Origin of the sequence: Paenibacillus sp. FSL R7-0652 (genome assembly GCF_038595045.1) — a bacterium.
GTDB lineage: Bacteria > Bacillota > Bacilli > Paenibacillales > Paenibacillaceae > Paenibacillus.
Genome location: NZ_CP152001.1, coordinates 2,316,445 through 2,374,115, shown reverse-complemented (window position 1 = coordinate 2,374,115; position 57,671 = coordinate 2,316,445). Strand labels below are relative to the sequence as shown.

The 57,671-nt window shown below is 48.0% G+C and carries 49 protein-coding genes (2 of these 49 only partly in view); 6 read left to right on the top strand and 43 right to left on the bottom strand.

Features of this window, described 5'->3' with window-relative positions:
• From rpsP to MKY97_RS10765, 16 genes are all read right to left on the bottom strand, one after another.
• Positions 1-152, bottom strand: partial view of a 30S ribosomal protein S16 gene (gene rpsP / locus MKY97_RS10840; protein WP_056700527.1) — the 5' portion only. Its footprint begins 121 nt before the window's first position; only the first 152 of its 273 coding nucleotides appear in the window; its start codon is at positions 150-152; the stop codon falls past the left edge of the window.
• 54 nt (positions 153-206) lie between these two features.
• Positions 207-1,583, bottom strand: coding sequence for a signal recognition particle protein (gene ffh / locus MKY97_RS10835; protein WP_342555438.1), 1,377 nt, complete (start codon positions 1,581-1,583; stop codon positions 207-209).
• Between the two features lie 67 nt (positions 1,584-1,650).
• Positions 1,651-2,001, bottom strand: coding sequence for a putative DNA-binding protein (locus MKY97_RS10830; RefSeq protein ID WP_342555437.1), 351 nt, complete (start codon positions 1,999-2,001; stop codon positions 1,651-1,653).
• A 291-nt stretch (positions 2,002-2,292) separates the two neighbouring features.
• Positions 2,293-2,940: a hemolysin III family protein gene (locus tag MKY97_RS10825; RefSeq protein ID WP_342555436.1), complete on the bottom strand. Its 648-nt coding sequence runs from the start codon at positions 2,938-2,940 to the stop codon at positions 2,293-2,295.
• A gap of 148 nt (positions 2,941-3,088) precedes the next feature.
• Positions 3,089-4,096 carry a signal recognition particle-docking protein FtsY gene (gene ftsY, locus MKY97_RS10820; RefSeq protein WP_342555435.1) on the bottom strand — a complete coding sequence of 336 codons (1,008 nt, stop codon included), beginning with the start codon at positions 4,094-4,096 and terminating at the stop codon, positions 3,089-3,091.
• Positions 4,097-4,185: 89 nt separating this feature from the next.
• Positions 4,186-7,755 (bottom strand): chromosome segregation protein SMC, encoded by a 3,570-nt coding sequence (smc, locus tag MKY97_RS10815; RefSeq protein WP_342555434.1) that lies wholly within the window; start codon positions 7,753-7,755, stop codon positions 4,186-4,188.
• 189 nt (positions 7,756-7,944) lie between these two features.
• The gene (gene rnc / locus MKY97_RS10810; protein WP_342555433.1) at positions 7,945-8,643 is read right to left on the bottom strand and encodes a ribonuclease III; all 699 of its coding nucleotides are present in this window, start codon (positions 8,641-8,643) and stop codon (positions 7,945-7,947) included.
• Between the two features lie 13 nt (positions 8,644-8,656).
• Positions 8,657-9,895 (bottom strand): beta-ketoacyl-ACP synthase II, encoded by a 1,239-nt coding sequence (fabF, locus tag MKY97_RS10805; RefSeq protein WP_342555432.1) that lies wholly within the window; start codon positions 9,893-9,895, stop codon positions 8,657-8,659.
• A gap of 176 nt (positions 9,896-10,071) precedes the next feature.
• The gene (gene acpP / locus MKY97_RS10800) at positions 10,072-10,305 is read right to left on the bottom strand and encodes an acyl carrier protein (RefSeq protein WP_024630176.1); all 234 of its coding nucleotides are present in this window, start codon (positions 10,303-10,305) and stop codon (positions 10,072-10,074) included.
• Between the two features lie 150 nt (positions 10,306-10,455).
• Entirely contained in the window at positions 10,456-11,205 is a 750-nt protein-coding gene (gene fabG / locus MKY97_RS10795; RefSeq protein WP_342555431.1) for a 3-oxoacyl-[acyl-carrier-protein] reductase, read from the bottom strand.
• A 256-nt stretch (positions 11,206-11,461) separates the two neighbouring features.
• The gene (gene fabD / locus MKY97_RS10790) at positions 11,462-12,400 is read right to left on the bottom strand and encodes an ACP S-malonyltransferase (RefSeq protein WP_342555430.1); all 939 of its coding nucleotides are present in this window, start codon (positions 12,398-12,400) and stop codon (positions 11,462-11,464) included.
• 25 nt (positions 12,401-12,425) lie between these two features.
• Positions 12,426-13,415 (bottom strand): beta-ketoacyl-ACP synthase III, encoded by a 990-nt coding sequence (locus MKY97_RS10785; RefSeq protein ID WP_342555429.1) that lies wholly within the window; start codon positions 13,413-13,415, stop codon positions 12,426-12,428.
• 8 nt (positions 13,416-13,423) lie between these two features.
• Positions 13,424-14,419, bottom strand: a complete 996-nt coding sequence (gene plsX, locus MKY97_RS10780; RefSeq protein ID WP_342555428.1) for a phosphate acyltransferase PlsX — start codon at positions 14,417-14,419, stop codon at positions 13,424-13,426.
• The gene (fapR, locus tag MKY97_RS10775) at positions 14,416-14,964 is read right to left on the bottom strand and encodes a transcription factor FapR (RefSeq protein WP_240036837.1); all 549 of its coding nucleotides are present in this window, start codon (positions 14,962-14,964) and stop codon (positions 14,416-14,418) included. The genes plsX and fapR overlap by 4 nt, the downstream gene beginning before the upstream one ends.
• A 393-nt stretch (positions 14,965-15,357) precedes the next feature.
• Complete coding sequence (gene rpmF, locus MKY97_RS10770; RefSeq protein ID WP_090923906.1) at positions 15,358-15,531, bottom strand: 50S ribosomal protein L32; 174 nt, start codon at positions 15,529-15,531, stop codon at positions 15,358-15,360.
• Positions 15,532-15,596: 65 nt separating this feature from the next.
• Positions 15,597-16,103, bottom strand: a complete 507-nt coding sequence (locus MKY97_RS10765; protein WP_342555427.1) for a DUF177 domain-containing protein — start codon at positions 16,101-16,103, stop codon at positions 15,597-15,599.
• 497 nt (positions 16,104-16,600) lie between these two features.
• Between MKY97_RS10765 and hmpA the strand changes: the two genes are divergently transcribed.
• Positions 16,601-17,836, top strand: coding sequence for an NO-inducible flavohemoprotein (gene hmpA / locus MKY97_RS10760; RefSeq protein ID WP_342555426.1), 1,236 nt, complete (start codon positions 16,601-16,603; stop codon positions 17,834-17,836).
• A gap of 477 nt (positions 17,837-18,313) precedes the next feature.
• The gene (locus tag MKY97_RS10755) at positions 18,314-19,558 is read left to right on the top strand and encodes a nucleotidyltransferase (protein ID WP_342555425.1); all 1,245 of its coding nucleotides are present in this window, start codon (positions 18,314-18,316) and stop codon (positions 19,556-19,558) included.
• A gap of 189 nt (positions 19,559-19,747) precedes the next feature.
• Here the strand turns inward: MKY97_RS10755 and MKY97_RS10750 are convergent, their stop codons facing one another.
• Entirely contained in the window at positions 19,748-20,788 is a 1,041-nt protein-coding gene (locus tag MKY97_RS10750) for a SepM family pheromone-processing serine protease (protein ID WP_342555424.1), read from the bottom strand.
• A gap of 327 nt (positions 20,789-21,115) precedes the next feature.
• On the opposite strand from MKY97_RS10750, the gene MKY97_RS10745 reads away from it, so the two are divergent.
• Positions 21,116-22,447, top strand: a complete 1,332-nt coding sequence (locus MKY97_RS10745; RefSeq protein ID WP_342555423.1) for a nucleoside recognition domain-containing protein — start codon at positions 21,116-21,118, stop codon at positions 22,445-22,447.
• On the opposite strand, the gene coaD is transcribed toward MKY97_RS10745, so the two are convergent.
• The 17 genes from coaD to MKY97_RS10660 form a co-directional block, all read right to left on the bottom strand.
• Positions 22,413-22,931 (bottom strand): pantetheine-phosphate adenylyltransferase, encoded by a 519-nt coding sequence (coaD, locus tag MKY97_RS10740; RefSeq protein ID WP_342556298.1) that lies wholly within the window; start codon positions 22,929-22,931, stop codon positions 22,413-22,415. The genes MKY97_RS10745 and coaD overlap by 35 nt on opposite strands.
• A 1-nt stretch (position 22,932) precedes the next feature.
• On the bottom strand, positions 22,933-23,541 hold the full coding sequence (rsmD, locus tag MKY97_RS10735) for a 16S rRNA (guanine(966)-N(2))-methyltransferase RsmD (protein WP_342555422.1): 609 nt from the start codon (positions 23,539-23,541) through the stop codon (positions 22,933-22,935).
• A gap of 379 nt (positions 23,542-23,920) precedes the next feature.
• Complete coding sequence (locus MKY97_RS10730; RefSeq protein WP_342555421.1) at positions 23,921-24,271, bottom strand: hypothetical protein; 351 nt, start codon at positions 24,269-24,271, stop codon at positions 23,921-23,923.
• A 247-nt stretch (positions 24,272-24,518) separates the two neighbouring features.
• Positions 24,519-24,962 (bottom strand): hypothetical protein, encoded by a 444-nt coding sequence (locus MKY97_RS10725; RefSeq protein WP_342555420.1) that lies wholly within the window; start codon positions 24,960-24,962, stop codon positions 24,519-24,521.
• A gap of 25 nt (positions 24,963-24,987) precedes the next feature.
• Positions 24,988-25,272 (bottom strand): hypothetical protein, encoded by a 285-nt coding sequence (locus MKY97_RS10720; RefSeq protein WP_342555419.1) that lies wholly within the window; start codon positions 25,270-25,272, stop codon positions 24,988-24,990.
• Between the two features lie 97 nt (positions 25,273-25,369).
• Positions 25,370-25,675: a hypothetical protein gene (locus tag MKY97_RS10715; protein WP_342555418.1), complete on the bottom strand. Its 306-nt coding sequence runs from the start codon at positions 25,673-25,675 to the stop codon at positions 25,370-25,372.
• 234 nt (positions 25,676-25,909) lie between these two features.
• Positions 25,910-28,960 (bottom strand): glycoside hydrolase family 2 TIM barrel-domain containing protein, encoded by a 3,051-nt coding sequence (locus MKY97_RS10710; RefSeq protein WP_342555417.1) that lies wholly within the window; start codon positions 28,958-28,960, stop codon positions 25,910-25,912.
• A gap of 173 nt (positions 28,961-29,133) precedes the next feature.
• Positions 29,134-29,964 (bottom strand): carbohydrate ABC transporter permease, encoded by an 831-nt coding sequence (locus tag MKY97_RS10705; protein WP_342555416.1) that lies wholly within the window; start codon positions 29,962-29,964, stop codon positions 29,134-29,136.
• Positions 29,957-30,856, bottom strand: coding sequence for a sugar ABC transporter permease (locus MKY97_RS10700; RefSeq protein ID WP_123064406.1), 900 nt, complete (start codon positions 30,854-30,856; stop codon positions 29,957-29,959). The genes MKY97_RS10705 and MKY97_RS10700 overlap by 8 nt, the downstream gene beginning before the upstream one ends.
• Before the next feature lie 128 nt (positions 30,857-30,984).
• Positions 30,985-32,280, bottom strand: coding sequence for an extracellular solute-binding protein (locus tag MKY97_RS10695; protein ID WP_342555415.1), 1,296 nt, complete (start codon positions 32,278-32,280; stop codon positions 30,985-30,987).
• A 330-nt stretch (positions 32,281-32,610) separates the two neighbouring features.
• Complete coding sequence (locus MKY97_RS10690) at positions 32,611-34,383, bottom strand: sensor histidine kinase (protein ID WP_342555414.1); 1,773 nt, start codon at positions 34,381-34,383, stop codon at positions 32,611-32,613.
• Positions 34,384-34,449: 66 nt separating this feature from the next.
• Complete coding sequence (locus MKY97_RS10685) at positions 34,450-35,991, bottom strand: response regulator transcription factor (protein ID WP_342555413.1); 1,542 nt, start codon at positions 35,989-35,991, stop codon at positions 34,450-34,452.
• 283 nt (positions 35,992-36,274) lie between these two features.
• A complete protein-coding gene (locus MKY97_RS10680; protein WP_342555412.1) occupies positions 36,275-39,349 on the bottom strand; it encodes a X2-like carbohydrate binding domain-containing protein in 3,075 nt (1,024 codons plus the stop codon).
• Between the two features lie 385 nt (positions 39,350-39,734).
• Complete coding sequence (locus MKY97_RS10675) at positions 39,735-40,616, bottom strand: SMP-30/gluconolactonase/LRE family protein (RefSeq protein ID WP_342555411.1); 882 nt, start codon at positions 40,614-40,616, stop codon at positions 39,735-39,737.
• 14 nt (positions 40,617-40,630) lie between these two features.
• Positions 40,631-41,290 (bottom strand): SGNH/GDSL hydrolase family protein, encoded by a 660-nt coding sequence (locus MKY97_RS10670; protein ID WP_342555410.1) that lies wholly within the window; start codon positions 41,288-41,290, stop codon positions 40,631-40,633.
• Between the two features lie 67 nt (positions 41,291-41,357).
• The gene (locus MKY97_RS10665; protein WP_342555409.1) at positions 41,358-42,149 is read right to left on the bottom strand and encodes an alpha/beta hydrolase; all 792 of its coding nucleotides are present in this window, start codon (positions 42,147-42,149) and stop codon (positions 41,358-41,360) included.
• A 136-nt stretch (positions 42,150-42,285) separates the two neighbouring features.
• Positions 42,286-43,119 carry a helix-turn-helix transcriptional regulator gene (locus MKY97_RS10660; protein WP_342555408.1) on the bottom strand — a complete coding sequence of 278 codons (834 nt, stop codon included), beginning with the start codon at positions 43,117-43,119 and terminating at the stop codon, positions 42,286-42,288.
• A 125-nt stretch (positions 43,120-43,244) separates the two neighbouring features.
• On the opposite strand from MKY97_RS10660, the gene MKY97_RS10655 reads away from it, so the two are divergent.
• On the top strand, positions 43,245-45,275 hold the full coding sequence (locus MKY97_RS10655) for a beta-galactosidase (RefSeq protein ID WP_342555407.1): 2,031 nt from the start codon (positions 43,245-43,247) through the stop codon (positions 45,273-45,275).
• A 138-nt stretch (positions 45,276-45,413) separates the two neighbouring features.
• Here the strand turns inward: MKY97_RS10655 and MKY97_RS10650 are convergent, their stop codons facing one another.
• Both MKY97_RS10650 and MKY97_RS10645 read right to left on the bottom strand, forming a co-directional pair.
• Positions 45,414-46,928: an altronate dehydratase family protein gene (locus tag MKY97_RS10650; RefSeq protein ID WP_342555406.1), complete on the bottom strand. Its 1,515-nt coding sequence runs from the start codon at positions 46,926-46,928 to the stop codon at positions 45,414-45,416.
• Positions 46,925-48,442 carry a tagaturonate reductase gene (locus tag MKY97_RS10645; RefSeq protein WP_342555405.1) on the bottom strand — a complete coding sequence of 506 codons (1,518 nt, stop codon included), beginning with the start codon at positions 48,440-48,442 and terminating at the stop codon, positions 46,925-46,927. Before MKY97_RS10645 ends, MKY97_RS10650 begins: the two co-directional genes overlap by 4 nt.
• Positions 48,443-48,627: 185 nt before the next feature.
• Between MKY97_RS10645 and MKY97_RS10640 the strand changes: the two genes are divergently transcribed.
• Both MKY97_RS10640 and MKY97_RS10635 read left to right on the top strand, forming a co-directional pair.
• Complete coding sequence (locus MKY97_RS10640; protein ID WP_342555404.1) at positions 48,628-49,506, top strand: AraC family transcriptional regulator; 879 nt, start codon at positions 48,628-48,630, stop codon at positions 49,504-49,506.
• Between the two features lie 101 nt (positions 49,507-49,607).
• Positions 49,608-50,285, top strand: coding sequence for a tetratricopeptide repeat protein (locus tag MKY97_RS10635; protein WP_342555403.1), 678 nt, complete (start codon positions 49,608-49,610; stop codon positions 50,283-50,285).
• A gap of 96 nt (positions 50,286-50,381) precedes the next feature.
• On the opposite strand, the gene MKY97_RS10630 is transcribed toward MKY97_RS10635, so the two are convergent.
• The 7 genes from MKY97_RS10630 to MKY97_RS10600 all read right to left on the bottom strand — a co-directional run.
• The gene (locus MKY97_RS10630; protein WP_342555402.1) at positions 50,382-51,494 is read right to left on the bottom strand and encodes a phosphotransferase; all 1,113 of its coding nucleotides are present in this window, start codon (positions 51,492-51,494) and stop codon (positions 50,382-50,384) included.
• Between the two features lie 87 nt (positions 51,495-51,581).
• Entirely contained in the window at positions 51,582-52,208 is a 627-nt protein-coding gene (locus MKY97_RS10625; protein WP_342555401.1) for a GDSL-type esterase/lipase family protein, read from the bottom strand.
• Between the two features lie 194 nt (positions 52,209-52,402).
• The gene (locus tag MKY97_RS10620; protein WP_342555400.1) at positions 52,403-55,570 is read right to left on the bottom strand and encodes an MMPL family transporter; all 3,168 of its coding nucleotides are present in this window, start codon (positions 55,568-55,570) and stop codon (positions 52,403-52,405) included.
• Positions 55,570-56,025 (bottom strand): MarR family transcriptional regulator, encoded by a 456-nt coding sequence (locus MKY97_RS10615; RefSeq protein ID WP_342555399.1) that lies wholly within the window; start codon positions 56,023-56,025, stop codon positions 55,570-55,572. The genes MKY97_RS10620 and MKY97_RS10615 overlap by 1 nt, the downstream gene beginning before the upstream one ends.
• A 208-nt stretch (positions 56,026-56,233) precedes the next feature.
• Positions 56,234-56,671 carry a GNAT family N-acetyltransferase gene (locus MKY97_RS10610; RefSeq protein ID WP_342555398.1) on the bottom strand — a complete coding sequence of 146 codons (438 nt, stop codon included), beginning with the start codon at positions 56,669-56,671 and terminating at the stop codon, positions 56,234-56,236.
• 127 nt (positions 56,672-56,798) lie between these two features.
• On the bottom strand, positions 56,799-57,518 hold the full coding sequence (locus MKY97_RS10605) for a class I SAM-dependent methyltransferase (protein WP_342555397.1): 720 nt from the start codon (positions 57,516-57,518) through the stop codon (positions 56,799-56,801).
• 44 nt (positions 57,519-57,562) lie between these two features.
• Positions 57,563-57,671, bottom strand: the 3' end of a protein-coding gene (locus MKY97_RS10600; RefSeq protein WP_342555396.1) for a hypothetical protein. 221 nt of this gene lie beyond the right edge of the window; the window shows 109 of its 330 coding nt (coding positions 222-330); its start codon lies beyond the right edge, outside the window; it ends in the stop codon at positions 57,563-57,565.

Below are 57,671 nucleotides of genomic sequence, written 5' to 3'. Positions count from 1 at the left end.
ATCTTAACAACAGCCGGTTGTTCAACCGGGTTGTAGTAACCGATCTCCTCGATAAAACGACCGTCACGTGGGGAACGGGAATCCGATACCACTACGCGGTAGAAAGGAGCTTTGTGAGCACCCATACGTTTCAGACGAATACGAACTGCCATTTGAAAATTCACCTCCTTCAATGAAATCTGATTCTGATACAGCTTCATATCCAATCAACGGAAAGGAAACTTCATTCCTTTGCCGAGACCTTTCAGCTGCTTCATCGCTTTGTTCTTGCCGCCTTTAGGACCCATCATATCCGAGAACTGCTTCATCATACGGCGCATTTCGTCAAACTGCTTGATCAGACGATTCACCTCTGCGAGAGACGTTCCGCTTCCGGTCGCAATACGTTTCCGGCGGCTGTGATTAATCATATCCGGGTTACGTTTCTCTTCCGTTGTCATTGAATAGACAATCGCTTCGATCCGGCCCATCTGTTTGTCATCTACTTTCAGGTCTTTCGCTTGTTTCATCTTGCCCATACCCGGAATCATATCCATGATCTGGTCAATTGGTCCAAGCTTCTTCACCTGATCCATCTGCTCCAAGAAATCTTCAAACGTGAATTCTGCATTGCGCATCTTCCGTTCCATTTCCTTCGCCTTCTCGGTATCGATATTCGACTGTGCCTTCTCAATCAAAGACAGCATATCACCCATGCCGAGAATCCGTGAAGCCATACGTTCCGGATGGAACGGTTCAAGAGCATCCAGCTTCTCTCCAAGAGAAGCAAACTTGATCGGACAGCCTGTGACTGCTTTAACAGACAGTGCCGCACCGCCACGTGTATCGCCGTCGAGTTTGGTCAATACAACCCCTGTAAGATCAAGCTGCTGATTAAAGTGTTCCGCCACGTTAACCGCATCTTGTCCTGTCATACTGTCGACAACGAGCAGTACTTCATCCGGATTCACTGCGCTGTGTATCTGGCGAAGCTCTTCCATCAGTTCTTCGTCGACATGCAGACGTCCAGCAGTATCAACGATCACATAATCATTTCCGTTGTCTTTCGCATGCTGCAGACCTTGGCGAGCAATCTCCACCGGGCTTGTCTGATCACCAAGTGTAAATACAGGCGCTTTAATCTGCTCACCCAGTACCTGCAGCTGCTTGATCGCAGCTGGACGATAAATGTCACCGGCAATCAGCAAAGGTCTGCTGTTTTGCTTTTGCAGCATTTTCGCCAGTTTACCGGAAGTCGTCGTTTTACCTGCGCCCTGCAGACCAACCATCATAATCACCGTAGGTGGTTTGTTAGCCTTGGCCAGTTTGGCCTGACTTCCGCCCATCAGATCCGTTAACTCTTTGTTAACAATGTCGATGATGACCATTCCGGGTGTAAAGCTGTCCATTACTTCTTTGCCGACTGCCTTCTCTTTCACTTTGGCGATGAATTCCTTGACCACTTTGAAGTTTACATCCGCTTCAAGCAATGCCAGACGTACTTCGCGCATCGCTTCGGCTACGTCTTCATCAGACACCTTGCCTTTGCCGCGCAGCTTGCTGAACACATTCTGCAATCGGGTCGTTAATCCTTCAAATGCCATGATCCCACCTCCTTTTAAACTTGATTACGCCTTTCAGACCGATTCGTCCCACTTCACTGAACAATAATTATTCAGCGAGCTGTGCAACGAGATCGTGTATTGGTTTGTTGTTATCCACAGTAACGCCAGCGCGTTCCAGTGCTTGTTGTAGATGTTCAAGACAGCGGCTGCGTCTCTCATACTTCTCCAGCAAGCCGAGCTTGCTTTCGTAGTTTTCAAGCACTTGCTCAGCACGCTTGATATGTTCGTATACCGCCTGGCGGCTGATCTCAAACTCGGCTGCAATTTCACCAAGTGAGAAATCATCATGAAAGTAATATTTCAGAAATGTCTGCTGTTTCTCTGTCAGCAGTGATTCATAAAAGGCAAACAGCAAGTTAATCCGGTTTGTCTTCTCAAGCCGGTTTTCTTGACTCATATCGGGGCACTCCCTTCGTCAAGGAAAAACACTTTACACTCTTGCAACGTTCCTAATAATACCTAAAACAAATCAGGTTGTCAAGCAAAAATACTTGTCACAATAAAAAGAGATGCACAGCCCGATCATTAGAGTTTGAAATCGCCATATTTAAGGCTGCGTGCGTCCTTACCTCCATGCTGTTCCCTGCGCTATTCTTCAAGTCTAACATCAACGTTTTGTGACCATAGTCCACTCAAAAACAAAAAAAAACGAAACGTCTCCGGTGAAGAGCCGCTTCGTTTAGCGCTTCTAACGAAGCGGAGTCAGATAAACTATGACGGCAAAGAAATGCAAAATGCTTCCTGCCAGTACGAACAGATGCCAAATCGCATGGTGAAAAGGAAAACCTCTCCATACATAGAACAATGTACCCAGCGTATACATCAGGCCTCCCGCAACCAGCAGTACAATTCCACCTGTCGGAATAGCCACCACAAGAGGCTGCCAGGCCGTAACGATCAGCCAGCCCATCGCAATGTAGAAGATCGTAGACATAAACAGAAACTTTTTCGTGAAAAAGGCTTTGAAGATCACTCCGGCCAGGGCAATGCCCCAGATAATTCCGAACAGCGTCCAGCCCAGCGTCCCTCGCACAGCGACAAATAAAAATGGCGTATATGTGCCTGCGATAAACAGATATATGGAAGAATGATCAAAAAACTCAAACAAATCTTTCGCTTTTCCCTCTTTGAGGGCATGCACCAGTGTTGAATTGGTATACAGCATCAGCATCGTTATTCCATAGATCGTAAAACTAACCACATGCCAGGCCGTTCCTTTCATACTGGAAAATACAATGAGCAGCACCAGCGCAGCTGCACTAAGCACAGCGCCAATTCCATGTGTTACTGCGTTTGCGACCTCTTCACGGCGGGAGTAGGTATAGGTATTGGCCATATCAACCGTCCTTTCTAACCCAATATCATTTGGGTCCATTTACTCTCCATTATACACGTATTGCCGATGACATTACACGTGAGCTCTCACATGATGCAGCGGCAATACAACGAATCATTCTATTTTGGTTCACACATTGGTGACGAGGTTATTTATTCTCGGTTTCGGTGTCCTCTGTCTGCTGTTCCTGGATTAGTCCGGCGAACAGGGCATGTACAAACTGCTCGGAATCAAACTCCTGCAGATCATCGATTTTCTCCCCAAGCCCAACAAGCTTCACGGGCAAGTCCAGCTCCTGACGAATCGCAACCACGATTCCGCCCTTGGCTGTTCCATCCAGCTTGGTTAGCACAAGTCCTGTCACACCGCTCTTCTCGCCGAACAGTTTCGCCTGATTCAAAGCATTCTGTCCTGTCGTTGCATCCAGCACCATGAGTACTTCATGCGGTGCACTCGGAATCTCACGCTGAATGACGCGGTAGATTTTATTCAATTCATCCATCAGGTTGGTTTTGTTCTGCAGGCGGCCTGCCGTGTCGCACAGCAGCACGTCGGCTCCGCGCTGTTTGGCAGCCTGAACCGCATCATACATAACCGCGGCCGGATCAGAACCCGACTGCTGCTTGATTACATCTACACCTGCACGCTGTCCCCATACTTCAAGCTGCTCAATGGCTCCAGCACGGAATGTATCCCCTGCAGCCATAATCACCTTTTTCCCCTGCTGCTTGAAGCGATGTGCAAGCTTGCCAATCGTTGTTGTTTTGCCGACTCCGTTTACACCAACAAACAAAATAACCGTGATGCCATCCGGATTCATTTTGAGTTCATTATTTTGCTCACCGCGAAGCAGATCTGTCAGTTTCTCTGACAGCACAGGCTGCAGCTCAGCCGCATCTTCAATTTTGCGTTTTTTCACTTCTGCACGCAGGTCTTCAATCAGGTTCATAACCGTGTTGACGCCTACGTCTGCTCCAATCAGAATTTCCTCAAGTTCTTCGTAAAATTCCTCATCTATTTTTTTGCGGCGGATGACCAGATCGGTTACTTTCTCTACGAGCCCTTTACGGGTTTTCTCCAATCCATCCTTGAACTGTTTGGTTACCGACTCCGTTTTACTTGCAATGCTGTCTCTAAGCTTTTTAAAGAAACTCATAAAGCCCCTCCATCGTGTACATAATCAATCGTGAGTGATTGTTGTAAAAATGATATGAGTGTTGTTCTGCTGCTCAGCAGTTGATTCGATCAGGCAATTTCGGCTTCCTCGTCCTCCAGTTTTACCGAAACAAGTTTGGATACGCCGCCCTCTTCCATCGTAACCCCGTACAGAACATCTGCTTCTTCCATGGTGCCCTTGCGGTGGGTAACTACAATAAATTGTGTTTGTTCAGAGAACTCGCGCAGGTACTGAGCAAAACGAACAACGTTGGCCTCATCCAGTGCAGCCTCGACTTCGTCCAGCACACAGAAAGGTACAGGTTTCACATGCAGAATTGCAAAGAGCAGAGCCATAGCCGTCAAGGCTCGCTCTCCACCGGACAACAGCTGCAGATTTTGCAGTTTTTTGCCTGGAGGCTGAGCTACAATATCAATACCTGTTTCAAGGAGCCGCTCAGGGTCCATCAGAACCAGGTCAGCACGTCCTCCGCCAAACAGTTTCGTAAATACGGTGCCGAATTCACGGCGGATCGCATCAAACGTAAATTTGAAGCGCTTTGCCATTTCATCTTCCATTTCCCGAATGACCTGATACAGTGTCGTTTTGGCTTCCACTAGATCATTTTTCTGTTCATTCAGGAATTCATACCGCTCATTCACGCGCTGGAACTCTTCGATTGCACCCAGATTCACATCGCCAAGTGCCGATATCGCACGTTTCAACTTCTGCACTTCTGCCTGAGTACTCTCCACATCCTCCGGCACCGGATAACGCTCTTTGGCAAGCTCATAACCTAACTCATATTCATCCATTAGCTTCCGCAGTATGTTTTCCAGCTCAACATCCAGCCGGTTCACGGAAATTTCGGTTTGACGCATCTGCTCTTCTACCGCTTTGAGCTGTGTGCGCTGCTCCTTCGTTTCACTCTCGGCCAGCTCCAGCTTCTTCGACAGTTCACTGCGGGCTGCACGTTTAAAGTCCAGTTCCTGAGATGCCTTAGTCTTTCTGAGCCTGTACTCGTTCAGATCTTCGATCTGCTTTACACTTTCAGTCTGTGTTTTCTTGAAATCAGCTTCCATGGAAGCAAGCAGCGTGCGATTCTGGCGAAGATCTTTAACAAGTGAATCCACCTCGCGTTCCAACCTGCGCAGCTGCTCCTCATTAGAGAAACGTTCCTGATCCAACTTGCCTTCCCGCACTTTAAGTTCAGTCAGCTGGCTCTGGAGTTCTTCTTTTGCAGACTCATTGGCCTTCCGGGCAAATTCGGCCGCATGAATCGCACGGTGTGTCGCTTTCTCTTCTTCTTCAAGCTGCTCCAGCTTTTTCTCCGCTTCCATCCGGGACTTGTCCAGTTCCTTGATCTCTTCGGTAAATCCGCTTTTCTCCTGGCCTGCTGCAGCAACCTGCTCCGACACATGACGCAGTTCATGTTCAATCTGCTTCATCTCCATGGAGGCCTGCTGTTCTGCATTCCGGGTATCATCGCCAGACTGGCGAAGCTGATCCAGGTTGTCCTGACACTGCTCTAACTGAGCCTTCACATCGTCCACACCGCGGTGCAGTTTCACAATCTGCTGCTCGGTATCCAGAATATCCTGATCCAGCTGATCCAGCTGACGCTTGCGGCTGAGCAGACTGCCATTTTTTTTGTGCTGACTGCCTCCTGTCATGGAACCGCCAGCATTGACGACATCCCCTTCAAGAGTTACTACACGGAAACGATACTGACAGCGTGCCGCGATTTTATTCGCGTATTCGAGGGATTCGGCAATAATGACATTGCCAAGCAGGCTGCCGATGATCGAGGCATATCTTGAATCATACTGCACAAGTTCTGCACCAATACCGACAAAGCCGTCCATACCCTCAACCATCGAACGTTCACCCGCACCGATTGAACGAGGACGAATAACGTCCAGCGGAAGAAATGTTGCACGTCCTAATTGACGCTGCTTCAAGAAAGCAATTGCCTGCCTTGATACTGCCTCATTCTCCATAACGATATGCTGCAGCGCGGCACCCATTGCCGTCTCTACAGCAAGCTCAATCTTCTCGGGTACTTTGACGAGTTCTGCCACAGCGCCATGTACCCCGTTCAGGGTACCTTTACGCGACGCTTTGAGTACTTCTTTTACCCCCAGCATAAAGCCGTCAAAATCATCCTGCATCTCTTTCATCGTATCTCTACGAGAAACCTGCGCTTCACGCTTTTGTTCCCATTTTCGAACTGTGCTGCGGCTTTCCTCCAAGAGCTTTTGCAAAGACTGCAGACGTTCACTTTCCGAAATATATCCGCCGCGAAGTTCACTGATTTCCTTACCTAACTGAACGACTTTTTTCTGAATTTCAGCTTTTCGGCTTTCCAGCATTTGTTTCTGTTCTTCCCATTTGCCGGATTCCTCGGATGCGCGGTTCATTCTGCGCTCAAGGGTTTCCTTTTGCTGATCCACGTAACGAATTTCATTACGTGCCTGGGCCATCTGATTCATCAGCTCCAGCAGATTTCCTTTCAGACTTTCCTCCTGCTGCTGACTTATCCCACCGGTAACACCAACAAGCTTGGCTTCTTCTTCGGACAAACGATTCTTGACGTCAGCCAGTTCCAGCTCAATTTTGCCAAACTTCTCCCGCAGGGCAAGCAGCTCGGATTCACGTTCGCGATGTCTCTCTTCACTTACTGCGAGCGTTTCCTTCAGCTGCTCCTGATTCGTCTGCAAATGACGCGCGCGTTCCCTCAGCAATTCCCCGAGCCCTTCACTTTTCTCCGTTGCCTCACTGAATTGCAGTAAAGCAGATTGCAGTTCCTCTATTTCAGTTTCCAGCTGCCGCAGTGCGTTTCGATCGTTCTCGAGCTTTGCGTCATGGGTCGATACAACTGCAGCCAGACCCACCTCTTCCTGTTTGAGCGATTCCAGACGTTCACTTGCTTTACTCCAAGAGGCATGAATCTGTTCAATCTGATACACATACATCGAAATTTCTTGCGATTTAAGCTCAGAACGAAGCTGTTTATAATGCATGGCTCTCTCCGATTGTTCTTTCAGCGGAGCAATCTGGTCCTCAAGCTCGGTCACCAGATCGTGGATGCGCAGCAGATTCTGCTCCGTCTCATCCAGTTTGCGTCCTGCATCCCTTTTACGAGATTTGTATTTAACGATCCCCGAAGCCTCTTCAAAAATTCCACGACGATCCTCGGAGCGAGTACTCAGAATCTCTTCAATTCGTCCTTGTCCAATGATCGAGTATGCCTCTTTACCGATACCGGTATCCATAAATAATTCCGTAATATCTTTCAGACGGCAGGATTGTTTATTGATAAAATACTCGCTATCCCCGCTGCGATGGACACGACGAGTTACCGTCACTTCTCCAAAATCCAGCGCTAATGCATGGTCTTCATTGTCCAGCGTAAGTGACACCTCACCGTAATTGACCGCTTTACGAGCATCACTGCCTGCAAAAATGACATCTTCCATCTTACCACCGCGAAGTGACTTGGCACTCTGCTCTCCCAGTACCCAGCGAATACCATCGGATATATTACTTTTACCACTTCCGTTCGGGCCCACCACAGCTGTAATGCCGCGAACGAACTCCATTTCCGTTTTGTCGGCGAATGACTTGAATCCACCCAATTCAATTCGTTTTAGAAACATAGGGCTTCTCGTCACCTCCTCTTGCAAATTTCAAAATAATGCATGCTGCACCTAGTTAAAAATCCAGGATTCCCCCCGAGTCTCTTTACAAAAAAAAGAGCAAAAAGCAGTCCGGCCGATTACTTCCGCCGGGGCGGGCCCGCGGGCTGCTCTTTGCTCTTCGTTTGTCTAAGCGCTGCCTTGGTACGATCAGGCTTCCGGAAGCTTCAAACGTTCAAGCGCCGCAGATGCCGCTTGTTGTTCCGCCTCTTTTTTGGAACGTCCTGTACCACGGCCAAGCCGTTCTTGACCCATATGGACCTCTGAGACAAACTCACGTTCATGGGCTGGTCCCCGCTCTTCTACGATTCGGTATTCCAGAGCCCCCATATTGTGATGCTGTGTGAGTTCCTGCAGCTCTGTTTTGTAATCACTCATTTGCAGCTTGCTGCCAACAACAATTAACGGAAACACATGCTGTTTCAGAAATGCCCGCACAGGCTCAAGACCCTGATCAAGATATAAAGCACCAATGAATGACTCGAACACATCCGCCAGAAGAGCTGGACGTGTACGTCCTCCAGTTAATTCCTCACCTTTTCCAAGAAGTACATACTGTCCAAAATTAAGTGCTTCAGCAAATTTGACGAGGGAAGGTTCACAAACAATGGATGCCCGCATCTTTGTCAGCTCGCCCTCCGGACGGTTAGGATACAAATGATACAAGTACTCCGATACAGTCAGCTCCAGCACAGCGTCGCCCAGAAACTCCAAACGTTCGTTATCCTGATGCTGACTGAACCGGTGTTCGTTTACATAAGAAGCATGGGTAAACGCTTGTTTTAGAAGCTGCCTGTTGTCAAATTTGATTTGAAGTTTTTGTTGTAATTGCTTCAGATCTTCACTCAAACGAACTAGCCCCTTATGCTTCAAATTTTTTGAGAATAATGGTGGCGTTGTGACCCCCGAATCCAAACGAATTGGACATGGCTATATTGACTTTGGTTTGACGTGGAACGTTAGGCACGTAGTCCAGATCACATTCCGGGTCCTGATCTTCCAGGTTGATTGTCGGAGCTAGTGTCTGATTTGTCAGAGACAAACTGCAGATCACAGCCTCCACCCCACCTGCAGCACCAAGCATATGGCCTGTCATGGATTTCGTTGAGCTGACGGCAAGCTTGTACGCATGATCGCCAAACGCCTTTTTGATGGCCAGCGTTTCGGAACGGTCACCTACCGGTGTCGAAGTCCCGTGCGCATTGATGTAATCCACTTCTTCAGGCTGGATGCCAGCATTACGAAGTGCCATTGTCATGCACCGTGCTGCTCCATCTGGATCTGGTTCTGTCATATGGTGAGCATCACCTGTCAGACCATAACCGATGACTTCACCGTAGATTCGTGCGCCGCGAGCCTGAGCATGCTCCAGAGATTCCAGAATCAGAATTCCGGCACCTTCACCCATAACAAATCCGTCACGACCTGTATCAAAAGGACGGCTTGCTTTCGTAGGGTCATCATTGCGTGTAGACATCGCGCGCATCGCACAGAAACCTGCAAGCCCTGTTGGTCTGATGGTTGCTTCAGCACCACCGCAGATCATCGCATCTGCATCACCATTTGCAATGAGTTTAAACGAATCCCCAATGGAGTGTGTTCCTGTTGCACAAGCGGTAACGACGTTAATGTTCGGACCTTTGGCACCAAGTGAAATCGACATCTGTCCAGATGCCATATTGGAAATCATCATCGGAATGAAGAATGGGCTGACCCGTTTAGGACCTTTTTGCAGCAGTGCATTGTGCTGATCCTCCCAAGTTCCCAATCCGCCAATACCAGAACCAATCGATACGCCAAAACGCTCTGCATCAATATTCTCGTTAATTTTCAGACCACTATCTTCAACGGCTTTGAAACCGGCTGCCACAGCAAACTGTACAAAACGGTCCATCTTCCGTGCATCTTTTCGATCCATGTACTCTTCCGGGTTGAAATCTTTGATCTCGGCTGCAATCTGTGTCGTGTATTCACTAACATCAAATGCCTCAATCTGAGAAATTCCGGACTTTCCTGCCATTAAACTGCCCCAGAATGTCTCTAAATCTTTTCCGAGCGATGTCATTACGCCCATTCCGGTAATTACGACTCTTTGTTTCAACCGACTCACCTCTATATCGACTGCATTACGCAATTATTTTGTGGGAATATCCGCAAACCCGGATGCATGACGCAGTTCCAAAGATCAGCGCAGCACCCCTGTCTGCGGGATGTGAAAAACCAATGAATGATGAGAAGTCCCGCCTGTTCGAAAACAGGAGCGGGACTGAATTGACTTTAGGTATGAGATTGTATGTAGTTTACAACTTCACCTACGGTCGTAATTTTTTCTGCATCTTCATCAGAGATTTCCAAATCGAATTCATCTTCCAATTCCATGACCAATTCCACTACATCCAAAGAATCAGCACCCAAATCTTCTTTGAAAGATGCTTCAAGTGTAACTTCAGCTTCGTCTGCGCCCAAGCGGTCGACGACGATGCGTTTTACACGCTCCAATACATCGGACATCCGGTTCACCTCCTCCTAGGTATTATACGAGAATCGCAGGCAAAATGCCATAGAAGACATATGCGGCTCCCGGCCGGGGAATCCGGCCTTTTTCCGGCATTTCGGATCGTCCAGCGCCTGTTCCCCGACTTTGACTCAAGTCCAGGAAATTTACATATACATGCCGCCATCGACATGCAGTGTTTGACCTGTCATATAAGATGAAGCTTCTGATGCAAGGAATGTGACCACACCAGCAATTTCATCAGGCTGTCCCAGACGGGATAACGGAATGCCGCTAAGCATACCATCAACCAGTTCTTGTGACAATTCCTTGGTCATATCGGTTTCGATAAAACCTGGCGCAACACAGTTCACGGTGATCCCGCGAGAAGCAAGCTCACGCGCAGAAGACTTTGTTAAACCAATCACACCAGCCTTAGCTGCAACGTAGTTCGCTTGTCCAGGATTACCCAGTACTCCTACAACAGAAGAGATGTTGATAATTCTTCCTGAACGCTGCTTCATCATCGGACGGGTTACTGCTTTTAGACAGTTAAATACCCCCTTGAGATTGGTTTCGATCACCTGATCGAACTCTTCTTCTTTCATACGCATGATCAGATTGTCCCGGGTAATTCCTGCATTGTTCACCAGAATATCAACGTTCCCCCACGCTTCAAGCGTCGTTTTCACCATCTGCTCCGCTTCATCCATCCGGCCTACATTGGCCTGAATGGTTATGGCCTGGACACCCTTTGCACGAATCTCTTCCGCTACTGCTTCTGCCGAAGCCTGGCTCCCCGCATAGTTTACGGCCACGTTTGCTCCCGCCTCAGCCAGTGCAAGCGCAATGCTGCGGCCAATTCCACGGGATGCTCCGGTTACCAATGCATTTTTACCTTCCAACGGTTTAGACATAACCATTCCTCCTCTCCCTGAATCTACACAAGTTGAACTTAAGTTATTTAAACAAGCATTTAGGTGACAGAATAACCTTTCAATCGCTGTTATTCCCGGATTTTTCGATTTCCTCTTATAAGGAAAAATCCGGTGATAAAGGGCGAAGGTTATGCTTCGGATGCAGCTTTCTCTTTCAGAAAGCTTTTAACTTCGCTTTTCCGGTTTTTTCTGTCCTCTCCGTTAAATTGTAAATAAATCGTTCTACTTATGTGATTTAATGCTTTTTCAGATCAGCAGCAGCTGCTTCTAATGTTTCGAGACTGTTTACATTGTATAATTTTACGGTTTTATCTGTTTTTTTAATCAAACCGGTTAATACACTGCCTGGACCAATCTCGATAAATATATCCACACCCTGCTCAATCAGCCATGTCACACTGTCTTCCCATAAAACCGGAGAATAGACCTGGGTTGTAAGTAAATTCTGAAATTCCCCATCTTCAGCAGCTCTTGCAGTCACGTTAGCTGCTACAGGAATCTTTGCAGGTGAGAACGTAACCGTGCTCAGCTTATCGTCAAGTTTCGCCGCAGCACCTTTCATCAAAGAGGAGTGGAACGGTCCACTTACCTCAAGTGCTATAGCGCGTTTGCCGCCCGCTTCCTTCACACGTTCCGAAACGGCAGCCACGCCTTCCTTTACACCTGAAATAACGATTTGTCCCGGACAATTCATGTTAGCCAGTTCAACCACATGACCGCTCTCAGACACTTCACGGCAAAGCACCCCCAGCGCTTCCCGATCCGCACCCAGCACAGCAGCCATCGCTCCCTCACCGCCTGGAACAGCTTCTTCCATATATTGGCCACGTGCCCGAACAATTTGCACAGCATCATGAAAGGAGAGAACTCCAGCAGCCACCAGTGCGCTGTACTCACCCAGACTGTGCCCTGCAGTGTAGTCTGCCTCGATCCCTTTTTCCTTGAATGCCTCCAGCAGTGCGATACTTGCTGTAAGCAGAGCCGGCTGCGTATTGGATGTCTGTTTCAACTCGGTCTCTGGTCCTTCAAAGATCAGGCTGCTCAGCGAGAAACCCAAAGCTTTATCTGCTGTGCGAAAAATTTCCGCGGCTGCAGGCACGGACTCATATGCATCCTTGGCCATGCCTACCTTCTGTGATCCCTGTCCAGGGAATACAAAAGCGATTTTACTCATTTCATTCATCCTCCAGCTGTCTAGATTACCATACGAGTACGGATGCGCCCCATGTCAAACCGCCACCAAAACCAACCATCAGTACTGTGTCTCCAGCTTTCATACGACCTTCTTCTGCAGCTTCGACCAGTGCAAGTGGAATGGATGCTGCCGACGTATTCGCATATTTGTCTACATTGACAACAACTTTCTCTTCAGGCAGCTCCAGCCGCTGCATTGCCGATTGAATAATTCGTACATTCGCCTGATGCGGAACGAACAAATCTACATCGGTACGATCCAAGCCAGCTTTGCGAAGCACTTCAATCGTTGCTGTACCCATGACACGAACGGCAAACTTAAATACTTCACGACCGTTCATATAGATATAATGCTTTTTATTCTCAATCGTCTCCGCACTTGCCGGCAGGCGCGAACCGCCACCTTCGATATGCAGAAGACTGCCTCCCGCACCTTCTGCACCAAGATCAAATGCTTTGAAACCGCGACCTTCCGGCACTTCACCAACAACGACAGCACCCGCTCCGTCACCAAAGAGGACACAGGTATTGCGGTCTGTATAATCTGTAATGCGTGACAAGCAATCTGCACCAATAACAAGCGCATTATTGTACATGCCGCTTTGAATGAAACTGGTTGCCGTTGCAAGACCGTATACAAACCCGGAACAAGCTGCGGACAAATCAAATGCGGCAGCACCCTTGGCTCCCAGCTTATCCTGCAAAATGCAGGCCGTTGAAGGGAAAGAGGAGTCCGGTGTAATCGTTGCAACAATGATCAGATCCAGATCGCTGCCTGTCATGCCAGCAGATTCAAGTGCTTTCAACGCTGCCTCATAAGCCAAATCAGAAGTGGCTTGATCCGGTGCAGCAATGTGCCGCTCCCTAATTCCTGTACGGCTGACAATCCACTCGTCATTCGTATCAACCATTTTTTCCAGATCACTGTTTGTCAAAATTTTCTCTGGCACATATTTGCCTGTACCTATAATCCCTACCGGGCGTAAATTATTCATATCGTCACTCACTTCCCGCGAATTTCCTTAGATATGCTGTCCACCAGCTGGTTTTGTACTGCAATCCGTGCCTGACGCACCGCGTTTTTGATCGCATTGCCATCCGCCGAACCATGACTTTTAACGACCAAACCACTCAAACCTAACAGAGGGGCTCCACCGTGCTCTGTATAATCAAGCTTGCTCTTTAACCCTCGTAATTCCGGCATCAGCACAGCCGCGGCCAGTTTATTTTTGAAGGATGAAGTAAATTTCTCTTTGAGCAGACCAAAAATAGCGCCTGCCGCGCCTTCCAGTGATTTAAGCAAAATGTTGCCGGCAAATCCGTCACATACCAGCACATCACAGGCGCCAGTAAGCACATCACGCGCCTCCACATTCCCGACAAAACGAATCGGAAGCTGTTCCAGAAGTGGATAGGCATGTTTGGTCAGCTCATTCCCTTTGCCTGCCTCTGTACCCACGTTGAGCAATCCCACTCTTGGAGAAGCAATGCCCTGCACTTTTTGTCGATACAAACTGCCCATCAGCGCGTATTGTGCCAAATGTTCAGGTTTAGCATCCATGTTGGCACCCAGGTCAAGAGCAAGCACGCCCACATCATCCATTGTGGGAATCATCGGCGCAAGCGCAGGACGTTCAATCCCTTCCATCCGGCCTACAACAAGCAATCCAGCCGTCATTAACGCTCCCGTATTCCCTGCCGAAATCATGGCATCGGCTTCTTGCTCTTTGACCATACGTCCAGCTACAACCATGGAGGAATCTTTTTTGCGACGCACCGCTTTTACCGGCTCATCATCCGAACCAATCACTTCGGAAGCGTGCCGAATGCTCAAGTTGGCCGGTTTTGCTCCAGACTGACTTAAAAGAGGTTCAAGCTTGGCTTCGTCGCCAACCAGGACGATTTGTGTGTCCGCCCATTCCGCAGCAGCGGCAGCGGCCCCTTCTACGGTTGACGCAGGGGCATGATCGCCTCCCATGGCATCAATGACGATTCTCATTCCAAATGCCCTCCTTCTTTGCTGTCTTCTCCACCTGAATGATAGATTACAAAATTGCCTTGGAACACCATTTCTTCACCAACATAAGTGAAAACTTCAACTTTTGCTTTGCCCTTCTGGCCCGGAATTGATTTCACATAAGCTTTCGCAATGCATTTCTCCCCGAGACGCACGGAACGGACAAAACGTATATCCGCAGAAGCCGTTAGTGCAATCTCATCATTAATGACAGCGACTGCCAGCGAATTGGCTTGTGCGAAGACGTAGTGTCCACGAGCAATACCTGTTCTTGAAAAAACATGTTCTTCTTTGATCTCAAATAAGGATATCCCGCTCTTGTCCAGCTGTAAATCTACGATATCACCGATAATTTCATGCAGGGGAAGTGAGCGCACCTGATCATACGAGCGCTCTGCCATCAATTTCATCCGTTCCCGAAGCTCTGGTATTCCAAGTTCCAGCCTGTCAAGACGGATTGTCTGAATACTTACCTTTAATTGACGTGTAAGCTCCTGATCGGTCACAAACGGATTCTCATCTATCATTTTGGTTAACTGCTGCTGCCTCTGTCTTTTCGGTAAACGCTCGATGCCTGACACCCCCCGCTGTTCATTCCAGGACTGCCCCTACAGTCAGTTCAGTCCTGCAAGTCTTACTTCTCTATATAGCGCAATCCCCGTTCACCCAAGGGCGTTTCTCATAAAAGTGTATGTTCATCTGTATGTAACGTCAAATCTTAGAACCTGGTACTAAACTATAGTATATCTCATCCCGTGTCAAAAAGAAAGGCTGGACTAACAAAAACACCTCACTTCAGCAAAGTGCCGATTAGCGATCCTATTCCTCTTAACAGCTCCAGCATTCGCATGTTATCGACTTGGGTTCACACAAAAAAAGCAGCACCTCATCGAAATGAAGTGCTGCTTAATGTCCAGCTATTATTGAGAGATGATCTCTCTTGCTTTGTACGTTCCGCACACTTTGCACACGTGGTGAGCAAGCTTCAATTCGCCGCATTGTTCACATTTCACCATGCCCGGTACAGCCAATTTAAAGTGAGTGCGACGTTTGTCGCGACGCGTCTTGGACGTTCTCCGTTGAGGTACTGCCATTATTCCCACCTCCTTATCAAAATCAACCTTTGCAGGTAGTTGTTACGTTCGATTTTCAATCATGCTCATTTAAAAAAATCCTTGAGTCCTGCAAGCCGCGGATCAATAACCTGGTTATCACAACCGCAGTCACCTTCGTTCAGCTCATGACCACACTTGGGACAGAGTCCCTTACATGTCTCATTGCAGAGCGGTACGAACGGAAGATCCAGCAGAAAAGCTTCCTCGGCATAACCTTTCAGATCAACGCTATCCTCATCCACATAGAGCGTATCGTCATCCTCAGATAATTCCTCAGGCTGTTTTCCCTGCTTGAATTGCTCATGAAAATCAATATGAAAATGTTCACTTAGCGGCTTGAGACAACGGGAGCACAACATGTCCACCCCTACTGTCAGTTTGCCGTGAACATCCACAACGTTTCCCTCTCTGATCTCTGCAGCTAAATCCGCAGTCAGCGGGGTAACGGCTGTGATATCTTGTCGGTTAGAAACCAGATGTTTGATATCCCACTGTTCGTTAAAGCGCAGGGGGCGATCACTGGTTGCCACTTTGCGAAATGGCATTAACATGTTCATCACTCCAAACGAAACCAATTTCATAAATAGTTGTCTAACGAATGGCGGCAGTATACAGTTCAAGACGATCCTAATATGTGCGTTCATTCCTGACTGTATGTACTCTGACTGTCACACGCAAAAGATATTATGAAATTGACTTAACAAACAAAAATCATTATACCGATTTTTCAAGAGGTTTGTCAACACTTTTAACTTTACACCCTATCAGGAAAATAGAAAATCCGATGAAGCCGTCACATCTGATCTATTATAGACCTGCTGCAGCATAACTACAAGTCATCTCTCCTATCTGAATTCTATGCTTTTTCCCATATCTGCATCAGTCACCAATCGTTAACGAATGGTGTGATCTATGTCACACAGGCCGTATTAGCGCGTGCCTATACTTGCTTTATAGCAGAGAATCCCCAGCATAAAGAAGCATTTTGAGGATGATTTTCACAAGACCCTGCAGGCGCTATCATAACTATGATCGGGAGGGAATTTATATGTTAAGCCAACAAACGATTGACGTTATCAAATCCACTGTACCTGTACTTGAAGTTCATGGTGAGGCCATTACACGCCATTTCTATCAAACGATGTTTACAGCTCACCCGGAGCTGCTGAACATTTTTAACCATGCTAATCAGAAACAGGGTCGACAGCAGGCGGCACTGGCAAACATGGTTTATACCGCAGCCATGCACATCGATAACCTCGGGGCCATCTTGCCGGCCGTTCGTCAGGTTGCTCATAAACACCGCAGTCTGGGCATAGTGCCTGAACAGTATAGAATTGTTGGAACTTATCTGCTTCAAGCTATCAAAGATGTGCTTGGTGATGCCGCAACAGAAGAAATTTTGACTGCATGGGGCGATGCCTACCAGGTAATTGCAGATGCTTTTATAGGCATTGAGCAGGAAATGTACAGCGAAGCCGCCAATCAAACCGGCGGATGGGATGGCTTCCGATTGTTCCAGGTTGCAAAGAAAGTGCAGGAAAGCGAAGTCATCACTTCATTTTATCTGCTGCCTGAAGATGGCAAATCCATTTCTTCTTACCAACCTGGACAATATATCAGTATCAGAATGCAGGTTCCAGGACAGCAATTCACCCAGATTCGTCAGTATACCCTATCCGATGCACCGGGCAAACCATATTACCGCATATCCGTCAAACGTGAATCGGGTGCTCCCGATCGTCCTGACGGGGTGATCTCTAATTATCTTCATGATCACATAACCGAAGGCAGTCTAGTCGAACTTTCTGCTCCGGCGGGTGATTTCACGCTGGATATGGAAGATCAACGTCCAATTGTTCTCGTGAGCGGCGGTGTGGGCCTAACGCCAATGATCAGCATGCTGAATGCATTGACGGAGTCTGGGGATCAGCGCCCGGTTACATTTTTGCATGCCAGTCCGAACGGGCAGGCCCATGCTTTTCGAGATCATGTAAACCGCCTGGCTCAAGAGCACACCCATCTGATGGTTCACTTTTGTTACACAGCTCCGAGTGATGCGGACCTGCAAAACGAGTTTGTTTACAGACAGGGATATATGGATGCGGCATGGCTTCGTCAGGTCATTCAAGAACCGGATGCCAACTATTATCTATGCGGCTCTGCAGCATTTATGCGTTCCGTCTATGCAGAACTTCTGTCCATTGGCGCCGCATCCGATCGCATTCATTATGAATTTTTCGGGCCAAAGGCAAGCCTGTCTCCTGCTGCCGAGAATGTTTGAGTACGAAATAATGTAAAAGTGTGGAAAACCGCTTAAGTGCATATGGTAAAGAATCCGATTGAATGTGATCGCTCTCTTTGGCTCATCAGTTGATATGTACTTACTGCATATGATTCGTTGTGTATAATCCACCAGACATGGATGTCAGCTGGTTCCTTCAAGGAGTGCTGATGGATGTGCTTCGCAATTCCTCGGGAGATTCAGTTTCGCATGAATAATTCTTTTGACTTAAGGTACAGACAGCATCTGCAGATGCTGTCTGTACCTTTTTTTCATCATTTGCTCTAATTCAAGCTCTCCTCTATGATGAAAGAGAATTGGACAATACGTCGAATAGACTAAGTGCTGCCCTACATTTTGAAAAATGTCTTTACATACAAGAAAAACAGATGGACAGAAGTTTCGAAAGCGAAGTGTGCACCTGAATATTTCTAATAAAAAGGCTGCTGCCTTTAAAATAAGAAAGGGGAAACCTGCATGAAAGCTGTAGGCATAATTGTAGAATATAATCCGCTGCACAACGGACATGTGCATCATCTGAATGAGTCCCGGCGGCTTAGCGGAGCAGACGCCGTTGTTGCTGTAATGAGCGGCCCTTTTCTCCAGCGCGGCGAACCCGCCATCGCCGGTAAAAGGGCGCGCACAGAGATGGCGCTCCATGCTGGCGCCGATCTCGTGCTTGAGCTGCCGGTCGCGTATGCGGTCCAACCGGCAGAATGGTTCGCCTTCGGTGCGGTATCGCTGCTGCACCGCACCGGGGTCGTGGACTCGCTCTGCTTTGGCAGCGAGTCCGGCGACATCCACAGCCTGCAGCGCATTGCGCGCGTGCTGGCTGTAGAGCCCGCAGGGCTGCGCGAGGATATCGCGCGCCGCCTGCGGGAGGGCGCCAGCTACCCCGCCGCGTACGCAGGCGCGGCGGCAGCGCTGGCGCCCGGCGGCGTCGATGCTGACGACGCCGCGGCACTGCTGGAGCAGCCCAACAATTCGCTTGGGCTGCACTACCTCATCGCGCTGCAGCGGCTGGGCAGCGCGATCCAGCCCTTGACGGCGGCACGTACCGGTGCCGCCTACCACGAGGCGACGCCCGGACCGGGGGCGATCGCCAGTGCCACAGCCGTCCGCCGCCTGCTTCTGGCGGACGGGCCCGCTGCCGCGGCACCATACGTGCCGGCGGCGACCCTTGCCATTCTGCATCGCGAATGGCAGGAGGGGCGCGCTCCCATGCACTGGGAGCGCTTTGCACAGCCGCTGCTGCACATTGCGGCTACCCGCCGTGCCGGCGAGCTGGAGCGCATCGCCGAAGTTACGGAAGGGCTGGAGCATCGGCTCATTCGCGCACTCGCCCAGCTCCCGGAGCCTTCCATCGAAGCACTACTGAATGCGCTCAAAACCCGGCGATACACACGCACCAAACTGCAGCGCATGCTCGCCCATCTGCTGCTGAACCACACCAAAACCGAATGTTCAGCTGAAGCATTGGCCCCAGGTCCCGGATATCTGCGTGTCCTCGGCTTTACTTCGAAAGGACAGAGCCTGCTCAAACAAATGAAAAAAACGGCCTCTCTGCCCGTTGTGCTGAAGCCGTCGACGTTTGACCACCCTCAACTGGAGCTGGATATTCAGGCCCAAGCCGCCTATGCACTCGCACATGATCCGCATGATGCACACGGCATATCACGCATTATGTACAGCGACTACTATGATTCGCCCGTGAGAATCTGATTCTCATCGGGAATGACGAACAGCTATTAATATGTCAAAATACGATATTAACTGCATAACAGCCACACAAAAAATCCCTTGTTCACAGCGCATCGGGCTGTCATAACAAGGGATTTATCTATTCAATTATTTTCATACATTTATTAAACATTGCTCTCTGACTCGCTCTTCTGCCTGTTGTATCCAGCCTTATGACTTCACAGACAAGGTATTGAGATAAGCCAATGCATCGTCAAGTGTACTTACAGGTACAAGCTTCATTGGGGTTTTGATTTCTTTTGCTTTAGCTGCAGCTTCCTTGTAATTATCTTTGGGTACAAAGAAAATTTCAGCTTGTTTACGATTAGCAGCCACAATTTTATGCTGGACCCCGCCGATCGGGCCCACAACGCCCTCTTTGGTTATTGTACCGGTCCCGGCAATGCGATGTCCTTTGGTCAAGTCACCCGGAGTCAGCTGATTGTAAATCTCCAGCGTAAACATTAGCCCGGCAGAGGGACCACCCACTTGAGTGCTTGAAAATGTGATCTGTTTGTTCGGGTCTTCCGGCTTCACCTTCTGTACCGCACCGATCATGACGCCCAGACCCGGTCGTGTTTTACCCGTCTTGCTGTCTTTAACCTGAACCAGCGTCACATCCCGGCTGATGGTCTCACCGCCCCGCTCCAGCTGCATCTCCACCGTATCTCCAGCCTTTTTCCCTTTGAGCTGATCAGCCAGTACGGAATTATCGGGTGTCGCTGTACCGTTCACACCCAGAATAATATCTCCGGGTTCAATATCTCCATCCGGCTTCGGATTTTGCGAGAGTCCAAACACAAAGATATGCTCAGGTACGATGGAATACGCTATTCCCGCTTTCTCATACGCTGCCTCCATGGCGGAAGACTGCGAGTCACTCATGAACCAGACTTGTTCTGCCGAGTATTCTGCCTCGCTTTTACCGCGCAGCCGATCTTCCTTTTTATCCACCTGCGCATTCTTGTCAAACCACGAGGTTCCCAGCAAAAACAAATTGGCGTATGTCGCCGACACGGTTGTCATCATGAATACGCCCTTCTCATCCTTGTCACCGTCCTTCACGGTAACCATTGGTTTAACTTCATCCGCGCTGCCAGGCGTATATATAATATACGGCGTTGGCATATACACCGTAAGATAGACGATCAGAGCTACTGCGATTACATAGATCGAAGCTCTGAAAGCACCTGATTTCCGGAACTGTCTCATCCCGTGAGCCTCCGTTCTTTGTATCTCTATACAAGCTTATCCAGGCTCTGTACTAATTCAACACTGCTCGCGCAGGACCATGACATGAAAAGGCCCGAGCCGTCTCTAAAAGGATATACGATTGGTTCAATATTTAACTCATCTTGTTTCAAGTTTGATGTGGTTTCCATTCTAACACTCTGCCATCCCTGCATACAATGGTACAGGCCGGATAGGCCGCTGCATCCCAACTGTCTTTCCGGTCAAGGCCGAACCGTCATGGGACGTGATTCGGCCGTCCACTTGATTCAAATGCCGTGCAGGCGTTATATGATAGGAGGTGAAACCATGGCCGTATCCAGCGAGGTTCGAAGTCCAGGTCTGCTGCGAACTATATTTCTGAGCAGCAGTGCATTATTGCTCGTGATTACCGTAGTGGCCTCTCCAAAAGAAGCGTTTGATGCCTCGATTCAAGGACTGGACATCTGGTGGAAAATTGTTTTCCCAGCCCTGCTGCCATTCCTGATGTTATCCCAAATGCTGACAGCGTTTGGTTTCACCCACGCCATCGGCGTGCTGCTGGAACCTTTAATGCGGCGCTTGTTTAAATTACCCGGCAATACCGGATTTGCGCTTGCCGTAGGCATGTGTGGAGGTTTCCCAGCCGCCGCTGACGCCGTATCCCGCTTAATTCAGGATAAACAAATAACCACCAGACAGGCGGTTATCGCTGCTGCTGCAGCTCATTTTGCCAATCCGATGATGATTCTGCTCGTTGTGGGAGCGGCTTTCCTTCATCAGCCAGCCGCCGGATATTTTCTGCTGATCATACACTGGACCAGCGGTTGGATTGCTGCCGCTGCTGCCATTCGTCTGCTTCCAGCACTACGCAAAGAACAATCCCTTTCGTCTGACATCACATCACCAAACAAAATCGTCCGTTCACAAACCCAAAGTCAAGCTTCGAAAATGGAGAATGATCCATCCTCTTCGATCCTGTCATCTCCGAATGTTCGTCTAGGGTCCCGTATGCTGCATGCGGCCAGAGAGGCCCATAATCGGGATGCACGAAGCTTTGGCAAACTGCTGGGTGACACCGTATCCCAAGCAGTACAGACGTTGATGTTAACCGGGGGATATATGATCGTATTCGCTGTATTTATCCGGCTGCTCTCCCTCTACCTTACACCAGGGATCTCAACCGGATTCTGGCCGTCGATACTGGAGCTTCACTTGGGTGCATATCACCTCAGCAAGACGCTGCTCGCTCCCGCCATATTGATGGCGCTTCTGGCAGCCCTTCTCGGCTGGGGAGGCGTCTGCTCCCATTTGCAAGTTTTCTCTATATTGAAAACGGCCCTCCCGAAAGGGCAGTCCATGCTGTATTTTGTGATCGTACGATTAGGACATGGATTGACAGCCTTTTGCCTTACCCTGCTGCTGTGGAAGCCATTCAGCCATTACAGCACCGAAGCTTGGGCTGCATGGGCGGCTGATACTGCTGCTCCAACAGCCCCTTTACTATTGCGGCCAATTCTCCATCTACCAGACACAGCAAATACACTTCATGTTACCTGGGTTATATTTCCAGTGGCAGTTATCGGTCTTGCTGTGCTGCTTGGCGTGATGATTAGTCTGTCAGGTCTTACTTTGTGGATGAACCGCCTTTTTTCTCGCTGATTTTCTGACGGAGCGCGGCTTCGACTTCAGGGGATACCAGATCCGTTACAACACCTTCATAGTTAGCAATCTCTTTGACAATACTGGAACTGAGATAGGAGTACTTCGGATTCGTCATCATAAAAATCGTTTCCGCGTCCGGATTCAGCTTGCTGTTGGTGGAAGCCAGCTGCAGCTCATACTCAAAATCCGTTACGGAGCGGATGCCGCGGACGATAACCTGCGCTTCCTTTTGCCGCACATAATTAGCAGTCAGATCACGGAAACTGTCCACCTCTACATTTGGCAGATGGCGGGTTACCGTAAGGATGAGGTCCTTGCGTTCCTCTACCGTAAACAGCGGATTTTTACTCATATTATTCAAAACAGCAACGATAACACGGTCAAACTGCTTGGACGCTCTCGCAATAATGTCAAGATGCCCCATCGTTACAGGATCAAAGCTTCCTGGATATACGGCAATGCGTTCCTGCCGCTGAATCATTTCAGTCATGAGGAGCCTCCCCTTCTGTGATGCTGTTTTCTTCATTCTCTTCTGCACCAGGTACATAATCGTAAATGGATACAGCGGTCTCCCCATACACGGCTTTGCGCGTTTGTTCAAATGGGCCGAACCGCTCAGGGTATTCGTGTTTCGATTCGTATTCCAGCACGATGACTGCACCCTGTGCAAGCAGTTCCAGTTCGTGCATCGTTAACATTAACTCATGCCCATCTTTCATTCGATAAGGAGGATCAAGAAACACCAGATCAAACGTTGTGTTCCGCTTGGCCAGCGCTTTGAGCGCACGACCTGCATCGTTACGATATACGGCCGCCCGATCCTCCAGCTTCGCTGCTTTCAGATTCGCGCGGATCACTTCAATACTTTTCGGTTCCAGATCAACAAAAACAGCCTTGTCCATGCCGCGGCTCAGCGCCTCGATGCCGAGACCTCCACTACCTGCAAACAGATCCAATGCTGCCCCGCCCTCGAAATAAGGGCCAATCATACTAAACAACGCTTCCTTCACCTTATCGGTAGTCGGTCGCGTACCTGTGCCGGGAACAGCCTTCAGCGGCCTGCCCTTCGCACTTCCAGATACCACTCTCACGAATGTGTCACCTTTTCTCTCTATGTAAGATTATTGATAAAGCTATCCTACCATACTCCGGTTCGGTTTGAAAAACACTGCTTCTGCCTATACAAAAAATTGTTGACGGATATGTATAAAAAGGAAACCCTTGGGCCATTCTATAATTATCGACATCACAAGTGTCGTAGACAACCGCGGAGAAGACTTACGTTTCCCCATAAGCTCTTCGTCCGGTTTCTCCTCTCCCATGAAAAGTAGACCCTCGAAAGAGGGTCTACTTTTGTTGTAGGAATGCTGAAAAAAATATCTTCCATTCGGTTATTTGATCTAAAACAAAGGTGAATTTCGTTATTGAGTGCAAATTGGTCTTATCAAGCATTCGTGTTGGAGGTTCCAATCAATTAAACCATCCTTTTATGATATCAAGCAAATTATATCCATACTCTTCAAGCATTAAACTTACCACGTGTAATCCTAGAAATAAAAAGAGTAATCCGCAAAAAAGGCAAACGAGAATAGAATCAAATGCACTAGAAGTACCATAATGCTGCCCGCAGTGCGGACATACATAAGCACTTGTTGAAATCGTTTTTCCGCATGATTCACAACTCATTAATTTACTAGTCGGTTTAAACTTATCAACAATATTCATAACCGCCATATAAAGGAACATAAAAGCTAAAAAAAACATTGCCAAGAGACATAATATACCGATCCCAGCCCCAAATACATCACTCAAGCTATCCATATTTCCCCCTAAACTCTTTATGTACTCTTTATGTAATTGTATAAAACTATTTTATTGTTTATCAAAGAAAATAGTAGATTTATGCATTTAAACTCAATGAGCGCTGTTGAAGTAGCAAGAATGAGACTTATGAATAGTCCTAGAATAAGTCCGGCTACACAATGAAAAATGTCTTTCGATTATAGAAATATCTTTTGATCTATTCTAAAAAGAAGCTCTCAAAAGAGAGCTCTTTTCGTGTTGTATTTCATTTCACATCCGTATACTTCTCTTCAAATCCTCCCAGCTCTGCTTGCTCTTCCGTCTGCAGCCACCCAATCTCTTTAAGCCACATCCCCATATCAGCAATAAATCCATCGGTATCCAGACCATCAATCTCATACTTCTTTATCTTTTCACATAGAAATGTATAAAACGCATGGCTTAATGCATATCGCTGTTTGCTTACGCTCCATGTCTTATAACGGTCTTCACTGACCGTCAGATCGAAGTAGATTACCCCTTCCGCCTTTACGTGCCTGACGGTGGATTTACGTCCATATTCATCAGGCAGGCAGCGGAATACAAAGTACAGTTCAATATCACATGAAGCATACTTTTCAGCGGCTTTGTCAAATACAATCTGCAACTCATCGACTAGCTCAGCAGCTTGGGTCAGCCCTGACGTATCGGTTGTTTTGTCCAGAATCAAAGCGCACCCTCCTTGTCTCGACCATTCAAGATTCTTGTTTAATGCGTTCTCTTTGTTTTCGATTCGAAATGCGCATATTGATTAATGGTGCGATCAGCAATACAGACGGTAAGATCGTAGAAGATGATCCCCATCGAATGCCTTGGAAGATGATAAATATCAAAGTAAGCCAAGTTATGATTTCCATAATCTCTAATTTGGTTAACGTCACTTTAAATGCTTTTTTTGAAATGATACGAATCAAGACATAAGCAATCACGCTATAAAAAGCAACCATACCTAATATAGCGAGAAAAACGAGCATCAGCATTTGTATCACCCCATTCTTCTTTTTTTCTAGACTTTACCATACATGCAGACGGATGTCTTCCAAACTTGGCTGCTGTATGCAGTTCGGATGCTCATCTTCACTTCTCTTCCGTCACAATCGTTGCATTATAGATCACAACACGTTTGCCGTTTAAGTCAAACAATACTTTGTTGCCATACTCTGTATCCTCTACATCAATCTTGCCCTCGTAGGTCTGAATCAGCTCACCCGAATTGCTGTACACCTTCACTACACGTTCCAACCCGCCAGCATTATTCGATCTCATCGTTTTAAGTGCGCGCTCACCGGAAGCCGTATTAAAATACCAGATAAATGATCCAACAATGATGCCTAGAACAGCCAGCACCGTCACCCATACCCCTGTTTTTGCTTTTCTGCTCATCCTGTCCCCTCCTCAGTCTCTTTGTCCAGTACTCTACGTGAATGGAGCGAGAACGGTTTCAACAAGGGAAATCTCAGGGCTCGTTAATGAGACTACTCTTGTATGCTAAACAAAAAACAGAGGCCCCTATCCAAGGGAACCTCTGTTTATAATAATGAAGCTTCAAGTCAAGTTACCGCTGCAATGACACCAATGGCATCAGCACCTGTTGTTCCAGCCATTTAAGCTTTCTGCTTACAGTGAACGAATAACGAATTCAAAGTTCAGCTCACCATTGGAAGGAATTTGATATTCCGGATGCACCGGAGCGCCCCAGCTGTCGTCACCGCCAACACCCATTTGTTTACCGGCTACCGTAACAACCGTGTAATGTACTGGTGGTAACTCATACACATGCTGAGCATTCTCCAGTTCGAACGCTGTATATGGGGATACATTCAACTCTACCGGTGTACCGGAAGCTTCGATTTTGAAACCGCGTCCTGCATTATCAGTCAGCTTAGCCCAGCGTACACCTGTGCGGTTACCCGACTCCTGCGGTACAAGATATGGAGCCATGGTATCTGCAACCTTACTGCCATGGATGCCCAGACGGGCGCCAAATGCACGGTCCGAATAGTTTTCCTCCGGTCCCATCGCCAGCCATTCTACGTTCTCATAATCCGGAGACGTTCTGAAGGAAAGCGCGTGGATTGGCAGGTTCGGCAGGCCTTCTGTGCCTTTGTATGTGTTGTGCACATGTACACTTCCATCGGCAAGCACCGTATAGGTTACTTTCACCTGTACGTCGGACGAGATATTCAGTTTATATGTGAACTCGATCCGGTATTGATCTGGCTTCTGTTCATGTTTCCACTCTACGCAGCGCGGCATCAGGCTGGCAGCATACCATGCGCCAAGTTCAAAGCCCATCGCTGTACCTTTATCATTGTCTGTCGCCGCACGCCAGAACAGAGGTGCTGGCGGGACGGCAATTGTCTCACGTCCAGAGAACTTCAGGGAAACCAATGTTCCGAACTGCTTGGAGAACAACGCATGGGTTTGACCAACGCGGACACCGATGTTCACGTCACCTTCAACCACCTGAATATCGCCCACAACGTTTTTATCCGCTGCAACAGCTCCCTGACTTCCTTCCTGCGTGAAAATAAACTGCCCAAACGCTACTTCGTCACCTTTGTCGGCCCACAGCGCTGCTTCTTTCAGCACAAACGCCACGTTTACAGCGTATTCGCCGGACTTCAGGGCGTTTGCATTTAAAGGAAGCTCTACTACAGTTTCACTTTCCGCAGGGACATTTACATCCAGTGTGCCGTGCAATACTTCATGTCCCTCACGTTCCAGGCTGTACACCAGTTCATACGCGGAAGTATCTGCGAACAGATTCTGGTTCACAATTTTAACGCCGTCACGGCTTGGGAACAGTTTAATGTTCTGATACAGGAACTTAACCTCCTGCATTTTAGCTGTCACTTTACGATCTGCATGTACAATACCGTTGCCGCAGAACGAATAGTCTGATGGACGATCCCCAAAGTCCCCGCCATAAGCCAGGTATTCTTTACCGTAACGATCCTTTTTATAGATCGATTGGTCGATGTAATCCCAGATGAAGCCACCTTGATACATCGGGTACTTGTCTTCCAGTTCCGTGTATTTATGCATACCGCCAATGGAATTGCCCATCGCATGCATATATTCACAGCTAATATATGGTTTGGTCGGGTTATCGTTCAGGAACTCTTCGATGTCAGCCGGTTTTGCATACATCCGGGATTCCATGTCACTTGTATCATTGAAACGGCGGTCGTGGAACACACCTTCGTAATGAACCATACGTGTTGGATCTGCCTTTTTGAAATATTGTGACACTTTATAGATTACTTCACCACCATGGGATTCGTTGCCGCAGGACCAGATCAGAATGGACGGATGGTTTTTGTCACGCTCCACCATTGAAACTGCACGATCCATCACGATGTCATGCCATTCCGGCTTATCGCCAGGGATTACCCATGAAGGCTCAACTGCGCCAAGCTTTTGCCAGGAACCGTGGGTTTCCAGGTTCATCTCATCAATCACATAAAGTCCGTACTCGTCGCACAGTTCGTACCACAAGCTCTGGTTCGGATAATGTGATGTACGAACCGCATTCATATTGTTTTGTTTGATCGTACGCACATCCCACAGCATGTCTTCCTTCGTGATCGCACGACCGCGACGCGGGTTGAACTCATGACGGTTTACGCCTTTAAATACAATACGCTTGCCATTAATGTGCATCACTTTGTCGATCATTTCGAATTTGCGGAAACCAACGGCTTGAGGAACAACTTCCACAAGGCTGCCTGCTGCATCATATACACGGATGTATAAACGATACAGATACGGAATCTCTGCGCTCCAAAGGTTTACTTTACCGATTTCTTCACGAATCTGCACCAGACCATTGCCCACTTCATTAGGGCCAAAGGTTTTCACCACACTGCCTTCTTTGTCTCGAAGCTCCGCTTCGATCCGCGCACCTGCTGCCGCTCTTCCTTCCAGTTTCAGATCGAGTTCCAATGTACCATTCGTATATGAAGCATCCAAATCGGTACGGACATGAACATCACGAATGTGAGCGGCTGGTACTGTATACAGATAAACATCTCTGAAGATACCGGAGAAACGCCAGAAGTCCTGATCCTCCAACCAGCTGCCTGTGCTTCGTTGGTAAACTTCAACCGCCAGTTTGTTCTCTCCATCCTGCAGGAACGGTGACAGGTCAAAGTCAGATGGTGTGAAGCTGTCTTCCCCGTAACCTACGAACTGCCCGTTGAGCCATACATAAAATGCGGATTCCACACCTTGGAACGAAATGTATACCGGATTCGCTTCCCAGCCTTTAGGCAGATGGAATGTGCGAATGTAGCTGCCTACCGCGTTTTTATCCTGCGGCAGAGCCGGCGGACGAAGTTCATTCAATCCATCCCACGGATACTGCGTATTTACATATTGAATCTGTCCGTAACCCTGCAGCTGGATATGTCCCGGTACTTCGATATCATCCCAGCCTTCGCTGGAGTACTCGGACGTATAAAATAGTTCAGGACGGCAGTCCGGACGAATTGAATAGTTGAACTTCCATGTTCCATTCAGATCGTAACGAAGTGCCATCTCAGCAGAAGCCACAGCCTCTTCCATCGTTTGATAATAGCGGTGATCGGAATAGGCATGAAGACGGTTTACCTCAAATACACTTACGTCACCTAACCAGTTGATATCTGCCTTTGCTGCTTTCATCGGCTCTCTCTCCCTCTATAGTACGAATTTCGTTATGAGTTTTCGCTGCGAATTCATTGAAGCAATGCTTAGTGTTTAATCTGCATCTATACAAAAAAGATAGAGGTACGCCTGTACAGGCGTCCTCCCTTCTTTCCTGCATTCGTCCAGTTGGACGTGATATGCAATTATGCTTATTTTACGGAACCAACCATACCTGCAACAAAGTGTTTCTGCATAATGAAGAACACCAATGCTGTTGGAAGTGTTGCAATAACAACTGCGGTCATGATCACGCCGTAATCCGGAGCATAACCTGCGCCCAGGTTGGAGATCAACAGCGGAATCGTCTGCTGATCCGGCGTTTGCAATACGATGAGCGGCCATAGATAGTTGTTCCAGCTGCTCATGAATGTAATGATCGCTGCTGCCGCGTATGTTGTTTTCATCGTAGGCATATAGATTTTCAAGAAAATTCCCAGTTCGCTCAGACCGTCAATACGTCCTGCTTCCAGCAAGTCTTTCGGGAACATTTTGGTGTTCTGACGGAAGAAGAAGATCAGGAACGCTGTTGTGATGGTCGGGATAATAACCGAAGCCATCGTATTAATACCGATTGCCGGCGCTGCACTGGAAATGGTTGCAAACATTCGATAAAGCGGAATCATAATCGCTGCAAACGGAATCATCATCGACATGAGCAGGATGTTAAACACGACGTCGCGGGATTTTGTCCGAAATACTTCAAACCCGTAACCTGCCATGGAACCAATCAACAGAGCAAGAATGGTTGACACGATGGAGATAATCGCTGAATTGCCCAGTGCCTGAATCAGATTCGTGGTGTCGAGCAGTTTGTTGATGTTTTCGATCAAAGCAGAGCCCGGCAGCAAAGTGCCTCTAGTTACGTCTACCGATTTGTTTGTAGCGCTGACGATCATCCAGAAAAACGGGAAGATGGAAATAAAAGCGACGATGGACAGGAAAACATATGTGAAAATGCGTTTTGCTCTTGATTTAGCCATTTTTATTATCACCTGCCACTTTGAACTGGATGATGGACAAAATAATGATCAGAATTACGATGGAATACGAAACGGTTGCTGCATAACCGAAGTCCGGTGAATATTTAAACGAAAGGTTGTAGATATATTGAGAAATCGACATGGTCGCGTTACCTGGACCACCTTTGGTAATATTCATAATTTCATCAAAGATTTGCAGTGTACCAATCGTTGATGTAATGGACGTGAAGAGAATGATCGGTTTAAGCAATGGTACAGTGATTTTGAAAAATTGAGTGAACGCATTCGCTCCGTCAATCTTCGCTGCTTCATAGATCGATTGGTCGATGTTTTGCAAGGATGACAGATAGAAAATCATGTTATATCCGGTCCAACGCCAAGTAACGGCGATTATGATCGTAATTTTAGCCCAGAACGGGTCAGTAATCCATTGAATGGGTGTGCCGATAATGTGTAAACCCATCAAAGCCTGGTTTACCATACCATCCGGTGCAAACAAATACTTGAATACAACCGAGTAAGCAACAAGTGAAGTTACACAAGGCAGGAAAATTGCAGTACGGAAAAAGCTCCGGAAACGCAGTGTGCTGTCATTCAGCAATACGGAAATGAACAAACCGAGAATGATCATTAAAGGTACTTGAATGATTAAGTAAATGAATGTGTTCGATAAAGCCGTCCGGAATGTGGTATCCACGAGCAATCTTTTGTAGTTCGCGAGGCCCGAAAACTCAAGGTTGGCACCTTTGCCTGACTTGAATGATAAGAGCAGCGCTTGAATCATCGGATAGAAGTAGAATGCTACAATTCCGACAACAGCCAGCAAAACAAAAGCCCATCCAGTCAAATTATTTTTCTTTTGGAGACTGTCTCCTGTATTTATGGCTTTCACAGTATGGCTCCTCTCTCTCCATGCAACAAGGGTAGAACCTACAGAGCCTCTCGCCATGTCCAGCTCGACTTGCGCCAGACAAGGGAGACGGCTCCGATGTTTCCTAGGTTCTATAAGTTACCTTGGGATTAGTTTAATTGTGCCTCAGCTTGTTTTTGTGCATCATTCAGAACGTCATCGATGGATTTACCGTTCAGGTATGCCTGCATTTCAACAACCAAGATATCTTCGATTGCATAAGTGTTGCTGCCATAGTTTACTTTTGGAATTTCTTTTGTCCAGTTAGCGAAATCAGCGAAGATTTTTTGACCACCGAAGAACTCGTCTGGTTTGTTGTATGCATCACCGTCAACAGCCGGTGTGTACGTACCGATTGCACCGATTTTAGTCAACAATTCTTGATACAACTCTTTGTCGGAACCAAACGTTTTAGCCATGAAGTCAGCCGCTTGGTCTGCACCAGGAACATCGTTCATGATGTACCATGAGCTGCCGCCCAAGTTGGATGCGTGTACAGAGTTTGCTTGACCAGCCAATTTCGGCATTGGAGCTACAGCCCATTTACCGGATTGGGAAGCTTCTTGACGAACGGATGGTGAGAACCAGTTACCTGTAGGAATTGTTGCTACCGCACCATTATTCGCGTTTGCAACGAATTGGCTCCAGTCGGAGTGCAGTTTAACAATGTTAGCATCCATCATTTTTTTGTATGTTTCAAACGCTTCTTTCAATGCAGGGTTGTTGTTCAGATCAGGTGTTTTACCATCTTCAGCTGTGTACCATTTACCTGCAGTTTGAATCATCATACGGATGATACCCAGGTCGTTCGGGTCAAGAGACAAAAGCTCTTTACCTGTTTTTGCTTTTACAGCTTCACCGATTTTGATGTAATCATCCCACGTGATGTCCTGCAGGTCAGCAGCTTTGTAGCCTGCTTCCTCAAGCAAGTCTGTTCTGTAGTACAAACCAGCTACGCCGGAGTCAAACGGAATACCGTATTGTTTACCTTCATAAGAAGTGGGTCCAATTTTATACTCTGCAAAGTCGGATGCTTTGATTGTGGAAGACAAATCTTTGAACGCATCTGGATAAGCGCTCAGGAAGCTTTGTGCACGGTAGTCTTCGATCAGAACTACGTTTGGCAGACCGCTGCTTGTTCCGGAGTTCAAGCCTGTGTTCAGCTTCTGAATGATCGCATCTTGAGCATTTTCAATGATGTTGATTTTCAGATCAGGGTTTTCTTTTTGATAAATGGCTTTAGCTTGCTCCAGAGCAGCGACGTTAAATGCTTTATCCCAAGCCCAAATTGTAATTTCGTTGGCTTTCTCGCTACCACCGCTGGCAGCTTCTTTACCTCCACCGCCGGATGAACATGCGGACAGCAGCAGTACGGTTGCGAGCATCAATACCCATATTTTTTTCAAAACATTCAACTCCCCTTCGACCTCTTTGTTTGTAAATTTGTTTGCGTTTTCTGAAAGCGGTTGCTTTCGATGTATTCATCTTATCATTCCCATTTCTCCATTCGTTAGTAAAAATTTTGTGCAGATTTGTCTTCTTATTGCCACAATGAAAACCTTTACAGAAAACGGTTGCACTAAATTTGGCTTTTTGTAATATCTTTTGATTTTGTACTATTTTGAGCTGAATATTTCACAACTATGCAGGCTGCTTATACGTTTGCAACCGAAAAACCCCTCATTTCCAAACATCAGGAATGAGGGGTTCAATATCATGCGACGAATATTTCTTGTTTAACCTGTAATCAACGGCAGCGTTACGGTGACTCTTGTACCCTCACCAACCGTGCTCGTAATCGTCACACCATATGGTGATCCGTACAAAAGCTCGATTCGATCATGTACATTCCGAATCCCTATGCCGCTGAACAGCTGCCGATTATTTTGGGGATTGGGCAGCGTTCCTCCCGTATTCAAACCTTCAATGCCATCCCCGTTATCCATAATCTCACAAATTAACGATTCCCCTGCACGGGACACCATGACATGGATCGTACCGGTTTCCTTTTTAATAAATCCATGGAAAAAGGCATTTTCGATAAATGGCTGGATCACCAGCTTGGGAACATGATAATGTGTGCAGTCTGGAGCCACGTAAAAGGCCGCTTTAATTCGTCCGCCATAACGTACATGATTAATGAAGACATAGTTTTTCAGATTCTCAATCTCCTGCTCCACCGTCACCGTTTCCCTGACATCACTAATCGTATTTTGCAGCAGCCCAATCAGCGCATTAATGGTCTCGGCAGCCCGATCTTTATTGCCCTGCTGTACGAGAACTTTGACAGAGGCCAGTGTGTTATACAGGAAATGAGGATTAATCTGGCTCTGCAGTGCTGCAAGTTCCGCATTACGCTGTTCCCGCTGCGTCTGCACGAGTTGATCCACGTAATCGTGCAGCTCATCGAGCATGTAGTTGTAAGCATGGCCAAGCTGCCTGCTTTCATAACTTCCGCTGACCGGAATGTAGTTGTCAAGATCAGACTTTGTAATGTTCGACATCTGTTTGACCAGTCTGCGCAGTGATTTGGTCATCTGACTTGTAATCAGGAATACCAGCAGCAGGGCCCCAAACACAATCGCTGCACAGATTAAGGCGACCGTTTTCAGATCGATAAGCTGTTCCATTGCAGATTCTTTATCAACGATGTTCACCAGATAGAATCGGTAGAATGGCAGATACTCCGATAATATAATGCTTTCCTGACCCATTACCCGTGCCGTGATGTTTTTGGGTGCGGTTTCCTTAATCTTCTCCGCGTAAGATAACAGTTCCGGTTGGATCGTACCCATCCAGTCTTCCCGGTTAGAGGATACGATCTCTCCTTGTTCGTTCATGACGACGACATCATTGCCTCGGCTTGTAAAATTAGCGTAGAACTGACGGAAAGCCTCTTCTCTCATCGTAATATAAACCATGCCATAGATCCGGCTTCTTGTTCGATCCGTTAAGGCCTTGGTCGCAGATATCATCTGCAGTTTGCCTTCCTTGGTCTGACTGTAGTAGTCATCAAAGATCAGCCGGCTCGGTGACTGGACCGCGGCTTTCGTAATAGGTTCCTGCTTCAATTCCTCACCCGTCTTCTGAATGTAAGAGGGATTGGTCGAGAAACTTCGCCCATTCACACCCGCTATCGTAATACCTACCTCGTAAAAGTCAATGATGGTTTGAACACGTTTCATCGTTTCCCGCATATTATAGTATGATTTGGACAAAGCGACGGAGTCTCCGTCCCCCTCCGACAAAAAAGTGCGGATCGCACCACTTTGAGCTACGTTGTTGGTTACTGCGGCGATCGAGTCGTTAAATGCATCAAAATTAGTCTTGATCTGGCTGAGCACCTTCGAGTTTGTAATACTGAAGGTTTCCGTAAACAGGTTGGTAGACATATGAATCGTTGTCCATAATATGAGTACAGATACCAGAACAATACTGACGACCATAACCAAAATCAGCTTGGGAAATAATCCGAGACGAGACAAGCCGTTATTGATCCACTTTTTCATGAAATAATCTCATCCATTTCTTTATGCTTCTATCCATACACTCTTGGCTGCTCAACTTGATAGATCTTATGCCCAGAATTTACGCCGGTAACGGCTGGGTGATAATCCTGTGAATTTTTTAAACACCTTACAGAAGTAACTGTGATCAGAATACCCGACCATACTGCTGATTTCTGATATCGTAACATCATCGGATCGCAGCAGTTCTTCCGCTTTTTCAATACGAATCTTGTTTAGATATTCATTAAAGCCTTCTTTTTTATGGGATGAGAAATAGCTGGACAAATACGACGGATTAAAATGGAAATGCTTGGCCACTTCGGATAGTCCTAGAGGCTGATCATAGTGTTCATGCATGTAATCCAGCAGCATCTTCATATTCGGATCACTTCGCCTGCCTCCTGCACCCGTGACACACTCCTGAACCTCATTCATAAATTGATCCAGCACCTGCATAACTTCATTCAGACTTGAAGCACTGTCGACATTTTTGAAATACGTATATTTGCTTTCTTCCAATCCAGAAGATTGAACATCCATATCCGCCAGCGTAATCGTAACATTGAAGATCAGGTTGCCCAGAAACGACTTGATCTCAAATACATCCGCAACGTAGTCTTTCCCCAGTGATGCTGCATGATCATGCAGATACTCTCTGGCTGCCTCCACCCGGTTACGTTTCACATGCTGCAAAAACATATTGACATTGAATTGGTATCCTGCAGGATGCATCGGTGGAAGTTCACCATCAATCAGAATGGAACGCTTCGTATAATAGAAGCAAAATTCCATTAATTTAATCAGGCGCTCGCGGTAAACCTCACCCATCTTTTCAAATGAATTAAATTTTTCGCTAAGCACCCATACCGGACCATGCTGCCCAGCTCCCACTTCACCAGCCCACGCTCTGATTTGCTCAACCATATTTTCATCCTGCTCAGGACTAACATTCAGCAGCATAACAGGTAAACGGCTTTCGCCAGGTAAAACGGCACATTCAATCTCAGGCATCCGCTTTCGAACCTCAGTTTCAATCTGTTCATGATCCTGATTTTTCATACTGCGGTCAGCGGGCTGGAAGGCAAGTAAACGAAAAGCGCCTAACGGGAAGCTTTCCCGAATGGTTGGCATTTCCTCGTCTTCGTCCAGCGTGAATCCGGACAGCATCTTCTCCATCAGCTGCCCAAGCCGCCAGCCTTCATGTGAAGGCTCGTACTTGAGCTCAGGTATTTTGCCGGCGGTACGTCTCAATACTTCCAGCAGTTCATTAGTGTCCAGTTTAGGTTTGAGAATATAATCCGCGGCCCCGTGCTGCAGTGTGGATCGAACATACTCGAATTCACTGAAGCTGCTCAGTACGATGACCTCAATATGCGGATAACCTGCCTTGAGTGTGCGGACGAATGTTTCACCATCCATAACCGGCATCACGATGTCAGTTATGACAATATCCGGTTTTAACAGCTCCACCTGCTGCAAACCCTCTTCACCATTGGACGCTTCTCCTACAATATTAAATCCTTCAGCTTCCCAGTTCATGTGGTGTTTGATACCCTGTCTAACCAGAAATTCATCGTCAACAATCAGCACCTTGCACAGCCGGTTCATGATCGCGACCCCCCTGTCTCATCTATCACTCTATTTCTCTACAGTCTCACCCTTTATATGTCTGTAAATGAAGTCTGCCCTTGTTAGCGGTTACATTAGTATTAAAATAATCGTACATCTTGTTATATCTTAAATCCTATGTTTAAGCAATAGTAACTCCCCATAGTTTACACTATAATTCGACAAAACAAGAAGTCCCAAAACGCCGCTTCCTATTCCGGCGTCTTGAGACCTCTTAATCTTTTCTACTGCAATAAGTTCATCAAAAACCTGGAGCCTGACGTTACGGCTCCATACCCCATTGAAGCTGATCCGCAACATATCCGGTTACTTTGGACCAGTCCGCATAGGATGTGAGGGAATCCGCGAAGGAATAATCATCCGTTTGAGTATAGCTCGTCCAGTTCTCTTTGGAAAAACGAGTCTGTATTTCCGTGTTCTGTCCCGGGTTCAGTGTTCCAGCCGAGGTCTTGAATCCAATCTCAAGCATATGATCGGCTCCAGGAAGACCGGGGCTTAATGAACGAAATGTACCGATAATATTGTCGTTACCGACAGCTGCCCAGTCACAGAAAAACTGTTGAGGCTGACTGCCATCTATCGTGTAATAATACCGAATCTTCACATCCGACAGATTCAGTGGATCCGTACCTGTATTGGTCAATCTGAACTTGGGATTAATAGAGCTGCTGGATGCGGATGTTGTTCCGTTGTACATTTCGATACGGATGGTTCCATCCGGCACAACCACCGTTGTATCTTTAACCGTCAGGTTCAGCACTGCAGGGCTGCCTGCGCTGAATTGGAATGTGAACACGGCAGCTCCTTTTGGCAGTGAGGCTAGATAGGTTTTATTTAATACAACCTGATTGCCTGTCACAGTATAGTCCGTACCGGAAGCAAGTACCGTATTCCCGTTACGAATGGATGTCAGGGTGTTGCCATTGAGTGTTAACGTCACTGGAACGTCGGCCTGATGCTCCGTATTCAAATCAAACTGTGCCGTTACAGGGGTAATGGTAGAATTCGGTATCGTCGGTGTACCGCCATTGCCGTTAACCGGATCTGCATACAAGATTCCGCGTCCATTTGTACCCAGATACACTCTGCCATAAATACGTGGGTCTCCTGTAATCGTCGTTACTCGAGCATATTGGTGCTGGTCATCATTGATCCGTACCCAGCTTGCTCCACCGTCATCCGAGCGGAAAAATCCACGGGTTCCATCGATTTGTGCCACCGTATACAAGGCGACAACACTCTGCCCAGGTGCTGCCTTACCAAAACCGATGCTGTCAGCTTCCTCTACATTGGCAAGCTTCGTGAATGTGGCTCCCGAATCAGTCGAATGCCACAAGCCATAAGGCCCTTCTTCTTCATCTCCTCCTGCAAACCACAGTTCACCTTCTACCCCCGGTACAGCATCAAGATCCGAATTTCCTGAGACTGGAAGCCCGGCAGCCGGAGATATGCTGAACGACGCTCCGCCATTAACACTAACGTAAATTTTCCCTGCTGCGAAGCCATAGAACTTGTTCGGGTTGACCCGGTCGGAAATCACTTTAGCCCCTGCTGGTATACCTGTACTTGCTGTCCATGAATTACCACCATCAGAGTGGAATACCCCGCGATCCGATGTGCTCCAGACCAGACGGCTGCCTGTCGCCGAGATGGCAACGGTTCCGCCTCCGGCAGTGCCTGACGGCTCTGCGCTTGCTTTGTACCACGTTTTTCCTCCATCACTGGATAAGCCAATAGACTTCGCGTTGGGATCAACGGTGTAATCTGCTTTACCCACACGTACCATCGTGTTTGGATTCAATTCCGCAAAGTCAATGCTCTCCGTTGAAGGATAGTTTGGATTCGTGAACATCGTTTCCGGAGCTTTGGTCAGATCGTCATGACGGAACCCGGCAACGTCACCCAGAGCACTCAGCAGATTCGCTCCGCTTGGTGGGCTGATCAGATCCATGACGTTGGTTTCTTCAATGCCTTTAGCCATAACGGAGAGGTTAATCTTCTTATCTGCATCCCAATCCGTAAGATTGTTTGTTCCGTAGATGGTGGCCCCCGTTCCATACATCAAACGATCGGAATCAAAGGGGTCAATCTCCAGCGCGTCAATCATCCAGCCCAGTTTCGGTGTGATCTCAGGCGGCGCAGGATTCACACCAAACGTTAACCAAGGGGCTGCCGAAATATCCTGCGTATATCTGAATTTGCGATCAGGATATCCTTCAAAATCCCATATACGTGTCCAGGTGTCTCCACCGTCTTTACTTCGGAACAGAATGGCATCCGGCCACCAGGAATTCAGTGTGGCAACCATTATTGTACCAGGTTCCTGTGCGTCAATGGCCAACCCCCCGTAACCATAGTAGTTATCTGAACTGCTGCTCGGTACGGGGCTAATATTCTTCCATACGCCTGTCGCTGTGTTCAGCTTCCAGACATCCCCCTTCGTTCCGTCATAGGGTCCAGCACCGTTGCTGTAAGTAATATACAAACTTCCATCGACATCCATTTTCCCATGATGAGGCAGGTAACCTGTCGGCTGCCCAGAAACCGCATCCCAAGTCAAACCACCGTCTGTACTGCGGTATATGCTTTCACTTTTGTCCGCCACCCCGACATAAATCGTCTGGGATGCCTGTCCGGCGGTGCCGCTCGTTTCATCAAAGGTGATCCAGGCCAAGCCTATAATGTCACTCGTATACTCGTTGGCTGGGTTTTCAACATAATTACCTGGATTCGGAAAACTGGTGACTTTACTCCAGGTTACTCCATAATCCGTACTTTTCCATAGTCCGTTACCGCTGCGAGCTCCAAAGTATAAAATCCGGTGATCGTTCGGATCAATGGCCAGACGCTCTCCCATGGAACGTCCAGGCATGTTGCCGCCTACCTTGAAGGGCAGCTCTGTTTTTTCCCACGTATCTCCCCGGTCTGTGGAACGAAAAATATAACCGTTATCCTTCACCCATGAGTTGGTATACGTTCCTACCGCCATATACACCCGGTCGGGATCGACAGGGTCGGAGGCAAGTGCGTCTACTCCGTTATTGTTCCAGTCATCCCATCCTACAAAATCCGTCAGCGGAGTCCAGCTGCTGTCTGCCGGATTCCAGCGATAGGCCCCTCCGATATCTGTTCGTGCGTAGATTAAATCCTTCTCGGACTCATTAAAAATGATACCTGGAATAAAACCTCCGCCTCCGCCAGTGACAACGTTTTTCCATTCATAAGCTTCACTCGGCGCTGCCGCGGAAGTTCCAGCCATCCCCATGCCGCCCAGTGAAGCCGCCACAATCGCTGCACTCAAACTTATCATTCGCAGCTTGCTCATCCATGATCTCATCTCAATATACCTCCCTTTCCTGTTTGAACGTTTCAGGCAACCCGGTCTATCCCCGCTGTCTCATCCTGCTGATGATGGCGTTTCAGACGAAATCACAGCTGCTTCTTATAAGGAAAATCCACCTCCCTTCATTTATGGTTAAGCGCTTACAAAATCACTCATTCAAAAACCATAAAATGTATTATTACTTCAATAATTAACATTCGATGGAAAACGTTTTTTTCCTTTGTTTGAAAACTCTTTTTTTAAAAAGTTTTCTAGCGATAGTTCTAACAGAGATGACATACCAGGCGTGCACGACAAAACAAGGGGAAATGAGCTCAAAGAAAAAGATGCTGTTCTCACAGCATCTCTGATCCATTCATATTTTGTCGGTACACTTTGCTTACGCTTTCCGTCCATAGACATGTGTTTCCTGCCCTTTTACGCCAGGCTTCACCACAAATAATGAGCCTGCTAGCGGCGTTTCCTGTAATCGTTCTTCCTTGATTCCGATCCGTGCGGTAGTAATATACAGATCTTCGAGGTCAGGCCCGCCAAAACAGCAGGACGTTACCTGATCTGCTGGCACGTCTATCTGCTGCAGCAGTTCCGATGTATCGGGATTCCAGCGGGTAACTCTCCCGCCGCCCCAATGTGCAACCCACAGCATGCCTTCAGCATCTACAGTCATCCCGTCCGGGAATCCCATGTCTTCCGGAACCGAGACGACGCTGGTCCGATTGGAGATCGTGCCGGAAGCCAGATCAAAATCAAAACGGTCAACGGAACGTGTCGGCGTATCAATGTAATACATGAACTTGCGATCCGGGCTCCAGCCGAGACCATTGGATGTAGATACGTGCTGCACCATGGTCCGTACGGTCTTCCCTTCTTCCAGACAATAGAGTGATCCAGCCTTTTCCTCATTGTTCAGACTCATCGTGCCAGCCCAGAAACGGCCATAAGCATCGCATTTTCCATCGTTGAATCGATTCGTTGATTTGTCCTGCTCCGGGTCTGCAATGGCCTCCCGTTCACCCGTGAGCAGATGGTATGTATAGAATCCGCTGCGAAGAGCAGCGATGACCTCATCTCCGCGATAGGGAACGACTGCTCCGACATGCTCACCCACGTCATAGGCTCGATCCTCACCTGTGAGCGGATTGTATGCGTGTATTTTAAAACCTTCAATATCTACCCATAACAAACGGTTATTTTCTGCATCCCAGCTTGGTCCTTCTCCCAATTGTGCCGGCGTATCCACAACTACAGTTACATTACTCATATCCTCGTTCCTCCTCAGGATTTTGGTTTCCCGGACCACTCAAAGCCAATCGCATCCAGGAAAGCCTTGCTTAGTACCATGTGACCTGCTGCATCCGGGTGTACTCTGTCATGTGTAAGTACGGATGTATAAAAATGTTCCCACAGCGGCTCGAATGCTGCCTGTGTATCTACAAACAGAGCATCATATTCAGACGCCACTCTGCGAACAGCCTCACCATAGATATCCATCGTGGCCCGCATCGGATCTTCCGGGTTCGCTTCAAGATAATACGGAGTCATCAGCACAAGCCCTTTTAGATTAGGGCGAACAGATGCGACCAGTTCCCTGAGTGTTGTCTCGTATTCTTCCAGAAACACATGTGAATCTGCCAGCGGATGATCAAACTGACGCCATACATCGTTAATACCGATCATCACTGTCAGCCAATCGGGCTTCAATTCGAGCACGTCTCGTTCCCAGCGCTGCTTCAAATCACGGACGGTATTCCCGCTATTACCCACATTCTGTACACGAAGCAACAATTCAGGATAAATCGAACGTAACAGTGCATTAACCTGGCCCACAAACCCATGACCAAGCCCCGAGCTTCCTTCCCCGACAGGATGTGCACGTCCGCAATCCGTAATGGAATCCCCGATAAAAAGAAGCTTGTCATTCTTTTGCAATTTCATAGTTCTGTTCTCCTTTGCAGATAAGAAGTACGATATGGTTATTTGCAGAACGGAATACGTACTGTTATTACCAGCCTTGATTTTTAAGCCATGTGAGGCACAGATCAGACCATACACGCACGGCATTATCGTTCTCCGCCAGCCCCAAGCCGTGTGGACCTTTTTCAAATACATGCAGATCATATGGAATTCCATGTATCCCTAAAGCCAGAGCATATCGCAAACTATTCTCTACGGGTACAGCCTGATCATTACTGGTGTGCCAGATGAATGCTTCCGGAGCATCTGCTTTAACCCGCTGCTCTGCACTAAAAGCCCGAATCTGTTCGTCCGATGCATCCTCGCCCAGCAAATTGATACGTGAGCCCTCATGTCCGTAAGATCCCATCGTAATGACCGGATAGCAGAGAATGACACGGTCTGGACGAGAGCTGTACCGTTCAATCCAATCTTCATGGTCCGGTTGTCCATCATCATACTGTGTTCCCAACGTTGCTGTTAAATGGCCGCCCGCCGAAAAACCAAGCACAGCGATCTTGGACGGGTTGATTCCGTATTGTTCTGCATGGGCACGAACATAGCGGATGGCTCGCTGTCCGTCAGCCTTAGGCGCTGGATGACGATGCGGCGCTACCCGATACTTGAGTACAAAAGCACTAATCCCGGCACGGTTTAACAACGCTGCTATTGGTGCACCCTCGTGATCAGCGAGACCACCATAACCGCCTCCTGGACATACAATGACAGCGCTCTCGGAACCAGGTTGAATAAAAGGGATCAGATGCGGCATTTCGTCTTCACGACCTGCAGCCGCATAGGGGGCCGCCTGCTCCCACAAAGGAATAATTGAACTCATCATATGGCTCATCCTCTCTCGTTGGCACGGATTACATCCGTTTAATCGTTTTCGATTCTAGGATTCGATACCATCATAACGGCAACAGGAAGAAGCATCAATACCCTTCTGTATATCTTTTTGTTCAACTTGGTCCTAATTAGTACAAGTTACGGAACTGCTCCGGTGTGACCCCTTCAGTTCGCCGGAAAGTTGCAACAAAATGACTGGCATCCCGAAATCCGGCCCGTGCCGCGGTCTCCTTAATCGTAAGGTCTGTACTTCCGGTCAGCATTTCTTTGGCTTTACGTAGGCGAAGCAGGATGAAATAACTATAGGCGGTTATGCCGAAGGACTGTTTAAACAGCGTATTCAGATACCTGGACGAGATTCCGGTAATGGATGCCATCTGCTCCAGCCCAATGCCAGGGTCACTATAATGCTGCTCCATGAACGCAAGGAGCGGAGCAAGTCTGGTTACAGCATGTGAGATGGAGAAACGATTGCCGGTCATGCCGTGTTTTTTGAGCAGAATTAAAAAACGGTACATATCGGCCGAAGCCTCCAGTCCGGATAAATCCTGGTCGCTCCCGATTGAATCCAGCACCTGCTGCGCATAGTCGCCCAGCGGACTATTCCCATCCCACTGGCGCAGAGCGGTCTCATTTAAACCAAGTGAGTCGACAATGGCGGCACATTGAGAACCACCGAATGTAATATAGATCGTCTCCCATTCACTTTGAGCACGAACATATTCATGCGGCAGGTTTGGCGGAAGCAAAATGCCCGAGGCCGCTCCTATCGTTATGGAAGCGCCGGACAGCTTAAATTCCCCTGCTCCTTTTACCGTCTGGAGCCAGTGATAACACGGGTAACCTGCAGGTCTGGAGACTTTCTCCTGACTGCCGTTATAACCTATGCTCTCAATGTACAGCGGCAGCGGCTGATCCCGCGGTGTCATAAAATAACGTTGATGCCCGGGTGAAATGAGCATAAAAACCTCCTTGCGTACCGTAATATTAAGTTCCGTATTCTTATATACCTCATTACTTTTATTATATTTTAAATGTCATAGGTATCATATAGTATTGGATTATTCTTATACAAGAGGTGAGCGCGGTGATCAGCAGCAAACTACCCAAAATGTTTTATGGAGGCGATTACAACCCTGAACAATGGGATCATGAGACCCACTTGGAAGACCTCCGTATGTTCAAACTGGCAGGCATTGATATGGCAACCATTAACGTCTTTTCCTGGGCACTGATTCAGCCTGATGAAGTGACTTATCGTTTTGAAGATCTGGATCAGCTGATTGATCGTTTGTACCAGAATGGTGTGTACATCTGTCTTGCTACGAGTACCGCTGCACATCCAGCCTGGATGGCCAAAAATTATCCGGACGTGCTGCGCGTGGACACGGACGGGCGCAAACGAAAATTCGGCGGACGACATAACTCTTGTCCGAACAGTCCCACCTACCGCAAGTATTCCGAGATCATCGCGGATAAACTCGCGGAACGATATCAAGATCATCCGGCTGTTCTCGTCTGGCACGTATCCAACGAATACGGCGGCGAGTGTTATTGTGAAAACTGCGAAAAGGCATTTCGTGTCTATCTGAAAAAACGCTACAAGACTATTGAACAGGTGAATAAAGCCTGGAACACAAACTTCTGGGGGCATACGTTCTATGATTGGGACGAAATTGTGCTTCCGAGTAATCTGAGTGAACATTGGGGACATAACAGCTCTTCTTTTCAGGGGATCTCGCTCGACTACTCCCGCTTCAACTCGGACAGTATGCTGGAGTGTTATCTGCTTGAGTATCATGCCATTAAAAAGCATATTCCCGATTCGGTGGTCACAACCAATCTGATGGGCTTTTTCAAACAGTTGGACTACTTCAAATGGGCAAAATATATGGACATTGTCTCCTGGGACAGCTATCCCGGTCTCTCCACACCGATCAGTTATACCGCAATGGCCCATGATCTTATGCGCGGACTCAAAGACGGTCAGCCGTTTATGCTGATGGAGCAGACACCAAGCCAGCAGAACTGGCAGCCTTATAATTCGCTCAAGCGCCCTGGTGTCATGCGTCTGTGGAGTTATCAATCCATCGCACACGGCGCGGACACCGTCATGTTCTTCCAGCTCCGCCGATCAATCGGTGCATGCGAGAAATACCATGGTGCCGTCATTGAACATGCAGGACACGAAAACACACGGGTATTCCGAGAGGTCGCGCAGCTTGGCAGGGAGCTGCAGCAGCTTGGTAATACCACACTAGATGCCGCAGTTCAATCCAAGGTGGCGATTGTATTCGATTGGGATAACTGGTGGGCTATCGAGAAATCAAGCGGGCCAACAGTGGCGCTAAAATATGTCGATCAAATCCATAAATACTACGCGGCCTTCTTTCACCGCAATATTCAAGTGGATATTGTTAGTGTTGACAGCGATATCAGCTCATATGATCTGGTCCTTGCCCCTGTTCTTTACATGGTCAAACCGGGCTTTGCGGCGAAGCTGGAGCAGTTTACAGCTGCAGGCGGTACATTCCTGACCACTTTCTTCAGCGGGATAGTTAATGAACAGGATCTCGTGACCACCGGCGGTTATCCGGGCGAGCTTCGCAGCCTGCTTGGCATCTGGGTCGAAGAGATTGATGCCCTGCTGCCCGATCAGAAAAACAGCATCGTTCTGAAGGAAAAGTTTGGCTCACTTGATGGCGTGTATGAATGCGGAATGCTGTGTGACCTCCTGCACAGCGAAGGTGCGGAAGTGATTGCTGAATATGGCGAGGATTTCTATCAAGGAATGCCTGTGCTTACTCGTAATCCTTTTGGTCTAGGGGAAGCCTGGTATGTCGCCTCCGATCCGGATGACATTTTCCTGGACGGTTTGCTTGCTGAACTGGCAGCAGCCAAAAACATAGAACCTCTGCTTGAAACTCCCCGGGGTGTAGAAGTCTGTGCGCGAACTAAAGACGGGGTAGACTATCTCTTCGTTATGAATCACCACGATTCCGCACAGTCCTATGATCTGGGGGATACAGAAGCTCGTGAACTGTTAACGGGAAAATCGTGTGCAGGACTTATCGAGATTGAAGCACGCGGAGTGCAGATCTTTGAATTCACAGCATAGCGATTCTTCCTGTGCCGAGCGGCTCATCCATGCGTAAGGCATTAAACCTGAATAAGGCAGCAATTCGGCTGTCTGCTGCAAGCAGAGCCGGATTGCTGCCTTATTTTATTTTGCAGCAGGTACGTTTAGTTTAGAAGTTTAGAGAATAACCCCATCTTTGAAGATGGCGATCTCTCGAAAACCGTGCTGCTCACTCAATGTCTGCGCACGTCCTGAAGCAATATCAATGATCTGACTGAATAATTGCTCTTTGACTTGATCCATCGTCTGTCCTTCAAGCAGCTGACCTGCGTTAAAGTCAATCCAGTGCTTTTTACGATTCGCCAAATCCGATTGCGTAGCAATTTTGACCGTAGGGACCGGTCCGCCAAAAGGTGTACCGCGCCCTGTCGTAAACAGCACAATGTGAGCGCCTGCCGCAGATAGAGCCGTCACGGAAACCAGGTCATTGCCGGGTGCCTCGACAATGTTGAGCCCGGTTTTGGTCACTCGTTTACCATACCGCAGCACATCGACGACCGGGGAACGACCTCCCTTTTGCGTACATCCGAGTGATTTCTCTTCAAGTGTAGTGATGCCGCCTGCCTTATTACCCGGTGAAGGATTTTCATAGATATTTTGACCATGATTCACGAAGTACTGCTTGAAGCCGTTCACCAGATCGACCAGATCGTTAAATACATGCTTATCCGCAGCCCGATTCATCAGAATCGTTTCCGCACCAAACATCTCCGGAACCTCCGTCAGAATTGCTGTCCCCCCCGCAGCAACGAGCATGTCGGCAGCAGCACCTACGAGCGGATTCGCAGTAATGCCGGATAAGCCATCCGAACCTCCGCATTTCAAACCAATTTTCAATTTGCTCAGCGGCAGCGGCTGACGTTTCTCCTGCTCCGCAGCCTCAACCAGCTCCTCCATCAAACGCAGTCCTTCTTCAAGCTCATCATCGGTCTCCTGTGCTTTAAGAAAACGTACCTTCTCCCAATATTCCGGTGCGATGCACTCACGGAATTCATCCACTTGGTTGTTCTCACATCCCAGACCGATGACGAGCACACCACCCGCGTTTGGATGTTCCACGAGCGAAGCCAGCAGCTGCTGCGTATATATCAGATCATCCCCAAGCTGTGAGCATCCGAAAGGGTGCGGAAAATGGTATACCCCGTCAACCCGGCTGCCAAATTGGGACTGTCCCATACGTGCAAGGGCTTCACACACCTTGTTAATACATCCTACCGTATTCACAATCCAGATTTCATTACGGATTCCCGCTTCACCATTCGGACGCAGGTAACCATCGAAAGAGCGTAAATGTTCCGGCGGCATGTCTACAGCCATTGGCTGCCCAGGCTGATATTCATATTCAAGCAGTCCATGCAGACCCGTCTTCAAATTATGGCTGTGAATCCAGCTTCCTTGGGCGATCGGTTCCTGTGCAGTACCGATGGAGAAGCCGTATTTCATAACATCTGCTCCTTGTGCGAGATCGTGCACAGCGATTTTGTGTCCTTTCGGCACATCATCCCGCAGTGTAAACCCCGCCCCGTCCGGCAGATCAATACGCTCTCCCTTTACATAATCCCGAAGGGCGATGATGACATCGTCCTGAGGCTGGATCGCAATCCATTCACTCACTGTACTAGTTGTATTCATTTCCCTTCACCTTCCAGTTTACCGATTTCATGGACAAGGGCTGCTCGCAGTCCTTCTTTTTCATCCAGATTCTCTCCCCAGATCCTTTCATCAGAGAGCACGGCAGCAGCTCTTTTCTCCAGCTCAGCTGCCTTATTATTCGAATCTTGGTAACCATCCCAATGTGCCGCCAAAGCCTCCAGCACGTCCGGGTCGTCTCTTAGAGCTATGGATTCACCGTTTAAAAGGTAGGCCTTGTACCCCTCCTCCGTATGCACAGGGCGATATAGGTACAGAAATCCTGCAAAACCTTGGATTAACCGCTCAGGCCAGCTCCCCTGACTCTGTTCGTAAGCGAGAAGAGTAGGCAGTACACGTACTTTGAATTTGCCAGCCGTATTCAGCGCAATGTCCTGCAGCTTGTGATCAATGTAAGGATTCAGGAAGCGTTCAAACACTTCTTCCGCATAGCGCTCCAGTTCAAGCTCAGGCATATCCATCGCAGGCACAATCTCTTCCAGTACGGCTTCCCTGATCCATGAGCTGAACTGCGGGTCCTCCATTGTTTCCCTTACATGCTGTTTACCGCGAAGCAGGCCCAAAGAGGACATCAGCGTATGTGAACCGTTCAGGATGCGAACTTTCCGCAGCTGATAGGGTTTCAGATCTTTTACCCAATGCACATTCAGTCCGGCCTGCTTGAGCGGAAGGCGCTTGTCCAGTGACTCCTCGCCTTGGATCGCCCAGAAATGATAAGGCTCCGCCGTATTGATTAACTGATCTTCATATCCCCAGCGCGCTGTGAGTGCATCCGCTTCTTCCCGAGAAGGTGCACCCGTTACAATGCGATCCACCAGGTTATTCAAGAACAGATTGTGATGCTCAATCCACAAGCGGAAATCATCGGAATATCCGAAGTCTTCGCTATGACGCAGTACACAGCTGCGCAGGACGTCACCATTCCCCTCCAGCAGCTCACATGGAAGATGAACCAATCCTCTGGAAGGATCTCCGTCAAAGCGTACATACCTTTGATGCAGGAAAACGGTTAATTTGCCTGGAAACGATTGAACCGGTTCACCCGGGATATAGTCTGATTGTATATATTTCAAGCCCGATTCCGTTGTGTTCGAGATGACAAACTCAAGCGATGGCAGTTCCGCAAGCTCCAGAAATGTCTGCCATTCCTCATATGGATTAATAAACCGTGAAAAAACAGAAACCATTTCCGTTCGCTCCACACGCTTTCCTTCAAACAGACCTCGCGTAATCATCGTATACAGTCCGTCCTGATCCCGAATCTGCTCAAGCTTGGCCTTTCCCCCAGGCCGAGGCTGTGTAACAGCTACACTGCCATGAAACTTGCCCTGCCGGGCACTTTCATGAAGCATCCAGTCTGCGAATCCCCGTAAAAAATTACCTTCTCCGATCTGCAGTACTTTGACGGGACGTTCAATCATTTCTTTGCATTTGCGCTGACTATCATTACCGAGCAGATGCATCTTTAATCTTGGCCGCTTAGTGCTTGCAGACATGGACACTCACCTCACCGATTATTTGGGAACTCAGAATGCAGCTGCAGAAGCAGCATCCTATTATTGTAAACGCTTTAAATTCATTGTATCATCAATAAAAGGAAATTAAATTGCTTATTTTGTGTTAAATATACTCTTTCATGACTTTATCACATTCAGCGAATCTCGTCTCCAAAGGAGCCCTTATGGAACAATCACCTGTGCGCACGACCATTCATACCGAATCCGGCATTCCATTTCGCCTTGTCTATAGTGATACCAAATCTCCGCAAAATGAGCTGCCGGATCATCTGCATGACTGGCATGAGATTATCTATGTCTATCGGGGACAAGGAAGTATTTTTATCGATACGGGTCTTGAAGATATGCAGGAGGGAGATCTGTTTCTTATTCCTGGCAGCACCGTGCACCGTGCTCTGCCGGATGCCGGCAACCCCGTTACTTCTTCGGCTCTCTTTTTCAGTCCAGGGCTGCTTGCCTCCACGGCCGGAGGAATGTCCTCCTCCCTACTGCATCCGTTCGAACGCTGCCGTCAAAGGCGTGTATACAAAAGACATCTGAACAGCAGCGATCGTATGCAGGTATCTGCACTGATCGACGATATTCATACCGAATTTCGGTCAGATCATCATCTAAGCGCTCACGCTGCACTGCTCCGCCTGCAGCTGCTGCTTATCTTCCTGGAACGACTGGAATCTGCTGCGGGACCCGCTCGCACCGCACCTTCACTTCCTGCTCCGACCTGGCTCTCCTCAACACTGACTGACATCGATCATAAACTGCGAAGCGGGTTATCCTTACCAGATCTCGCACAGCAAGCTGCGGTGTCTCCCGCACACTTCAGCCGCGCTTTCAAGCGATATACAGGTATGACACTGACTGATTATGCCTTGGCCCGCAGAGTCATTATGGCCAAAGAACATCTCGTACAGGGGGATGAAACGATGGCTGCTGTCGCAGATGCTTGCGGTTTTGAGAGCCTGCCCCATTTTTATAGACAGTTCAAAAAACTGACGGGTACTACACCCGCTGCTTACCGGAGAACCATGGTGCGTAATCGCTGAACTATATAGACACACATATTCTTCCAAGAGGGGATATGCTATGATATTCAGGGCGTACGCAGCGTACCGGATACGATTAAAAAGGTACTGGAGTTGAATCTGTGATTATTAAATTCCTCATTTTTGGTCTGCTGTGGCAGATCATTGGCAATCCATTCCTTGCCATTCTGATCCTGCTTGTCATTCTATACTTTCTGGATCGGCGGTTTGTCGGCGTGTTCCCCAGCTTCACCAAACCGTTCAAACGAATGCGCAGCATGTCCCGGCTCAAGCAGCAGCTTGCACTGAATCCGAACGAAGTCTCTTCCAAGCTGGAACTGGCCAGACTGCTGATCGAACGCAAACGTTACGGTGAGGCTCATGCTCTCCTGCTTGAACTGGAACGTCCGTACGAACAATCCGCGGACTATTGGGAAGCTTTGGGTACCGCTGAACTGCACTTGGGCAGCGTCGCAGATGGCGAACGTCATATTTTACATGCGCTTGAGATTAATCCTAGAGTAAAGTACGGCGAGCCTTACCTGAGCCTTGCCGCAGCCTTCAAAGATACGGACCGTGACAAGGCGCTTCATTATGTGCAGCAGTTTCAGGAGATCCACTCCTCCTCCAGTGAAGCCTTCTATCTGCTTGGCTCCGTATATCGTTCGCTGGGCCGCAGCGAAGATGCCAAACAAGCTTTTGAGCAATCCATCCATGTATATCGGACGCTGCCAAAATATAAAAAGCGCCAGGAGCGACGCTGGGCTGTTCGAAGCTGGTTCCGTAAAAGGGGCTTGTAGAGCTGTATTCATGTATGCTGGGTGTGAAAATGAAAAGTGCACGGTCTCTACTTAACCAAAGCAGAGATCGTGCACTTTGTTTACATTAGTCACAAGTTATTCCATTAACAATTGGCGTAACCGATCCTCATGCTGCCTCATCCAGTCGATTCGCTGCTTCAGCTTCACAATCTGCTGTACCGCTACCCCTGGCTCATCTGTTCCTTCCATCATTCGGCTGATAAAATGCATCACCACATCCAGACTGCGAAGCAGGATTAACTGAGGAATGGCCTTCAGTTCCTCACCTGCGAGTCCAACTTTTTCCCGGAATCCCCGAATCAAGCTCGCCTGCGCCTGCCACATCCAATCTTCACTCTTGTCCATGGTCAGCATATCAGACATCGGAACAGCCAGTTCCATAACCCGCAGATCCCAGGTAGCAAACTCAAAATCAAGAATCGCACTTGGATTCCCTTCACGATCAAACAGCACATTCGATGCGTTCACATCGCCATGTACGAGCTGATGCGGAAGCTGTTCCATTCCACGCAAAGCTTCGAACAAACCTGGCAGCTCATGCCGCAGCTGCTCCAGTTCTCCCGAACAAGCTGCAAGCATCTGCGGCGGCGAAGCACACAGCTCCAGCAGATGAACGGGCGTACAGAGCGGATAAGCTTCGTCAATCCGATAATATGGCGGATAAACCGGTTCAAGTGCCAATTCAAGTCTTGCGAGGGCTGAGGATAACTGGCCTGCCGCCCGGCCTAATTGAAGAAGCTGACCCGGAGAATCCCATACGGGATTGACTCCCTCCAGATAACGAAACAACGTTACGATTTTTGTGGCGCCCGTATTATGATCTCGAATGACTTGGTACGTCTTCTTATTTTCTTTGTACATTTCTTGGTTTCCCGTAGGGACCTGATCGGTTGTCTCACTCCCATTAGATAATGAGATGACAGGTTTCGGTACATCAAGTTCAAACGCTGTATCCGACAGTGCGGTCAGCACGCCGTGTTCAAAAGCTATTTTCACTTGGTCATTATGTGTTTCGTATTGTCTCATAATATAATCTGCATCACTAGTGTGCAGCACAAAGGTGGTGTTGTTCATACCGCCCTTGCTGCGTTCGGCCTGCCACTTTGATGTGAATCCGTATAAATCGAGCACGTTAGATATCAGCTGCTGCTCGGACGGAAGAAGAGAATGCTGCTGGTTGTTAGACACCGGTTTATAACTCCTCTGTTACGATAGTTTGAACGAACTCTTTCATCATATCCAAAGTTGTCTGACCGGTCCAGTCATGTTCAGCATTTAGGCAAAAGGAACATAGCCCGTTCGATTCAACTGCTCGGCGATCACCCGATATCCCCTTGCATTCGGATGGACTCTGTCCCAGAACAGCAGCTCCCGCTCCCGCCCTTCAAACTTGTCGTATACCTGTGCACAGGCGTAGTTACCTGAGCCGGCACTATTCAGATAAGCATTGTACTGACGTACCCAATATGCTGCTTCTGTCGATTGTGGATACGGGTTGTACAATCCGATAGACCGAACAAAATACTTATGATCCCCTTTTAACTGCCGAATTTGTCTCATCACCTGGGATACGTGCTGCCGCGTTTCACCCAGTACCTGTGTCATTTTCCCGGCACTTGGAATCCCGCCGCTGGCCTTAAACGTACGGATGAGGTCGTTGCCACCAATGGATAATGTGATGATATCTGCTTCACGCAGTGCCTGACGCACCCGCGGATGGGCATTGATCATCTGCAGCAGTTCCCCGGATGTCAGTCCGTTCACTCCTAAATTGTCCATGGAAACAAACGTACGCAGATTCATCTCTGCCATACGACGATAGATTGGAACAAAACCGGTCCCGAGGAGCGCTCCTGTACCCACGGTCAAGGAATCTCCTACAGCCACATAACGATATACCATCCCGCCACCCCTCTCTCTGCTGATCTTCCTGATTATTCATTAACTGCCATATATCATATGAAAGCCAATCAGCCAGAGCGCGGGATAGTGTCCTTAGGCAGAAACCTTTCTTTGATTAAGTGGATTGTCACGAAAAAGAAGCCCCACCGCATCATGCGGCAGAGCCTCTTTCCCGTATTACATATCGATGATGATTACATGCCTACAGTATGATTCGAATCATTGGATTCTGACTGTTCCTTGTTACGGAACGGCCACCAGTTCGCCCGGCCGAACATCTTCACCATTACAGGTACGAAGAATGGCAGGAATAACAGGGAATATAAAACCAGGCCGCTGAGCACAACAGTCGCAATTTGCATCATCGAGAGCACCCCTGAAGGGTACATCGCGGCAAAAGTTCCACTTAGAATAACCGCTGCTGACAAAATGACGGTTCCCATGTTTTTCATCGCATACAATATCGCATCCTGGACTCTCATGCCTTTGTTTTCATTGAAACGATCCATGAGGAAGATGCTGTAATCCACGCCTAGAGCAATCAGCATCACGAAACCAAAGAAAGGAGTAACCCAGCTGATTCCTGCATAACCCATAATATTTACAAAGACGACCTCCGTGAGTGCCATAGCTGTAAAGTATGCAAGAAGCAGTGAAATAATCAGGTAGATCGGCATGATCACAGAACGCAGCAGGATAACCAGAATGATAAATGTTCCTGCCAGCATCAGCATAACCGTCCGTGTATAGTCTTTATTTGAAATCGACTGTAAATCTGCAAACGTACTGGTTACACCACCTACGGCAATGTCAGCTTTCTCAAGCGCGCTGCCCTGAACGGCACGATTTACTGCCGCTTCAATATCGGGCACACGGTCAATCGCTTCTTTACCGTACGGATTCTCTGCAAAAATAACATCCAGCGTCATCGTCTTGCGATCCTTGGACAGATACGTATCAAATACCTTCTTGAAGTCCTTGTTATTCAAGGCTTCTTCAGGGACATACCAGCCTGCAAGATCGGAATCCGGTGAATTTTGCAGTTGTGTCAGATAATCCTGAGCGGAATCGAGACCACCCGACACCTTCTTGATTCCATCGACACTTTGATTCAATCCATCCGTCAGCTGCGTCAATTGACCACTCAGATCCGAGAAGCCCTGCTGGATCTTCTCCTGTCCCCCCTGAAGCTGACCGAGACCATTCTGGATAGAAGGGATTTCCTTAATCACTTTACCCTGACCGTCCGCAGCCTGCTTCAAGCCTGATTCCAGTTGTCCAATACCTGCTACAATCTGGCCCAAACCGTCAGTCAGCGCCTTCTGCCCGGATGCTGCAGAAGCAAAACCTTCATTCGCTTTATTGATCCCGGCCGCAGCCGCACTCAGGTTCGTCTGAATTTGGGACAGTCCCTGTGCAAGCTGTGCTGTGCCTGAACCTGTTTGACCGATCGTGCCTTTGATCCGTTGATAGTCGGCGTCCTGCTGCAGCTCTGGATAACGCTCTTCAAGCGTGGAGAAGGATTGGGACAAACTCGTCAATGCCGTTGAAACACCAGTCAACTGCTGCTCCAGCTCCTTCGTTCCATCACCCAGCGCAGCCACACCAGCTCCAGCCTGGCGATAGGCCTGCAGTAACTGATCATTCGCTTTGGCAAGCTGGTCTGCGCTGGTTTTTGCCTGCTGCAGTCCCGCTTTCAGATCCCCCGCCCCGGAAGAACCATCGCGAATGCCTTTTTCGATCCGTTTCAGTCCATCGCTGAGCTGTGAAATACCGGATTGCAGCTGGCTTGTGCCCTTGGTCAGCGCACCAGCTCCATTCGCAGCTTCTTTGAGCTGAGGTTCGTTTTTACTCAGTTCACTGCTGGCTTTGCTCAGACCGTCGCTGATTTTGTCCAGACCTGTCTTCCCTTCGCCTAAGCCATCAGATAAAGTACCTACTTGTTTAGTCACTTCAAAATCTTTGATCTCGTCCCCTGTAGGACGTGTCATACTGCGCACACCCGCAACCCCGGGAACCTTTTCTACTTCGCGGCTGATCTTCTCGGCTGCAGCCATATATTTGGCGTTATCCATCGTTTCGTCGTTTTGAATGACGATCTGCCCCGGCAGGGATTCACCCGGCCCAAAACTGTCCGAGATAATGTTAAACGCTTTAACCGAATCGTATTTGTCACCAATTTCATCAAGACTGTTAAATGATAACTTCCCATCATATGTTATGAGAAGAGGAACCGTCACTGCGGCAGCAATCAGCAGGGCTGCCCACGGTCGTTTAAGTGAAAATTTGCCTGCTGCGCCATAGATTTTACTCTCGGCATGTTCCAGGGAGCCTTTCGATGGCCAGAATAACTTCCTGCCCAGCACGGCCATAAAGAACGGCACAATGGTTACAAGTGCAAGCATCATCACGGCGATTCCCACAGCTACAGCTACCGCAGAGCGATACAGCATAAACTGCGCGAAACCGATCGCCACGAATCCTACCAATACCGCCAGAGCTGAGAAAAACACCGTTTTACCTGCCGTACGATATGTAGCAATAATCGCATCCCACGTGCTCTCATGGTGTGCCAGCTCTTCCTTGAACCGGCTGATGAGCAGGATACAGTAGTCTGTTCCAATCCCGAACATAACGGCCACCATAAAGATTTGTGTGAACGTGGAGAGCGGGAAATTAACTCCGTCTACCAGGAATGCAACAATCTGCTGAGATACGATATAACTGATGCCCACTGTCAGCAGCGGTACAAACGGAGCTACAAACGAACGGAACACCAGGAAAAGAATTAGCAAAATGAAGACTACCGTAATGTACTCGGATTTCTTGAGTCCTTCCTGAGAACTCTCAATCGTATCTTCATCAATCAAACCTTTACCTGTAATATAATGCTCAACATTGACTGATTTCAGTGCACCATTCAGGTCATTTCGCATTTCCTTGACGGTGCGATCACCCATTTCAATCGAGAGCGAAGTCAGAATAGTTTTACCATCTGCCGAAATCATTTTGTCTGACAATTCCGGCTGTGAGAACGGCTCTAAAACAGACAAAATGCCGAGCTTTTCTTTATCGGCTTCAAGCAGTTTGACCGCTTTTTCGGCCTCCTGTCTGCCCGTTGTGCCAAGACCATCCGGATTATGAAATACCAGTGCAATGGAGGTCCCTTTTTGTTCCCCATTTTGGGCTGCCGCTTCATCCAGAATCTCCGCAGCTTTCGTGGAAGAATACCCATCCGGGACAGAAAACTGCCCCTTTTCGCGAATCAACTCACTCATGTTTGGCGCGGTAAACATCAATACGGCGGCTGCGGCAATCCACAGCCCCATGATCCACCAGCGCCCTTTTAATATCGCTCTCATTACTTCTCCAGCCCTTCTTCTTGTGTTAGGAGTGCTGCCAGCTTCTCGAATGAATCAATAAAATTCTGGACCGCTTCCGGCGTAAAATGTTCCAAATAAGGTTCCAAAACCTTCCGAATCTCTAATTCTGTCTCCCTGTACAGCTCATGACCAGCATCCGTCAGCGTCAGATAGATTACACGGCGGTCGCGTTCGTCCCCTGTACGATGTACCAGATTTCGGTCAGCCAGTTTGTTGACCAGAGCCGTGATGCTGCTCTTGCCTACACACAGAAGCTCTGCCAGATCCGAAGGCGTGCATTCCGGTTTCTCGTGAATCAGACGCAGTGCACAGAACTGATCTGTCGTAACGGTCTGACCTACCTTTTCACGTATCCGCGTATCAAAACGCTTGTTGACCAGAAACGAAGCATCCAGATAACGATTCACTAAGCTTTTGGCGTCCGGAGTATTCATATCCTTTCCTCCTCTCAAAATTAGTTCACATAACGAACTATTCATGAACAAAACTATTCTATAATGAAACTATGTTGTAGGGCAATACTTTTTTCCTATGTTTAAAACAAAAAAACAGGACATTCAGCTCAGCACATATGCCAAGCCAAACATCCTATCTGATTCATCTGAATATAATGTTACGCTGTACTCGTCACACACTTCAGCTTTACAAGTCTTCCTCGTCTTCCTTCTCAAGTACACAGCGAAAACGTTCAATACCCGGATATAATTCGCCGAGACTGTATACAACAAATCCGCTGTTACGGTAAAACTCTACCGCTTCCTGATCCGTCTCAGCAATCAATGTGTCGGGATTGTGTGCTGCAAGCAGCTGGGAGATCATGCCCCGACCGTAATTTTTGAACCGGTTCTCTGGAAGCACTGCAATATGGCGAATCGTAATTTCACTCGCTCCTGTATGTTCATATCCAATCAGACCGACCAGCTGATCTTCGTCCTCATAACCGGACAGGAACAGAGCATCCTGTTCTGCATACTGCTGGATCGCTTGATCCACCTGATCCGGGTCCGGAAAGACCGAGTAGGACAGCAGTTCCTGCACTTCCGGCTCCTGCAGGCGTGGTTTCAAATTTTTCAACAACACAATTCCTCCAATACTATTAACGCTCACTCCAACCTTCGCATTTATAAGACCTCATCGAATCTGCGAAGATTACCAATAATGAAACCCGTTATCGTATTGTAGATGTTAACTATGCAAAGTTCAAGACTTAGCGATCCATTCTTTGAACAGCAAACCGAAGCAGCTCACATCTAAACTCCGTTGGTTCATCATACTTTTCTTCTTCAATCGTCTGGGTCACGTGCTCCTGAAAAAGAATGTTCCATCCCTCATATGCCTGTTCCAGCAAGGTAATGGCTTCGGATGTAGGCAGATTCAACTCGATTAACGGTTCGATCTGACGCCCTGTTCGAATTTCCTTCTCCTCCACGCTGGTGCTCATCGTAATACAGTGGATGCCTCCCAGCCTGGTGCCTGCTTTTAACCGCTCCACCGTTTCAAGAAAAGCCTCTCTGCTCGATGTGTGTTCAAGACATGAACATGCCGCAATAAAATCAAAATCATCCGGTTGAACCGGATAGTGTTCGACATCTCCCTTTTCAGCCTGTACGATCTGTTCTACCTGATACTGCTTCGCATATTTACGGAGCCCATCGACAGCTTCATCCAGCAGGTCAACACCGATGACCTGACTGTTAGTCTGTGCCAGACGCTGGGCAATGGGGATCGTATGTCTGCCCACCCCGCATCCGAGATCAAGTACACGTAATTCCTGCTTGTGAACAAGCAGACGTTCCAGCATATCCATCACCATGGGCATCGGTCTGGACATCCATGTTCCTTCTTCAAACAGTTCATTGTTTTTATAAAAGTCAGAATGATAACCCGCTTCAGCTTGTCGTGCAGCCTCAAATTGTTGTTTTCCCATCCCTGGTACCTCCTGCAAATGGAATTAGACGTTCACAGTAACGTTCACCAGAAAGCGAAAAAAAGAATCACATAGACAACCATCATAATCAAACTGGCCGTAACCAGGATTTTCCCGGCGTCTCGTTTGCCTGCGTGGTCATTAAATAACAGC

Bases quoted from the DNA above. Each gene is read 5' to 3' on its own strand.
- ffh (WP_342555438.1), bottom strand. From the start codon at position 1,583: ATGGCATTTGAAGGATTAACGACCCGATTGCAGAATGTGTTCAGCAAG.
- MKY97_RS10830 (WP_342555437.1), bottom strand. From the start codon at position 2,001: ATGAGTCAAGAAAACCGGCTTGAGAAGACAAACCGGATTAACTTGCTG.
- MKY97_RS10825 (WP_342555436.1), bottom strand. From the start codon at position 2,940: ATGGCCAATACCTATACCTACTCCCGCCGTGAAGAGGTCGCAAACGCA.
- ftsY (WP_342555435.1), bottom strand. From the start codon at position 4,096: ATGAGTTTCTTTAAAAAGCTTAGAGACAGCATTGCAAGTAAAACGGAG.
- smc (WP_342555434.1), bottom strand. From the start codon at position 7,755: ATGTTTCTAAAACGAATTGAATTGGGTGGATTCAAGTCATTCGCCGAC.
- acpP (WP_024630176.1), bottom strand. From the start codon at position 10,305: ATGTCCGATGTATTGGAGCGTGTAAAACGCATCGTCGTCGACCGCTTG.
- fabG (WP_342555431.1), bottom strand. From the start codon at position 11,205: ATGTCTAAACCGTTGGAAGGTAAAAATGCATTGGTAACCGGAGCATCC.
- fabD (WP_342555430.1), bottom strand. From the start codon at position 12,400: ATGAGTAAAATCGCTTTTGTATTCCCTGGACAGGGATCACAGAAGGTA.
- MKY97_RS10785 (WP_342555429.1), bottom strand. From the start codon at position 13,415: ATGAATAATTTACGCCCGGTAGGGATTATAGGTACAGGCAAATATGTG.
- plsX (WP_342555428.1), bottom strand. From the start codon at position 14,419: ATGAGAATCGTCATTGATGCCATGGGAGGCGATCATGCCCCTGCGTCA.
- fapR (WP_240036837.1), bottom strand. From the start codon at position 14,964: ATGATAGATGAGAATCCGTTTGTGACCGATCAGGAGCTTACACGTCAA.
- rpmF (WP_090923906.1), bottom strand. From the start codon at position 15,531: ATGGCAGTACCTCAACGGAGAACGTCCAAGACGCGTCGCGACAAACGT.
- MKY97_RS10765 (WP_342555427.1), bottom strand. From the start codon at position 16,103: ATGTTAATGCCATTTCGCAAAGTGGCAACCAGTGATCGCCCCCTGCGC.
- hmpA (WP_342555426.1), top strand. From the start codon at position 16,601: ATGTTAAGCCAACAAACGATTGACGTTATCAAATCCACTGTACCTGTA.
- MKY97_RS10755 (WP_342555425.1), top strand. From the start codon at position 18,314: ATGAAAGCTGTAGGCATAATTGTAGAATATAATCCGCTGCACAACGGA.
- MKY97_RS10750 (WP_342555424.1), bottom strand. From the start codon at position 20,788: ATGAGACAGTTCCGGAAATCAGGTGCTTTCAGAGCTTCGATCTATGTA.
- MKY97_RS10745 (WP_342555423.1), top strand. From the start codon at position 21,116: ATGGCCGTATCCAGCGAGGTTCGAAGTCCAGGTCTGCTGCGAACTATA.
- coaD (WP_342556298.1), bottom strand. From the start codon at position 22,931: ATGATTCAGCGGCAGGAACGCATTGCCGTATATCCAGGAAGCTTTGAT.
- MKY97_RS10730 (WP_342555421.1), bottom strand. From the start codon at position 24,271: ATGGATAGCTTGAGTGATGTATTTGGGGCTGGGATCGGTATATTATGT.
- MKY97_RS10720 (WP_342555419.1), bottom strand. From the start codon at position 25,272: ATGCTGATGCTCGTTTTTCTCGCTATATTAGGTATGGTTGCTTTTTAT.
- MKY97_RS10715 (WP_342555418.1), bottom strand. From the start codon at position 25,675: ATGAGCAGAAAAGCAAAAACAGGGGTATGGGTGACGGTGCTGGCTGTT.
- MKY97_RS10710 (WP_342555417.1), bottom strand. From the start codon at position 28,960: ATGAAAGCAGCAAAGGCAGATATCAACTGGTTAGGTGACGTAAGTGTA.
- MKY97_RS10705 (WP_342555416.1), bottom strand. From the start codon at position 29,964: ATGGCTAAATCAAGAGCAAAACGCATTTTCACATATGTTTTCCTGTCC.
- MKY97_RS10690 (WP_342555414.1), bottom strand. From the start codon at position 34,383: ATGAAAAAGTGGATCAATAACGGCTTGTCTCGTCTCGGATTATTTCCC.
- MKY97_RS10685 (WP_342555413.1), bottom strand. From the start codon at position 35,991: ATGAACCGGCTGTGCAAGGTGCTGATTGTTGACGATGAATTTCTGGTT.
- MKY97_RS10680 (WP_342555412.1), bottom strand. From the start codon at position 39,349: ATGAGATCATGGATGAGCAAGCTGCGAATGATAAGTTTGAGTGCAGCG.
- MKY97_RS10675 (WP_342555411.1), bottom strand. From the start codon at position 40,616: ATGAGTAATGTAACTGTAGTTGTGGATACGCCGGCACAATTGGGAGAA.
- MKY97_RS10670 (WP_342555410.1), bottom strand. From the start codon at position 41,290: ATGAAATTGCAAAAGAATGACAAGCTTCTTTTTATCGGGGATTCCATT.
- MKY97_RS10665 (WP_342555409.1), bottom strand. From the start codon at position 42,149: ATGATGAGTTCAATTATTCCTTTGTGGGAGCAGGCGGCCCCCTATGCG.
- MKY97_RS10660 (WP_342555408.1), bottom strand. From the start codon at position 43,119: ATGCTCATTTCACCCGGGCATCAACGTTATTTTATGACACCGCGGGAT.
- MKY97_RS10650 (WP_342555406.1), bottom strand. From the start codon at position 46,928: ATGAATACAACTAGTACAGTGAGTGAATGGATTGCGATCCAGCCTCAG.
- MKY97_RS10645 (WP_342555405.1), bottom strand. From the start codon at position 48,442: ATGTCTGCAAGCACTAAGCGGCCAAGATTAAAGATGCATCTGCTCGGT.
- MKY97_RS10640 (WP_342555404.1), top strand. From the start codon at position 48,628: ATGGAACAATCACCTGTGCGCACGACCATTCATACCGAATCCGGCATT.
- MKY97_RS10625 (WP_342555401.1), bottom strand. From the start codon at position 52,208: ATGGTATATCGTTATGTGGCTGTAGGAGATTCCTTGACCGTGGGTACA.
- MKY97_RS10620 (WP_342555400.1), bottom strand. From the start codon at position 55,570: ATGAGAGCGATATTAAAAGGGCGCTGGTGGATCATGGGGCTGTGGATT.
- MKY97_RS10615 (WP_342555399.1), bottom strand. From the start codon at position 56,025: ATGAATACTCCGGACGCCAAAAGCTTAGTGAATCGTTATCTGGATGCT.
- MKY97_RS10605 (WP_342555397.1), bottom strand. From the start codon at position 57,518: ATGGGAAAACAACAATTTGAGGCTGCACGACAAGCTGAAGCGGGTTAT.